The sequence below is a fragment of the Kitasatospora papulosa genome, assembly GCF_000717245.1.
Classification (GTDB): domain Bacteria; phylum Actinomycetota; class Actinomycetes; order Streptomycetales; family Streptomycetaceae; genus Streptomyces; species Streptomyces papulosus.
Genome location: NZ_JNYQ01000002.1, coordinates 342128 through 398976 on the forward strand (window position 1 = coordinate 342128; position 56849 = coordinate 398976).

Annotated in this window: 53 protein-coding genes and 3 tRNA genes (2 of these 56 running past the window's edge); 23 read left to right on the top strand and 33 right to left on the bottom strand. The window is 69.2% G+C overall.

Features of this window, described 5'->3' with window-relative positions; all coding sequences use genetic code 11:
* On the bottom strand, nt 1-1180 hold the 5' portion of the coding sequence (locus IA22_RS0107010) for a protein kinase domain-containing protein (RefSeq protein ID WP_014155279.1). 428 nt of this gene lie to the left of the window's left edge; 1180 of the gene's 1608 nt are visible here — the first part of the coding sequence; it begins with the start codon at nt 1178-1180; its stop codon lies off the left edge, out of view.
* 294 nt (nt 1181-1474) lie between these two features.
* On the opposite strand from IA22_RS0107010, the gene IA22_RS0107015 reads away from it, so the two are divergent.
* From IA22_RS0107015 to IA22_RS0107025, 3 genes are all read left to right on the top strand, one after another.
* Nucleotides 1475-3097, top strand: a complete 1623-nt coding sequence (locus IA22_RS0107015) for a protein kinase domain-containing protein (RefSeq protein ID WP_014155278.1) — start codon at nt 1475-1477, stop codon at nt 3095-3097.
* Between the two features lie 246 nt (nt 3098-3343).
* Entirely contained in the window at nt 3344-3811 is a 468-nt protein-coding gene (locus IA22_RS37505) for a hypothetical protein (protein ID WP_245229546.1), read from the top strand.
* A 151-nt stretch (nt 3812-3962) separates the two neighbouring features.
* Nucleotides 3963-4511, top strand: a complete 549-nt coding sequence (locus tag IA22_RS0107025) for a bacterial proteasome activator family protein (protein ID WP_014155276.1) — start codon at nt 3963-3965, stop codon at nt 4509-4511.
* A gap of 229 nt (nt 4512-4740) precedes the next feature.
* On the opposite strand, the gene IA22_RS0107030 is transcribed toward IA22_RS0107025, so the two are convergent.
* From IA22_RS0107030 to pdhA, 7 genes are all read right to left on the bottom strand, one after another.
* Nucleotides 4741-5727 carry an NAD(P)H-quinone oxidoreductase gene (locus IA22_RS0107030; RefSeq protein ID WP_030123038.1) on the bottom strand — a complete coding sequence of 329 codons (987 nt, stop codon included), beginning with the start codon at nt 5725-5727 and terminating at the stop codon, nt 4741-4743.
* A 71-nt stretch (nt 5728-5798) separates the two neighbouring features.
* Entirely contained in the window at nt 5799-6941 is a 1143-nt protein-coding gene (locus IA22_RS0107035) for a potassium channel family protein (protein WP_014155274.1), read from the bottom strand.
* Complete coding sequence (locus tag IA22_RS0107040) at nt 6899-8578, bottom strand: molybdopterin molybdotransferase MoeA (protein ID WP_240798445.1); 1680 nt, start codon at nt 8576-8578, stop codon at nt 6899-6901. The genes IA22_RS0107035 and IA22_RS0107040 overlap by 43 nt, the downstream gene beginning before the upstream one ends.
* On the bottom strand, nt 8575-9450 hold the full coding sequence (locus IA22_RS0107045; protein ID WP_030123041.1) for an NTP transferase domain-containing protein: 876 nt from the start codon (nt 9448-9450) through the stop codon (nt 8575-8577). Before IA22_RS0107045 ends, IA22_RS0107040 begins: the two co-directional genes overlap by 4 nt.
* A 94-nt stretch (nt 9451-9544) precedes the next feature.
* Nucleotides 9545-10960, bottom strand: coding sequence for a dihydrolipoamide acetyltransferase family protein (locus tag IA22_RS0107050; RefSeq protein ID WP_030123043.1), 1416 nt, complete (start codon nt 10958-10960; stop codon nt 9545-9547).
* Complete coding sequence (locus IA22_RS0107055; protein WP_014155270.1) at nt 10960-11991, bottom strand: alpha-ketoacid dehydrogenase subunit beta; 1032 nt, start codon at nt 11989-11991, stop codon at nt 10960-10962. The genes IA22_RS0107050 and IA22_RS0107055 overlap by 1 nt, the downstream gene beginning before the upstream one ends.
* Nucleotides 11988-13151 (bottom strand): pyruvate dehydrogenase (acetyl-transferring) E1 component subunit alpha, encoded by a 1164-nt coding sequence (gene pdhA / locus IA22_RS0107060; protein WP_014155269.1) that lies wholly within the window; start codon nt 13149-13151, stop codon nt 11988-11990. Before pdhA ends, IA22_RS0107055 begins: the two co-directional genes overlap by 4 nt.
* Nucleotides 13152-13360: 209 nt before the next feature.
* Here pdhA and IA22_RS0107065 point away from each other — a divergent pair, with 209 nt between their 5' ends.
* Nucleotides 13361-13882 (top strand): Lrp/AsnC family transcriptional regulator, encoded by a 522-nt coding sequence (locus IA22_RS0107065; RefSeq protein ID WP_014155268.1) that lies wholly within the window; start codon nt 13361-13363, stop codon nt 13880-13882.
* Between the two features lie 59 nt (nt 13883-13941).
* On the opposite strand, the gene IA22_RS0107070 is transcribed toward IA22_RS0107065, so the two are convergent.
* The gene (locus tag IA22_RS0107070) at nt 13942-14532 is read right to left on the bottom strand and encodes a TetR/AcrR family transcriptional regulator (protein ID WP_014155267.1); all 591 of its coding nucleotides are present in this window, start codon (nt 14530-14532) and stop codon (nt 13942-13944) included.
* A gap of 123 nt (nt 14533-14655) precedes the next feature.
* Between IA22_RS0107070 and paaN the strand changes: the two genes are divergently transcribed.
* Nucleotides 14656-16356: a phenylacetic acid degradation protein PaaN gene (paaN, locus tag IA22_RS0107075; protein ID WP_030123045.1), complete on the top strand. Its 1701-nt coding sequence runs from the start codon at nt 14656-14658 to the stop codon at nt 16354-16356.
* Nucleotides 16357-16416: 60 nt separating this feature from the next.
* Here the strand turns inward: paaN and IA22_RS0107080 are convergent, their stop codons facing one another.
* From IA22_RS0107080 to IA22_RS0107090, 3 genes are read right to left on the bottom strand one after another with little or no spacing between them, the layout of a single operon-like run.
* Nucleotides 16417-17127, bottom strand: coding sequence for a TrmH family RNA methyltransferase (locus tag IA22_RS0107080; RefSeq protein ID WP_030123046.1), 711 nt, complete (start codon nt 17125-17127; stop codon nt 16417-16419).
* Entirely contained in the window at nt 17124-18395 is a 1272-nt protein-coding gene (locus IA22_RS0107085; protein ID WP_030123047.1) for an HTTM domain-containing protein, read from the bottom strand. Before IA22_RS0107085 ends, IA22_RS0107080 begins: the two co-directional genes overlap by 4 nt.
* Nucleotides 18392-19333, bottom strand: coding sequence for a DUF5819 family protein (locus IA22_RS0107090; RefSeq protein ID WP_030123048.1), 942 nt, complete (start codon nt 19331-19333; stop codon nt 18392-18394). Before IA22_RS0107090 ends, IA22_RS0107085 begins: the two co-directional genes overlap by 4 nt.
* A 115-nt stretch (nt 19334-19448) precedes the next feature.
* On the opposite strand from IA22_RS0107090, the gene paaA reads away from it, so the two are divergent.
* The 5 genes from paaA to IA22_RS0107115 are packed head-to-tail and all read left to right on the top strand — an operon-like array spanning nt 19449 to nt 23009.
* Complete coding sequence (gene paaA, locus IA22_RS0107095; RefSeq protein WP_030123049.1) at nt 19449-20468, top strand: 1,2-phenylacetyl-CoA epoxidase subunit PaaA; 1020 nt, start codon at nt 19449-19451, stop codon at nt 20466-20468.
* Complete coding sequence (paaB, locus tag IA22_RS0107100; RefSeq protein ID WP_014155261.1) at nt 20465-20755, top strand: 1,2-phenylacetyl-CoA epoxidase subunit PaaB; 291 nt, start codon at nt 20465-20467, stop codon at nt 20753-20755. Before paaA ends, paaB begins: the two co-directional genes overlap by 4 nt.
* Nucleotides 20752-21453 carry a 1,2-phenylacetyl-CoA epoxidase subunit PaaC gene (paaC, locus tag IA22_RS0107105; RefSeq protein ID WP_015577886.1) on the top strand — a complete coding sequence of 234 codons (702 nt, stop codon included), beginning with the start codon at nt 20752-20754 and terminating at the stop codon, nt 21451-21453. The genes paaB and paaC overlap by 4 nt, the downstream gene beginning before the upstream one ends.
* Nucleotides 21447-21947 carry a 1,2-phenylacetyl-CoA epoxidase subunit PaaD gene (gene paaD, locus IA22_RS0107110; protein ID WP_015577887.1) on the top strand — a complete coding sequence of 167 codons (501 nt, stop codon included), beginning with the start codon at nt 21447-21449 and terminating at the stop codon, nt 21945-21947. The genes paaC and paaD overlap by 7 nt, the downstream gene beginning before the upstream one ends.
* A complete protein-coding gene (locus IA22_RS0107115) occupies nt 21948-23009 on the top strand; it encodes a 2Fe-2S iron-sulfur cluster-binding protein (protein ID WP_015577888.1) in 1062 nt (353 codons plus the stop codon).
* A gap of 153 nt (nt 23010-23162) precedes the next feature.
* Here the strand turns inward: IA22_RS0107115 and IA22_RS0107120 are convergent, their stop codons facing one another.
* The 4 genes from IA22_RS0107120 to IA22_RS0107135 all read right to left on the bottom strand — a co-directional run bounded on the left by IA22_RS0107120 (nt 23163) and on the right by IA22_RS0107135 (nt 27384).
* Nucleotides 23163-23507, bottom strand: a complete 345-nt coding sequence (locus IA22_RS0107120; RefSeq protein ID WP_014155257.1) for a rhodanese-like domain-containing protein — start codon at nt 23505-23507, stop codon at nt 23163-23165.
* Between the two features lie 44 nt (nt 23508-23551).
* Nucleotides 23552-24565 (bottom strand): J domain-containing protein, encoded by a 1014-nt coding sequence (locus tag IA22_RS0107125; RefSeq protein WP_030123051.1) that lies wholly within the window; start codon nt 24563-24565, stop codon nt 23552-23554.
* 59 nt (nt 24566-24624) lie between these two features.
* Nucleotides 24625-26097: a DUF2252 domain-containing protein gene (locus IA22_RS0107130; RefSeq protein WP_030123052.1), complete on the bottom strand. Its 1473-nt coding sequence runs from the start codon at nt 26095-26097 to the stop codon at nt 24625-24627.
* Between the two features lie 213 nt (nt 26098-26310).
* Nucleotides 26311-27384: an ABC-2 transporter permease gene (locus tag IA22_RS0107135; RefSeq protein WP_030123053.1), complete on the bottom strand. Its 1074-nt coding sequence runs from the start codon at nt 27382-27384 to the stop codon at nt 26311-26313.
* A gap of 82 nt (nt 27385-27466) precedes the next feature.
* On the opposite strand from IA22_RS0107135, the gene IA22_RS0107140 reads away from it, so the two are divergent.
* Nucleotides 27467-27919 (top strand): MarR family winged helix-turn-helix transcriptional regulator, encoded by a 453-nt coding sequence (locus IA22_RS0107140; protein WP_030123054.1) that lies wholly within the window; start codon nt 27467-27469, stop codon nt 27917-27919.
* Between the two features lie 25 nt (nt 27920-27944).
* Here the strand turns inward: IA22_RS0107140 and IA22_RS0107145 are convergent, their stop codons facing one another.
* Nucleotides 27945-28289 (bottom strand): winged helix-turn-helix transcriptional regulator, encoded by a 345-nt coding sequence (locus tag IA22_RS0107145; protein ID WP_030123055.1) that lies wholly within the window; start codon nt 28287-28289, stop codon nt 27945-27947.
* Nucleotides 28290-28446: 157 nt separating this feature from the next.
* Here IA22_RS0107145 and IA22_RS0107150 point away from each other — a divergent pair, with 157 nt between their 5' ends.
* A complete protein-coding gene (locus IA22_RS0107150) occupies nt 28447-29058 on the top strand; it encodes an FMN-dependent NADH-azoreductase (RefSeq protein WP_014155251.1) in 612 nt (203 codons plus the stop codon).
* 470 nt (nt 29059-29528) lie between these two features.
* On the opposite strand, the gene IA22_RS0107155 is transcribed toward IA22_RS0107150, so the two are convergent.
* Nucleotides 29529-29611, bottom strand: a tRNA-Leu gene (locus IA22_RS0107155).
* Between the two features lie 314 nt (nt 29612-29925).
* Here IA22_RS0107155 and IA22_RS0107160 point away from each other — a divergent pair.
* The 6 genes from IA22_RS0107160 (at nt 29926) to pknB (ending at nt 37963) form a co-directional block, all read left to right on the top strand.
* Nucleotides 29926-30780 carry an FhaA domain-containing protein gene (locus IA22_RS0107160; RefSeq protein WP_014155250.1) on the top strand — a complete coding sequence of 285 codons (855 nt, stop codon included), beginning with the start codon at nt 29926-29928 and terminating at the stop codon, nt 30778-30780.
* A gap of 10 nt (nt 30781-30790) precedes the next feature.
* Nucleotides 30791-31309, top strand: a complete 519-nt coding sequence (locus IA22_RS0107165; RefSeq protein ID WP_014155249.1) for an FHA domain-containing protein FhaB/FipA — start codon at nt 30791-30793, stop codon at nt 31307-31309.
* 129 nt (nt 31310-31438) lie between these two features.
* Nucleotides 31439-32932, top strand: a complete 1494-nt coding sequence (locus tag IA22_RS0107170; RefSeq protein WP_030123056.1) for a Stp1/IreP family PP2C-type Ser/Thr phosphatase — start codon at nt 31439-31441, stop codon at nt 32930-32932.
* Nucleotides 32933-32953: 21 nt separating this feature from the next.
* Entirely contained in the window at nt 32954-34354 is a 1401-nt protein-coding gene (locus IA22_RS0107175; RefSeq protein WP_014155247.1) for an FtsW/RodA/SpoVE family cell cycle protein, read from the top strand.
* Nucleotides 34351-35805, top strand: coding sequence for a peptidoglycan D,D-transpeptidase FtsI family protein (locus IA22_RS0107180; RefSeq protein ID WP_015577897.1), 1455 nt, complete (start codon nt 34351-34353; stop codon nt 35803-35805). The genes IA22_RS0107175 and IA22_RS0107180 overlap by 4 nt, the downstream gene beginning before the upstream one ends.
* Nucleotides 35806-35977: 172 nt before the next feature.
* Nucleotides 35978-37963, top strand: a complete 1986-nt coding sequence (gene pknB, locus IA22_RS0107185; protein WP_030123057.1) for a Stk1 family PASTA domain-containing Ser/Thr kinase — start codon at nt 35978-35980, stop codon at nt 37961-37963.
* A gap of 85 nt (nt 37964-38048) precedes the next feature.
* On the opposite strand, the gene IA22_RS0107190 is transcribed toward pknB, so the two are convergent.
* From IA22_RS0107190 to IA22_RS0107210, 5 genes are all read right to left on the bottom strand, one after another.
* The gene (locus IA22_RS0107190; RefSeq protein ID WP_014155244.1) at nt 38049-38777 is read right to left on the bottom strand and encodes a class E sortase; all 729 of its coding nucleotides are present in this window, start codon (nt 38775-38777) and stop codon (nt 38049-38051) included.
* A 36-nt stretch (nt 38778-38813) separates the two neighbouring features.
* Nucleotides 38814-40178 (bottom strand): class E sortase, encoded by a 1365-nt coding sequence (locus tag IA22_RS0107195; protein WP_030123058.1) that lies wholly within the window; start codon nt 40176-40178, stop codon nt 38814-38816.
* Complete coding sequence (locus IA22_RS0107200; protein WP_014155242.1) at nt 40175-40813, bottom strand: aminodeoxychorismate/anthranilate synthase component II; 639 nt, start codon at nt 40811-40813, stop codon at nt 40175-40177. The genes IA22_RS0107195 and IA22_RS0107200 overlap by 4 nt, the downstream gene beginning before the upstream one ends.
* Nucleotides 40810-40998, bottom strand: coding sequence for a hypothetical protein (locus IA22_RS0107205; protein ID WP_014155241.1), 189 nt, complete (start codon nt 40996-40998; stop codon nt 40810-40812). Before IA22_RS0107205 ends, IA22_RS0107200 begins: the two co-directional genes overlap by 4 nt.
* Nucleotides 40999-41137: 139 nt before the next feature.
* A complete protein-coding gene (locus IA22_RS0107210; RefSeq protein ID WP_030123059.1) occupies nt 41138-41905 on the bottom strand; it encodes a DUF881 domain-containing protein in 768 nt (255 codons plus the stop codon).
* A gap of 136 nt (nt 41906-42041) precedes the next feature.
* Here IA22_RS0107210 and crgA point away from each other — a divergent pair, with 136 nt between their 5' ends.
* Entirely contained in the window at nt 42042-42296 is a 255-nt protein-coding gene (gene crgA / locus IA22_RS0107215) for a cell division protein CrgA (RefSeq protein ID WP_014155239.1), read from the top strand.
* A 243-nt stretch (nt 42297-42539) separates the two neighbouring features.
* On the opposite strand, the gene IA22_RS0107220 is transcribed toward crgA, so the two are convergent.
* Both IA22_RS0107220 and IA22_RS0107225 read right to left on the bottom strand, forming a co-directional pair.
* Complete coding sequence (locus IA22_RS0107220) at nt 42540-43442, bottom strand: rhomboid family intramembrane serine protease (RefSeq protein WP_030123060.1); 903 nt, start codon at nt 43440-43442, stop codon at nt 42540-42542.
* 152 nt (nt 43443-43594) lie between these two features.
* Nucleotides 43595-44122: a peptidylprolyl isomerase gene (locus IA22_RS0107225; RefSeq protein ID WP_014155237.1), complete on the bottom strand. Its 528-nt coding sequence runs from the start codon at nt 44120-44122 to the stop codon at nt 43595-43597.
* Between the two features lie 347 nt (nt 44123-44469).
* Here IA22_RS0107225 and IA22_RS0107230 point away from each other — a divergent pair, with 347 nt between their 5' ends.
* Nucleotides 44470-45186, top strand: a complete 717-nt coding sequence (locus IA22_RS0107230) for a DUF5324 family protein (RefSeq protein WP_014155236.1) — start codon at nt 44470-44472, stop codon at nt 45184-45186.
* A 182-nt stretch (nt 45187-45368) separates the two neighbouring features.
* On the opposite strand, the gene IA22_RS0107235 is transcribed toward IA22_RS0107230, so the two are convergent.
* Nucleotides 45369-45441, bottom strand: a tRNA-Ala gene (locus tag IA22_RS0107235).
* A 170-nt stretch (nt 45442-45611) separates the two neighbouring features.
* Here IA22_RS0107235 and IA22_RS0107240 point away from each other — a divergent pair.
* On the top strand, nt 45612-46160 hold the full coding sequence (locus tag IA22_RS0107240) for a helix-turn-helix domain-containing protein (protein ID WP_014155235.1): 549 nt from the start codon (nt 45612-45614) through the stop codon (nt 46158-46160).
* A 103-nt stretch (nt 46161-46263) separates the two neighbouring features.
* Nucleotides 46264-47637 carry a serine/threonine protein kinase gene (locus tag IA22_RS0107245; RefSeq protein ID WP_015577900.1) on the top strand — a complete coding sequence of 458 codons (1374 nt, stop codon included), beginning with the start codon at nt 46264-46266 and terminating at the stop codon, nt 47635-47637.
* Nucleotides 47638-47643: 6 nt separating this feature from the next.
* Here IA22_RS0107245 and IA22_RS0107250 read toward each other — a convergent pair whose 3' ends face one another.
* Together IA22_RS0107250 and IA22_RS37315 are read right to left on the bottom strand one after the other, a co-directional pair.
* Nucleotides 47644-48981 (bottom strand): hypothetical protein, encoded by a 1338-nt coding sequence (locus IA22_RS0107250; protein WP_030123061.1) that lies wholly within the window; start codon nt 48979-48981, stop codon nt 47644-47646.
* 372 nt (nt 48982-49353) lie between these two features.
* A complete protein-coding gene (locus IA22_RS37315) occupies nt 49354-49488 on the bottom strand; it encodes a DLW-39 family protein (protein ID WP_003958712.1) in 135 nt (44 codons plus the stop codon).
* Between the two features lie 281 nt (nt 49489-49769).
* Here IA22_RS37315 and IA22_RS0107260 point away from each other — a divergent pair, with 281 nt between their 5' ends.
* A complete protein-coding gene (locus IA22_RS0107260; RefSeq protein WP_014155231.1) occupies nt 49770-50129 on the top strand; it encodes a DUF6344 domain-containing protein in 360 nt (119 codons plus the stop codon).
* Nucleotides 50130-50412: 283 nt separating this feature from the next.
* Here the strand turns inward: IA22_RS0107260 and IA22_RS0107265 are convergent.
* The 5 genes from IA22_RS0107265 to IA22_RS0107285 form a co-directional block, all read right to left on the bottom strand.
* Nucleotides 50413-50489: transfer RNA gene (locus IA22_RS0107265), tRNA-Ile, on the bottom strand.
* Between the two features lie 71 nt (nt 50490-50560).
* Nucleotides 50561-51154, bottom strand: coding sequence for a DUF3566 domain-containing protein (locus IA22_RS0107270; RefSeq protein ID WP_014155230.1), 594 nt, complete (start codon nt 51152-51154; stop codon nt 50561-50563).
* A 93-nt stretch (nt 51155-51247) separates the two neighbouring features.
* Complete coding sequence (gene gyrA / locus IA22_RS0107275; protein WP_014155229.1) at nt 51248-53875, bottom strand: DNA gyrase subunit A; 2628 nt, start codon at nt 53873-53875, stop codon at nt 51248-51250.
* Between the two features lie 46 nt (nt 53876-53921).
* Nucleotides 53922-55991: a DNA topoisomerase (ATP-hydrolyzing) subunit B gene (gene gyrB, locus IA22_RS0107280; RefSeq protein ID WP_014155228.1), complete on the bottom strand. Its 2070-nt coding sequence runs from the start codon at nt 55989-55991 to the stop codon at nt 53922-53924.
* Between the two features lie 401 nt (nt 55992-56392).
* Nucleotides 56393-56849, bottom strand: the 3' portion of a protein-coding gene (locus IA22_RS0107285; RefSeq protein WP_015577903.1) for a DciA family protein. It continues 104 nt past the right edge of the window; only the last 457 of its 561 coding nucleotides appear in the window; the start codon falls outside the window, past its right edge; its stop codon occupies nt 56393-56395.

Here is a 56849-nt window from a genome sequence, read left to right on the forward strand (position 1 = left end):
CCGCCTGGAGGGCGAACGCGACGCCCGCACCGATCGCGATCAGCGCGAGGATGACGAACAGCAGCATCTTGCCGCGTCCGCCGCCGTTGCTGTGGTGGCCGCCCGTGTAGGCCCCGTCGTCGGGGTTCATGGGGGGCAGGATCGGGCCCTGGGAGGTGTCCCCGTGCATGGGGTACCCCATGGCCGCGGTGCCACCGCCGACGTTCATCGCGGTCGTGTGACCGCCGTCGTGGGCGTTGACCGGGCCGGTGTTCCACGTACCCGTGTGCCCGCCCTGCACCTGCAGCATCTGCAGGCTGTACTGGACCAGGCCGCGCATCTCCTCGGCACTCTGGAACCGGTCGTCCGGCTCCTTCGCGAGGGAGCGCATGACGAGCCCGTCCAGCTCCGGCGGGACCTCACCGGCGACCTGGGAGGGCGGGACGGGGATGTCCTGGACGTGCTGGTACACGACGGAGAGCGGGGTCTCGCCCGTGAACGGGGGTCTCAGCGCCAGCAGTTCGTAGAGCAGACAGCCGGTGGCGTACAGGTCGGAACGGTGGTCGACCGCCTTGCCGAGCGCCTGCTCGGGCGAGAGGTACTGCGGCGTGCCCATGACCATGCCCGTCTGGGTCATCGTGGACTGGGCGCCGTGCAGTGCGCGGGCGATGCCGAAGTCCATGACCTTGACGGCGCCGGAGTGCGTGATGATCACGTTCGCCGGCTTGATGTCACGGTGCACGATGCCGTGCTGGTGCGAGTACGCCAGGGCTTCCAGGACGCCCGAGACGATGATCAGCGCCTGCTCGGGCGGCGGCGCCTCGGCCTCCAGGAGCAGGTCCCGGATGGTGTTGCCCTCGACGAGCTCCATCACGATGTAGGGGACGGTCGAACCGCCCACGACGTCCTCGCCGGAGTCGTACACGGCGACGATCGCGTGGTGGTTCAGGCCTGCGACCGACTGCGCCTCACGCGTGAAGCGGGCCTTGGAGACCGGGTCCTCGGCAAGATCGGATCGCAGCAGTTTCACCGCCACCGTGCGTCCCAGACGGACGTCCTCCGCGGCGTAGACCTCGGCCATTCCGCCGCGGCCGAGCCGGTGGGTCATGCGGTAACGGCCGTCTCCGACCACACCGCCGACACCCCAGGAGTCGGTGCCATCCGAAACTCCGCCGCCGTTTGCTTCGGATTCGGGTGCCATCAGTCCTCGCCGTCGTATCTGTCCGCGCGTCCGCGGGTTCTCACGGTGCTTTGCTGCATTGCGACGTCACGCTACAGGCTCAGCCCGACGCATCGGATTCCGGAGTGACGGGCCATCCAATCGGCTCGCGCGCCGTCCGCGCAAATTCCATGCGCTTCCTGTAACGCTTCCGAGACGCTTCTTGTGCGTAGGGTCACGGAACGGGCACCTGGCTTGACGTGTCGTACCCCTCGGGCAGACTTGGCGCGTAACAAGGATGATCGCGTCCGCCGGGCGCCGAGGGGGATTCAAGCCATGAGCCACGACGGCGCACAGGGGCGGTACGCGGGCGGTTCCGTGGCCGGCGGCCGGTACCAGCTGCGCGACCTGCTCGGCGAGGGCGGCATGGCCTCCGTCTACCTCGCGTACGACACCGCCCTGGACCGACAGGTCGCGATCAAGACACTGCACACCGAGCTGGGACGCGAGCAGTCCTTCCGCGAGCGGTTCCGGCGCGAGGCGCAGGCCGTCGCCAAACTGCAGCACACCAACATCGTCTCGGTCTTCGACACGGGCGAGGACGAGCTCGGCGGCGCGCTGATGCCGTACATCGTCATGGAGTACGTCGAGGGACAGCCGCTCGGCTCCGTGCTCCAGGCAGACATCCAGCAGTACGGCGCGATGCCGGCCGACAAGGCCCTCAAGGTGACGGCGGACGTGCTCGCCGCCCTGGAGACCAGCCACGAGATGGGTCTGGTCCACCGCGACATCAAGCCCGGCAACGTCATGATGACCAAGCGCGGCGTCGTCAAGGTGATGGACTTCGGCATCGCCCGGGCCATGCAGTCGGGCGTCACCTCGATGACCCAGACCGGGATGGTCGTCGGTACCCCTCAGTACCTCTCCCCCGAGCAGGCACTCGGCCGCGGCGTCGACGCGCGATCCGACCTGTACTCGGTCGGCATCATGCTGTTCCAGCTGCTCACGGGACGCATCCCGTTCGACGCGGACTCGCCGCTCGCCATCGCGTACGCGCATGTGCAGGAGGAGCCGGTCGCCCCGTCGAGCGTCAACCGGGCGGTCACGCCCGCGGTGGACGCCCTCGTCGCCCGCGCGCTGAAGAAGAACCCGAACGAGCGCTTCCCGAGCGCCGCGGCGATGCAGGACGAGATCGCACGTGTGCTGAGCGCCGGCGCGCCCACGGGCGCTCCGGTGATCGTCGGCGGGGGCGCTCCGGCGAACAGCGGATCGGGCGTCGGCTCGGCGGTCTTCCCGCCCGTCGACCAGGCCACACCGGCTCCGCACAGCGTGCAGACGCCGTACCAGCCGCAGCACCACCAGCCGGGCCCCTACGGCCCGCCCACCCCGGCTCCCGCGCCGGGCTACGGCTACCCGCAGGCGGCCCAGCCGTACGGGACTCCGGCGCACATGGGGCAGCAGACCTCCGCTCCGTACACGATGTCCTCGCAGCCGGCGACGGGCTCGGGGGGAGGCGGCGGGTCCAGGAGCAACATGCCGGTCGTCGTGGGATCGATCGTGGTCGCCCTCGTCGCGATCGGCGGACTGATCGCCTTCCTGAACATGGGCGACGACTCACAGAACGGCAAGAGCGACGACCCCAGCACGAGCGAGTCCAGCGTGGCGGGCGAACACAAGGCTCCGGAGCGCAACCGGACGATGGAGACCACCAAGTGCACGGACGCCCCTGAGGACACCGACGACCCGGCGAAGGTCCAGGCTCCGAATTTCGTCTACAAGGACATCCGGTCGGCCAAGGACTGCGCCGACGCCGCCGGCTGGACGATCAAGGTGACCGAGGTGGAGGGCAACACCTACGCCGAGGACCAGGTGATCGGCCAGTTCCCCTCGCCGGGCACCGCGGTCCCCGAACGGGGTGCCGACATCGAGCTGCAGGTCTCCACGGGCGACCCGGCCTGATCGCTGTCCCCTCCTCCGTATCCCGCGGGCCCTCCGTATCCCACCGGGCCCCTCTCCCTCCTCGGTTCCGCGACTCTCATCCGTAGGGGCGGCCGATCCCGAAGCTGGTGAGGGAGTGGCTTCGGGGCTGTTGAGGGAGTGGCTTCGGGGCACCTTCGGGATGCCGGACATATCGGGGCGTGTGACGCTGATCTCATGCCTCCAGGACTCCCGGTTTCACGGTCGTCACGGTGCGTCGTCTGTCTGGTGACGGCGATCGGGGTGGCACTCGGACCCACCGCCTGGGCCGGCGAAGGAGGCGGGTCCTCCTCGTCCACACCCGCGGCACTCCTGGCGCCGGCCGCCCGCTCGGGCTCCCCCGCCACCGGCGCTCCCCGTTCTCCCGTCGCGAGCTCCTCGGCGACGGAGCCGCCCCTGGCCGGACGCTCGGCCGGTGAGGGGCGGGCGCGACCGGGGAGGTCGCTCTCCCCCCTGGAGGAGGCGAACTCCGACGCCGCCGCGGACGAGATGCCGCCGGATCCGGACCCCGTCGAGGTGCCCGCGTTCACACCGCCGCCCGAGGCGTTCCCGGAACCCGGTCGGACGGCACGGCAGCGGCAGGCACAGGACGGGTCCACCACACGTCAGGTGCGGGACGTGTCACTGGGCAGCGGAATCGCCCTGGTGGGGCTCGGACTCGCCTTCCTGGGTCTCCGTATGCGCCGCGCGGACTGACCCAGTCTCCCTCGCCGCCCCGCCCCCGCCCTCGCCCCCGTCCGGCCCGTTGAACGCGCTCGGCACGGTGGCGGTGCTCCCGAAGGAGGGTGATCATCCTTTTCCGGGGGCACCACCATGTGGTGAAGGCCATGTGCGAGAGAATGGCGTCATGGAGATGCCGAGGAATGAACGGTCGCAGGAGCACCCCCAGGTCCTCGTAGTGGGGCAGGACGGAATGGCTATCGGCGGCGGTGGCAGTGACGACGAGTCGCGCGAGGTCCCGGTGACGGAGATGGTCGAACAGCCCGCGAAGGTCATGCGCATCGGCAGCATGATCAAGCAGCTTCTGGAGGAGGTCAGGGCGGCTCCTCTCGACGAGGCGAGCCGGGTCAGGCTGAAGGAGATCCACGCGAGCTCGGTGAAGGAGCTCGAGGACGGTCTGGCTCCGGAGCTCGTGGAGGAGCTGGAGCGGCTCTCGCTGCCGTTCACCGAGGAGTCCGTTCCTTCCGAGGCCGAGCTGCGCATCGCACAGGCCCAGCTGGTCGGCTGGCTCGAAGGCCTCTTCCACGGTATTCAGACGGCACTCTTCGCCCAGCAGATGGCCGCCCGTGCGCAGCTGGAGCAGATGCGCCGCGCGCTCCCTCCCGGCGTCGGCCATGAGGACGAGGAAGGCGTCGTCGACCCTCACGGTCCCGCGCGTTCCGGCCCTTACCTGTAACCCGCGGCACCGACCGCCCTACGCGACCGGGCCCGGCACACGTGAAGTGTGCCGGGCCCCGCCGTTTGTGCCTGGCTACCTGTGCCTGGTCTGCCTCCGACCGGCCAACATCTGCCTGGTCGGCGTCTGCTTGGTCTGCCTCCGGTCGGATCTCGGTCCTCGGGCTTCGGTCCTCGGGCTTCGGTCCTCGGGCTCTCGCCTTCGATCCTTGACCCTGAGGACCTCGTCCTCAGGCCTTCGGCGAGGCGAGGAGGATCTTGCCGATGTGGCTGCTGGACTCCATCAGCCGGTGGGCTTCGGCAGCCTCCGACATCGGCATCGTGCGGTCCACGATCGGCTTGACGACTCCGTCGGTAAGCAGGGGCCACACATGCTCGCGCACCGCGGCGATGATGGCGGCCTTCTCCGAGAGCGGCCGCGCGCGGAGCGACGTCGCCGTGACAGCGGCCCGCTTGCTCAGAAGGGCACTCAGGTTCAGCTCACCCTTGGCACCGCCCTGAAGGCCGATGATGGCGAGCCGGCCGTTCACGGCCAGTGCCCGCACGTTCCGGTCGAGATACTTCGCCCCGACGATGTCGAGGATCACGTCGGCCCCGGCACCGTCCGTGGCCTGGCGCAGCTCCTCGACGAAATCCTGTTCGCGGTAGTCGATGAGGATGTCGGCGCCGAGTTCCTGACAGCGCGCCAGCTTCTCGGGGCCGCCCGCCGTCACCGCGACGCGCGCTCCGACGGCCTTCGCGAGCTGGATCGCCATCGTGCCGATCCCGCTGGACCCTCCATGCACCAGAAGGGTCTCGCCGGGGCGGAGGTGAGCCACCATGAAGACGTTGGACCAGACCGTAGCCGCGACTTCAGGAAGTGCCGCTGCCTGGACGAGGTCCACACCGTCGGGCACCGGCAGCAACTGGCCGGCGGGCACGGCCACCTTCTCCGCGTATCCACCGCCCGCGAGCAGTCCGCACACCTCGTCGCCCACAGCCCAGCCCGTCACCCCGGGGCCCACCTCCGCGATGCGGCCCGCGCATTCGAGACCGGGATAGGGAGAGGCGCCGGGCGGAGGGTTGTAGAAACCCTGCCGCTGCAGCACATCGGCTCGGTTGACCGCACTGGACACGACCTCGACGAGGACCTCACCCTCGCCTGGTACGGGATCGGGGACCTCGGCCCATACGAGCGCTTCGGGGCCACCGGGTTCGGGGATCGTGATCGCATACATGGCCGCGAGGCTACTCCGTACAGGGCCCCGAACGGGGCAGACCTGCCTGCGAGCGGGGCCGGGCAGTCCTGTTACGGTCGCGGGCCCGGCTGCTGAGGGTGGTGCGTCGGCGAGGTGTGCAGCGGTGACGCGCGCACGATGGTGATCACCCGGTCCGTCAGTTGCAGAGGGCTGGCCGCCGGATCGTCGTAGCCCAGCAGCCTGTGGCCGCGCAGCACACTCACCACCAGGTCGTCGGTCTCCCGGACGCTCTTGCCCACTTCGGCCTTTATCACCGGCCGTTCGACGAGATCGAGCCCGCTGCCCTGCTGGATGAGATCCTCCATCACCGTGCCCGCACTGGGGCTGAGCACGGAGAGCCCGAGCAGACGCCCCGCCGCACTCGCGCTGGTGATCACGGCATCGGCGCCGGACTGCCGCAGCAGTGGAGCGTTCTCCTCCTCACGGACCGCGGCAACGATCTTCGCGCCGCGGTTGAGCTGACGCGCGGTCAAGGCAACGAGGACGGCGGTGTCGTCGCGCTGGGTGGCGATGATGATCTGACGGGCCTTCTGGACCTCCGCACGCAACAAGACATCGCTGCGGGTCGCGTCGCCCAGCACACCGACGAAGCCTTCTGCGTTGGCCGCTTCGATCACCTTGCCGGCGGGGTCGACGATGACGATCTGGTCCTTCTTCAACCCGGTCGCACAGAGCGTCTGGATCGCCGAGCGGCCCTTCGTGCCGAAGCCGACGACCACGGTGTGTTCACGCAAGTTGCTTCTCCAACGGTTCAGCCGGAAGTCCTCCCGGGTCCGCTCCGTCAGGACCTCGAGGGTGGTGCCGACCAGGATGATCAGGAAGAGCACGCGCAGCGGCGTCACCAGCACCACGTTGACCAGGCGAGCCGGGTCACTGTACGGGACGATGTCGCCATAGCCGGTCGTCGACAGTGTCACCGTCGCGTAGTAGACGGCGTCGAGGAAATCGACCTTGTTGTCGGCGTTGTCGTGGTACCCGCCCCGGTCCGCCCAGACGATGAAAACCGTGGTAGCTAGCACCGTCAGAGCCATCGCCAGACGCTTGGCCACCTGGCGCAGCGGCCTGTCGACCACCCGCCGGGGCAGCAGCACACGAGTGGGAACGACGTGTTCGTCTGCGCGCCTGGCCATCGCATCGTGGCCGGGAAGTTTCACGTGAAACACCCTTCCGTCCACGGCGACGCCGAGGCCCATGGTAGATCGAGGATCTCCACCTCGGTGCCGGACCGTACCCCGCCGGGAGGCACCACGGCCAGCCCGTCCGCGGCAGCGATCCCCCGGAGCATGGCGGGGCCGTTGTAGTGCAGGGGCACGACACTGTCCTCGCGGTGGACCACGGGGATCAGCCGGGTGTCGTGCGGGTGCCCGTGCACCTCTTGAGGCACCGGTGCACGGTACCGGTCCTGGGCCGGCCGGCCGGCGATTCCTCTGAGCAGCGGCTCGGCAAGCGTCAGCAGTCCCGACACGGCGGCCAGCGGATTACCCGGCAGTCCCACCAGGCAGGGACCGCCCTCGGCGAGGCGTGCCAGAAGCATGGGATGGCCGGGGCGTACAGCCACACCGTCGACGAGAAGATCGGCACCGATCTCTGCCAGCACGGGGTGTACATGGTCCACCGGGCCGGCGGCTGTCCCGCCCGTGGTGAGAATCAGGTCGGCATCGGAGGAGACGAGCGCCTGGCGGAGCGCCCCGGCCTCGTCCCCGAGCCGTCGAGGCTCGGCCACCTCGGCCCCCAGAGCACGAAGCCAGGGGGCGAGCATGGGGCCGAGCGCGTCCCGGATCAGCCCGTCGTATGGAAGCCCGGACGTGAGGAGTTCGTCGCCGAGCACGAAGACGTCGACGCGGGGCCGGGGTACAGCGACGAGCGCGTCGTACCCAGCGGCGGCCGCCAGCCCTAGCACGGGTGGAGTCACCACGGTTCCCGCGGGCAGAAGCTCGTCGCCGGAACGGCACTCCTGGCCCCTGGGCCGGATGTCCTGGCCCTGAACGACTTCACGGCCGGCGTACAGAAGCCTTTTGGCCTCATCGCAATGAGCGTGTTCGCTACGGATCACCGCCGTGGCATCAGCCGGAAGGCGTGCGCCCGTGGCGATCCTCGAAGCCTGCCCGTCAGGAAGCGGTTCCGTGGAACCGCGCCCGGCCAGCAGGCCCTCCCCCTCCTTCACGGTCCAGGGGCCCGGCCCCGCGACGGCCCAGCCGTCCATGGCCGACGTGTCGAACGACGGCAGGTCGGTGAGTGCGACGACTGCCTCGGCCAGGACATGCCCGAGAGCCCGGTCCAGAGGGAGCCGGTGGGCGGCCAGGGGAGCGGCCCGGCCAAGGCTCTCAGCCAGAGCACGCGCTGCGTGCCAGGCCGTGGACCCGGTCCGGTGGGCGTGCGGGGAGGACGCGGGACGATCGGCCGAGGAGCCCCCGTGAGAACGGGAAGAAGCCGAATCCGCTGCCGGTGCAGGTGCCGCCAGAGGCGAGACCACCGGCGCCGGTGAGCTCGGCGCCGGTGCGCTCGGCATGGCTGCGCCGGGGGTCTGTGCGCTACGCGCCGGGGAGGACGGGGTCAGGCCCGAGTCCGGCCGCGATTCCGGTCCGGCCGACGCCGAAGCCGCAGAAGACGGAGACGGGGGTGATACCGCTGACGGGGGTGATACCGGTGACGACGGGGGCGGCTTGGAGCGTGTCGCGCCGGGCCCTTCCGGAGGGCGGTGCCCGGCCCGGGGCTGATGTCCGACGAGAGCGAGGGCCTGATCGACGGCCCGCTCCTCTTCGGCCGCTCGTTCCTCCTCGGTCGACCGTCCTCCGTCAGCCGATGCTGCCTCGCGTTCGTGCGCGGTCACGACGTGCCGGGCCCGCTACCCGCCTCCGATTCCGCCGCCCATCGGAGCGCGAGAGCCGTGGCCTTACGGGAGGCTTCGGCAACCGCCTCAGCAGCCGCCTCCGGGCTCCGGCCGCTGCTCGCCATCGCCGCCGCGTACCCCACCAGGAAGGTGGTCAACGGCGCGGCAGGCCGCGCGACGCCGTGCGCGGCGTCTCGCGCGAGATCGAGCAGGACGCCGGTGTCGACGTCGAGCTCGATACCCAGTTCGTTCTTGACTGCGGTGATCCATTCGTCCAGCACGGTCCCATGCTCCCTGATCCGCGCCCTGGCAGCAGCAATGTCTTCCCAGGTGTCGCAGTCGAACGAGGCCAGAGGACCGGCCTGGACCCGGACCAGGTCCAGTTCGGCGGTCAGGATCCGCAGCGGCAGTCCGGCGAGGCTGCCGTGCTCGGTGGCGAGAAGGGCGAGCTCACGGCGCAGCGGCTCGGCCCGATAGACCGCGACCAGCGGCTGGTCCCGCCCGTCCTGGTCGGTGCACAGGGCGCCTTCTCGGGCTCCCGGCTCCGTTGCCGCCAGCAACGAGCGGATGGTCGCCTCTTCCAGGAACGGCAGATCCGCGGAGAGCACCAGGACGCTCTCCGCGTCCGTGTGCCGTACGCCGGCGTCGAGCGCGGCCACAGGGCCGCCCCCTTCGGGCACTTCACGAGTCCAGGTGACCGGACGCACGGTGGGCCTGCGTCCACCCACCACCACGGTGGACCCGGCATCGGCACATGCGGTCAGCACCCGGTCGAGCAGTGAGCGGCCGCCCACGTGAAGCCCTGGCTTGTCGGCTCCCCCGAGGCGCTTCGCGGCCCCTCCGGCAAGAACAATGGCGTCATACGCGGTCATCCCCCGAGTATGCGGGCCACCCGCCTCCGACGGTCCCCCGAAGACCGAACTCACAAGTAGCCCGCTCCGGGGGTGCCCGTGCTTCCGCCCTCCGTCACAGTGTGCGCAGCAGCACCGCCGGTTGTTCGACGCAGTCGGCCACGTACCTCAGGAACCCACCGGCCGTGCCGCCGTCGCAGACGCGGTGGTCGAAGGTGAGGGAGAGCTGGACGACCTGGCGGACCGCCAGCTCACCCTCGTGCACCCAGGGTTTGGGCATGATCCGGCCGACCCCGAGCATGGCCGCTTCGGGGTGGTTGATGATGGGAGTCGAGCCGTCGACCCCGAAGACCCCGTAGTTGTTCAGCGTGAACGTCCCGCCGGTGAGCTGCGCAGGGGTCAGCTTCCCGTCCCGGGCCGCGCCGGTCAGGCGGGCGATCTCCGCGCCGATCGACTCCGCGTTCCTCGTGTGCGCGTCCCGGACGACCGGAACGACCAGGCCCCGCTCCGTCTGCGCGGCAAACCCCAGATGGACCCCGGCGAGCCGCACGATCTCCCGCGCATCCGCGTCCACCGTCGAGTTGAGCTCAGGGAACCGAGCCAGGGCCGCCGTGCAGATGCGGGCCAGCAGGGCCAGCACGGATACCTTCGGCCCCGCGGCGGACCCGCCGGCCGCGTTCATCGCAGCACGCGCTGCCATCAGTTCGGTGGCATCGGCGTCGACCCAGCACGTCGCGTCGGGAATCTCCCGCCGACTGCGTGACAGCTTGTCGGCGACCGCGCCCCGGACCCCACGCAGAGGGATCCGCTCGCCCGAGGGTTCCGCCTTCGGCGCGTTCACGGGCTCTGCCCCGGCGGCAGACTTTTCGTCCGCGGCCCTGACGGCGGCCTCCACGTCCGTGCGCAGGATCAGCCCGTCACGCCCCGTGCCGACGATCTGCCGGAGATCGAGACCGTGCTGCCGCGCCAGCTTCCGGACCAGAGGGGAGATGACCGCAACGGGCCCCTGAGGCTCCACCACTCCGGATTTCGGGGCCGAAGCCACCGCCGCAGGGGGGGTCGGCCCCGCGACCATGTACGTCTCCGCGTCCGCCCGGGCCGATGCCTTGATCCCGGTAGCCGGTACCGAGGACTCGGCCGAGACCGGGGTGGGCCTGACCCTGCGCCTCCGGGCGACCGGTGCACCCGTGCCGTAGCCGACGAGAACGTTCCCGGACGTCCCGCTCTCGGCGGCACCGCCGCCGGTGGACCCACCGGAGTCATCGCGCCCCGCGACCGGCTCCACCGATCCGACCGCCACGGTCAACAGTGGTGCGCCTACCGGGAGCTCCGTGCCCTCCTCGCCGTATCGCGCCGTCACCACACCCCCGTACGGGCAGGGAACCTCCACCATGGCTTTGGCCGTCTCGACCTCGACGACCGGTTGGTCGACGGCGACCACGTCGCCGACCTCGACCAGCCAGCGCACGATCTCGGCCTCGGTCAGTCCTTCACCCAGGTCGGGAAGCTTGAATTCGAGTACCTGTGCCATCAGCTCTCCGCCTCCCACTGAAGACGGGCGACCGCGTCGAGCACCCTGTCCACGCCCGGCAGATGGTGCCGCTCCTGCATCGGCGGCGGATACGGGATGTCGAACCCTGCGACGCGGAGGACAGGCGCCTCCAGATGGTGAAAACATCGCTCGGTGACACGCGCCGCGATCTCGCCGCCCGGACCGCCGAATCCGGACGATTCATGGACGACCACCGCACGGCCGGTGCGGCGGACCGACGCGGCGACGGTCTCGTCGTCGAACGGCACCAGCGAGCGCAGGTCGACCACCTCGAGATCCCATCCCTCGGCCGTGGCAGCCTCGGCCGCCTCCAGGCACACGGGGAGGGACGGCCCGTAGGTGATCAGGGTCGCGCTGCGTCCGGGGCGCCGGACCACCGCCCGCCCTATCGGCTCGACCGGGGCCGGCGCATCCGGTGACCAGTCGGCCTTGGACCAGTAGAGCCGCTTGGGCTCCAGAAAGACCACCGGGTCGTCCGAGGCGATCGACTCCCTCAGCAGCCCGTACGCGTCGTCGACCGTGGCCGGCATGACGACGTGCAGGCCCGGTGTCGCCATGTAGTAGGCCTCGGAGGAATCACTGTGGTGCTCGACTCCGCCGATCCCACCGCCGTACGGCACCCGCACCGTGATCGGCAGAGGCATGGCCCCGCCCGTCCGGTTCCGCATCTTGGCGACGTGACTGACCAACTGCTCGAACGCCGGATAGGCGAAGGCGTCGAACTGCATCTCCACCACGGGCCGCAGTCCGTACATCGCCATTCCCACGGCCGCGCCGAGAATGCCCGCCTCGGCCAGTGGCGTGTCCGTGCAGCGCTCGTCGCCGAACTCCTTCGCCAGGCCGTCGGTGACGCGGAAGACTCCACCGAGCGTTCCCACGTCCTCACCGAGGACGTGCACCGTCGGATCCTCCGCCATCGAGTCACGCAGCGCCCGCCCGAGCGCCTGCGCCATCGTGGCCGGCTTGGCTCTGCCGGTCCGCTCACCGGCTGTCGCGGCAGCAGTGCTCATCGGACTCCCTCCGCGCCGTGCCCGTCGTGCGGACCGTGCTCCGCGTCCAACTCGACCCGCAACTGGTCCGCCTGTTCCCGCAGCTGACCCGTCTGCTCCTCGTAGACATGGGAGAACAGATCCATCGGGTCGAGAACCGGATCGGCGTTCATCTGCTCCCGCAGGCCCTCCGCCATCCGCTCGGCCTCCTCCCGCACCGCCGTCATGCCGTCCTCGTCCAGCAGCCCCCGCCCGGTCAGCTCCCGCTCGAGAAGCACGATGGGATCATGCGCACGCCACGTCTCCACCTCGCTGTCACCGCGGTAACGGGTTGCGTCGTCGGCGTTCGTGTGGGCGTCCATGCGGTAGGTGACGGCCTCGACCAGCGTCGGGCCCTCCCCGCGCCTGGCCCGCGCCACAGCCTCGCTCAGCACCTGGTGCATCGCTGCCGCGTCGTTGCCGTCGACCAGGCGCCCCGGCATGCCGTAACCCACGGCTTTGTGCGCGAGGGACGGCGCCGCGGTCTGCTTCGCCAAGGGCACGGAGATCGCGAAGCCGTTGTTCTGTACGAGGAACACGACCGGCGCCCGCCAGACAGCCGCGAAATTCAGCGCCTCGTGGAAATCGCCCTCACTCGTCCCGCCGTCGCCGACCATCGCGAGGGCAACCACGTCGTCGCCCTTGAGGCGCGCCGCGTGCGCCAGCCCCACGGCATGCGGCAACTGGGTGGCCAGGGGGGTGCACAGCGGGGCGATGCGGTGCTCGCGCGGGTCGTACCCGGTGTGGCGGTCGCCCCGCAGCAACGTCAGTGCCTCGACCGGGTCCAGGCCACGCGCCACCGCGGCCAGGGTGTCGCGGTAGCTGGGGAAGAGCCAGTCCCGGTCTTCCAGCACGAGTGCCGCGGCGATCTCACATGCCTCCTGGCCGGTGCTCGACGGGTACACCGCGAGCCTGCCCTGCTTGGTGAGTGCGGTGGCCTGGGCGTTGTACCGCCGACCGCGGACCAGCTCGGCATAGAGCCTCAGCAGCAGCTCGGGGTCGGCATCCGCTGCGGCATCGGTACCGAGCACGCGGAACGGCTCGGGGTCCGGGAGCAGCGGCGCGGGATCCGTGAGCGGCTTCCAGGCCGGGGGCGGCGTGGGCCGGTAGGCGGCTGCGCCGGGCAGCTCCTGGACCGTCATGACAAGCACCTCCTGGCATCGGGGTACATCGGGGGTGTCGAAATCTGCGGGATTGTCGAGGGGTGAGCAGGCGCCGGTGTGGCGTGCCTCACCTACCGATTGTTCGGTCGCCGACGCAATTTGGCTACAGGCACCTCCAGCCTGTGGACAAACGGTTCTCCACAGCCTGGGATAGGGACAGGTCGTCCACAACAGGGAGGCGCGGGCAGATGGCAGCTGAACAAATGGCCGACGGAGTCGTGGACCCGGGCCGTATCCCGCCCGCACGGCCGCTGGACTCCACCGACCGGGCCATCCTGCGCATCCTCCGGACGGACGGCCGCGCCTCGATACGGTCCGTCGCCGAACGCGTCCACGTCTCGCGGGCCAATGCCTACGCCCGCATCAACCGGCTCGTCGAGGACGGGGTGATCCGCGGTTTCAGCGCCCGCGTGAATCACGAACGGGCGGGGCAGGCCGCCTCCGCGTACATCACCCTCAAGATCGTCCAGAACTCCTGGCGCACCGTGCGGGAACAGCTCCAGGCCCTGCCAGGCGCCTCCCACATCGCGCTGGTCAGCGGCGACTTCGATGTCCTGCTCCTGGTGCACACCCCGGACAACCAGGCGCTGCGTGAGCTGGTCCTGACGAGGATCCAGGCCATACCGGAAGTGCTGTCGACCCGCACCCTGCTGGTGTTCGAGGAGACCGATCTCGGCCCGCGCCCCGACCGCCCGGCGGAGCTCGCCTAGAGCGATCCGTTGGTGACCGGTCGCGAGCACGCCGGTGCACAGGCGTCAGGCTGCCGGCGTCAGGCGGCCCGCATGCCCTCGAAAGCGAGCCGGACGACCGTGTCGGCGAGCTGCTCCGCCTCCGGTGAGCCACCCGGTTGCGGGCGGTACCACTCGACCAGCGAATTCACCATGCCGAAGAGCAGCCGTGTCGCCAGGCGTATGTCCACGTCCGCGCGCAGGTCCCCTTCCGCCACCGCGGCCTTGAGCAGCTCGGACACCCGCTGGTCGAACTCGCGCCGACGCTCGAGGGCCCAGCGCTCCGTCCTCGTGTTGCCGCGCACCCGCAGCAGCAGCGTGACGTACGGCAGCTCCGCCGTGAGCACCTCGACCGTGCGGCGCGTGACGTACTCGACCCGGACGATCGCCCGCCCCTGTATCGCACCCGTCTCCTCGAGGATGCCGAAGAGCCCGTCGAGTGCCCGGCTCACCGCCCGCCGCAGCAGCTCCTCCTTGCCCGCCACATGGTGGTAGATGGACGACTTGGAGATGCCCGCCGCCTTGGAGAGGTGCTCCATCGACGTGCCGTCGTAGCCGCGCTCGTTGAAGACGCGGACGGCAACGGTCAGGAGCGTCTCCGGGGTGTACGTGTCCCGCTTGGCCGTGGTCATGACCGCGATCCTCCCCCATGAGTTGTCCACAGGTCCCTCGGGGCCCCTTGTCCCGACCGATCGTTCGGTTACTCTAACTCCGTCAGCACATCCCTGCCCGGCTCGACGAGGAGTTGGTCCGTCATGGCCGCCGAGCTTTCCCCCGAGAAGCTGTCCGAGATCCACCGCCCGACGCTCGACCAGGCCCTCGACGCGATCCGCACGCGCGCCTACTGGTCCCCGCACCCCGAGCACCCGAAGGCCTACGGCACGGAAGGCCTCGCCGGCAGCCTCGGCGCGGCCGAGGGCAAGGCCGCGTTCGACGCCGTGCTCAACACCCGGCTGGATCTCGGCCAGCCCGGCACCGACGGATGGACCGGCGGCGAGATCTCGCCGTACGGACCGGAGCTCGGCGTCGAGTATCCGCATGCCGATCCCGACGTCCTGCTTCCCGCCATGAGTGCCGCCATGGGCTCCTGGCGTGCGGCGGGACCGGAGACGAGGGCCCTGGTCTGCCTGGAGATCCTCGCCCGGATCAGCGCGCGTACGCACGAGCTGGCGCATGCCGTGATGCACACCAGCGGTCAGGCGTTCGTGATGGCCTTCCAGGCCGGCGGCCCGCATGCCCAGGACCGCGGGCTCGAGGCTGTGGCCTACGCCTTCGAGGAGCAGACGCGCACCCCGCGCAGCGCCGACTGGTCGAAACCCCAGGGCAAGCGCGACCCGCTGCGGCTGCACAAGTCGTACACGGCGGCCGGGCGCGGCATCTCGCTGCTGATCGGCTGCAACACATTCCCCACGTGGAACGGCTACCCGGGCCTCTTCGCCTCGCTGGCGACCGGCAACCCCGTTCTGGTGAAGCCGCACCCACGCGCGGTGCTGCCGCTCGCGCTCACCGTCCAGCTGGCGCGTGAGGTGCTGACCCAGGCGGGATTCGACCCGAATCTGGTCGCCATGGCGGCGGAGCGGCCTGGCGAGGGCATCGCCAAGACCCTCGCGGTGCGGCCCGAAGTGAAGATCATCGACTACACCGGTTCCACCGCCTTCGGAGACTGGCTGGAGACCAACGCCAGGCAGGCCCAGGTCTACACGGAGAAGGCGGGCGTCAACACGATCGTCGTCGACTCCACCGACGACTACCGGGGCATGCTCTCCAACCTGGCCTTCTCGCTCTCCCTCTACAGCGGCCAGATGTGCACCACCCCGCAGAACCTCCTCATTCCGCGCGACGGCATCACCACCGACGCGGGTGCCAAGACCTACGAGGAGGTGGTGACGGACATCGCAGCGGCGGTGAACGGCCTTCTCGGCGACGACGCACGGGCCAACGGCCTGCTCGGCGCCCTGGTGAATCCGGATGTGAAGGCCAGGCTGGAGGGCGCCTCGGCCCTGGGGGAGGTCGCGCTCGCCTCACGCACGGTCGTCAACCCCGACTTCCCCGAGGCCGTGGTCCGCACGCCGGTCCTCGTGAAGCTCGACGGCGCCGAGTCCGACGACGACGCGCCGTACCTCTCGGAGTGCTTCGGCCCGGTCTCGTTCGCGGTCGCCGTCGGCTCGACCGGTGAGGCGCTGGATCTGCTGCGCCGCACCATCCGCGAGAAGGGCGCCATGACCGTCGGCGCGTACACCACCTCTCCCGAGGTGGAACGCGCGGTGGAGGACGTCTGCTTCGAGGAATCGGCTCAGCTCTCGCTGAACCTCACCGGCGGGGTGTACGTCAACCAGACAGCGGCCTTCTCCGACTTCCACGGGTCGGGAGGCAACCCGGCCGCCAACGCGGCACTCTGCGACGGGGCGTTCGTGTCCAACCGGTTCCGGATGGTGGAGGTCCGCCGCCAGGCCTGAGCCAGGCCCCGCGGGCGGCCCGTACGGCGTACGGTGGAGCGGGTGACCCCGCTCCACCGGTCACCCGGCCTGTGGATCCGTGATGTCCGCGTACCGCTGCACCCAGGCGTGCATCGCGATGGCTGCCGCCGCCCCGGCGTTGATCGACCGCGTAGAGCCGAACTGTGCGATCGAGCACACCATCGAGGCGTGTTCGCGTGCCTCCTCAGTCAGCCCGGGCCCCTCCTGTCCGAACAGGAGCACACACCGGCGCGGCAGCTCCGTACGCTCCAGCGGCACGGCCCCGGGGAGGTTGTCGATGCCGATGATCGGGAGCCCCTCGGCAGCCGCCCATGCGGTCAGGTCCGCCGTGTCCGGGTGGTGGCGCACATGCTGGTAGCGGTCGGTGACCATGGCCCCCCGCCGGTTCCACCGCCTGCGCCCCACGATGTGGATCTCCTTCGCGAGGAAGGCATTGGCGGTACGCACGACCGAGCCGATGTTGAAGTCGTGACCCCAGTTCTCCACCGCCACGTGGAAGTCGTGACGCCGGGTGTCGAGATCGGCGACGATCGCTTCCCGCGTCCAGTATCGGTAGGCGTCGCCCACGTTGCGCCGGTCCCCGTCGGCGAGGAGCTGGGGGTCGTAGCGCTCTCCCTCGGGCCAGGGCAGCGGGTGCGGCCCGACGCCGATCACGGCGCCGTACCCGTCGTCGTACTGGATCGGTTCCGTGGACGGATCGGGCGCCGCTGCCGCTCGGGGCTCTTCTGTACTGCCGGTCTCGCTGGTCACCCGACGAGCGTATGGCCAGTGCTGTCAGCGCTGCGCGTGGCCTCCTCGTCGCCGGCCCCGGCCCGGCGCTGTCCGGGCAGCCGGATCCTGCCCGCCGTCCGGCTGAACAGGCGCTGGCGGCCGAGCGACACCCTGCGTCCCAGCCAGAGCAGGAAGACCGTCGGCAGGAAGACCGCGTCCGCGGCGATCATCGCCATGGAGAAGAAGGGCAGACCCAGCAGGACCGCGATCCCGGCGTGCTCACCGATCATGAGGACCAGCAGGACGTTCTTGACCCGCCGGTTGAACAGCGTGAAAGGGAACGCGACCTGCACGATGACCGTGGCGTAGGTCAGCACCATGACGGCGAGAGCACTGGATGCGACCAGGCCGGAGAGCCCGGGCCACGGAGCGAAGTAGTCCAGCTTGAGCGGGTAGTAGATCGCGGTGCCGTCCTGCCAGCGCGAGCCCTGGATCTTGTACCAGCCGGCCGTCGCGTAGATCAGGCACACCTCGGCCATGATCACCAGAAGAGCCGCATTGTGGGCGAGGTTGGCCAGCACGTCGAACAGTGCGCGCAGCTCATGGCCAGGTGCGTAGCGGCCGAGCGCCCACCATGCACCGTTCCCCAGCCACAGCAGCCACAGCAGGGTCGGCAGCCACCAGGTGCCGCCGAATCCCCCCAGGAACGAGGCAGGCACGAGAACACAACCGAGCACCGCCCACAGGACGACACCCGTGACATCACGGGCCGGGCGGCCGTCTCCGGTGGAACGGGCAGCCTCGTCGGCCTGTCGGCGCGCGTCCAGGGACCAGACCCGCGCGCAGCGCGTCAGGACCAGGTAGAGCGCCATCAGGTGGATGACGTTGTCACCGCCGTCGCCCATGAAGATGCTGCGGTTCTGCAGGGAGAGCACGCCGGCCATGAACAGGACGGACGTCGCGCGGGTCCGCCAGCCGACCGTGAGCAGCGCGGCGGACACCAGCGTGAGCACGTAGACGGTCTCGAACCAGATCGTGCTGTCCGACCACATCAGAGCGGTGAACGCATCGTTGTTGCTGATGAGCCGACGGGCCATGCCCCAGCTCCACGGCCCGTCGGGCCCGTACAGCTCATGGCGGTGGGGCCACTCACGCAGCAGGAACAGCAGACAGGTGACGGAGACGCCGATCCGGACGACGGCGCTCTGGTAGGCGCCGAGGGGCGAAGCCGTCACGCGCTGGAGGGCTCGGGCGAGCGAGCGGCCCACGGTTCCGGCGGTCTCACGAAGCGGGGCCGGGGAGCTCATTCGCCTGCCTCCACGGCCTGCGGGGACGTCGCGGCCTGCGGGGACCGACCCGTCGCGTCGGTCTTGGGAAGATCGGCCGGAGAGACGTTCCACCACGGCAGTTCCCTGTACTCCGTCTTGGTACTGATCTTCTCGGCGCTCCACGACGGGACCCCGACGTGGCGTACGGCTGACCGCACCTGGATGCGTTCGACCGCGCCGCCGTAACCGTGCTCGGCAAGGCGAAGCATCACGATGCGGCGGATGTAGCGCTCGGACAGCTCGCCGCGCAGACCGGTGGAGCGGTTCTCGCTGTCGTGCGACCCGGTGTAGAAGTCCCAGGCGCGGCGCAGTTCGTTCTGGTCGACGTGGCTGGGGAGGACGTTGCCACGTATCGCCTCGCCGTCTTCACGCGAGAGATTGATCCAGCGGGTGACGCTGTTGCTGTCGGCGCCGTCGTTGGCCAGCTCGGCCCGTACGTGCACGGAGACGTTCTGCTGGAGCGGATTGGGAGCGAACAGCTTCCAGTTCTGCTCGAACTCGGGATAGACCCAGTCGTCGACCACCTCGCCGTGCTGCTTCGTCAGCGTGTTGGACGGCGCGACATGCAGAAAGATCATGGCTATGTGTGCGCAGGCCACCACGCCTATGAGCGACAGGGCGATCGCCGCGACGATCTGGTACGGCAACGAAAGCGCGGCCAGACCGGCACCCCGGCGCCTCTCCGCGGGGCCAGGGGCGACGGACGAGGCCGGCGACGGTCCGGACGCGTCCGTGGCAGGGGACGGGGCCGCGTCGGCCTCCAGGCTCCCCGCTGGTGCGGTCTCCGCGTCCTGGTCCGGCTTCGGGTGCTCCGGCTCCGGGTGATCCGGCCTCGAGTCCGACTTCGGGTGATCCGTCACGCCGGGCCAGGCGAGCTTTTTCTCGTCGCCGGTGCCCCCACCGTGGTCCGCGTCCATCCCGCCCCGATCGCCGTCGATCACCACTCAGTTATCCACAGGGTTGACACCCTACGGGCCCCCGACCCACCATTGAAGCCAAGGAACCGAACGATCGGTCGGTAGGGAGCCCGGGATGGCGGCAGTGACTGCGGACCAGAAGACGCAGGGGACAGCGGACACGGCGGATGCGGAGCATCTGGCCGCTTTCGACGCCGCGGTGGCGGCCGACGACCGGATCGAGCCGCGGGACTGGATGCCCGAGGCGTACCGGGCCTCGCTGGTCCGCCAGATGGCCCAGCACGCCCACTCCGAGATCATCGGCATGCAGCCGGAGGCCAACTGGATCTCGCGGGCTCCCTCGCTGCGACGCAAGGCCATCCTGATGGCGAAGGTGCAGGACGAGGCGGGGCACGGCCTCTATCTGTACAGCGCGGCCGAGACGCTGGGCACCAGCCGCGAGGAACTGCTCGACAAGCTGCACGCCGGCAGGCAGCGCTATTCCTCGATCTTCAACTACCCCACGCTGACCTGGGCGGACGTCGGTGCCATCGGCTGGTTGGTGGACGGTGCCGCGATCACCAACCAGGTCCCCCTCTGCCGCTGCTCCTACGGCCCGTACGCCCGCGCGATGATCCGGATCTGCAAGGAGGAGTCCTTCCACCAGCGCCAGGGGTACGAGTTGCTGCTCGCCCTCAGCCGCGGGACCTCCGCCCAGCACGAGATGGCGCAGGACGCGGTGAACCGCTGGTGGTGGCCTTCCCTGATGATGTTCGGTCCGCCCGACGACTCCTCGGCGCACTCGGCACAGTCGATGGCCTGGAAGATCAAGCGGCACTCCAACGACGAGCTGCGTCGGCGCTTCGTGGACATCTGCGTCCCGCAGGCGGAGGCGCTGGGGCTCACTCTCCCCGACCCCGACATCCGCTGGAACGAGGACCTGGGCCAGCACGACTACGGAGCGATCGACTGGACGGAGTTCCAGGAGGTCCTCAAGGGCAACGGCCCCTGCAACGAACAACGGCTCGCCCAGCGGCGCATGGCCCACGAAGAGGGCGCCTGGGTCCGCGACGCGGCGGCGGCCTACGCAGACAAGCACGCGGCACGGCCCGGTACAGCCGGAGCGGCCGCCCAGCACGTGGAGGCGACCGCATGAGCAGCTCGACCGACTGGCCGCTGTGGGAAGTGTTCGTGCGCTCCCGGCGCGGGCTGTCCCACACCCACGCGGGCAGCCTGCACGCCCCGGACGCCGAGATGGCCCTGCGTAACGCCCGGGACCTGTACACACGCCGGTCGGAAGGGGTCTCCCTCTGGGTGGTTCCCTCGACGGCGATCACCGCCTCATCACCGGACGAGAAGGACTCGTTCTTCGAACCTGCGGGGGACAAGCCCTACCGTCACCCGACGTTCTACGAGATCCCGGACGGGGTGAAGCACCTGTGACCGCGGCTCTCGCCCTCGGCGACGACGCGCTGGTGCTCTCGCACCGGCTGGGGGAGTGGGCGGGTCATGCTCCCGTGCTGGAGGAGGAGGTGGCCCTCGCCAACATCGCGCTCGACCTGCTGGGACAGGCCAGGATGCTGCTGTCGTTCGTCGGGGACGAGGATCAGCTGGCCTACCTCCGTGAGGAGCGGGCCTTCCGCAACGTCCAGCTGGTGGAGCAGCCGAACGGCGACTTCGCCCACACCATCGCCCGCCAGCTCTACTTCTCCGTCTACCAGCACCTGCTCTACGAGAAGCTGGCCGCGGGCCAGGGCGAGTTCGCCGATCTCGCGGCCAAAGCCGTCAAAGAGGTCGCCTACCACCGGGACCACGCGGAGCAGTGGGTTCTGCGACTGGGTGACGGCACCGCGGAAAGCCACGAGCGCATGCAGCGCGCACTCGATGCCCTGTGGCGGTTCACCGGCGAGCTGTTCGAGCCGGTCGAGGGCGTGGACGTGGACCGGCATGCTCTGCGCGACGGCTGGCTGGCCGCCGTCACCTCCGTGGTGGAGCGCGCCACCCTGACCCTCCCGTCGGGCCCGCAGTCCGGGGCCTGGGCGGCCGGAGCGGGCCGCCAGGGCCTGCACACCGAGTCGTTCGGTCGGATGCTCGCCGAGATGCAGCACCTGCATCGCAGCCACCCGGGGGCGTCATGGTGACCACGGAGACCCCGCTGGAGGCAGAGCTCCACCGGCTGGCCGGCTCCGTCCCTGATCCCGAGTTGCCGGTCCTCACCCTGGACGAGCTCGGCGTGCTGCGCGGGGTACGGGTGGACGGAGCCGACAAGGTCACGGTGCAGCTCACCCCGACGTACACCGGCTGCCCGGCCATAGAGGCCATGTCCGCCGACATCGAGCGTGTGCTGCGCGACCACGGCGTCGCGGAGGTCTCCGTGGTCACGGTCCTCGCACCGGCATGGTCGACGGACGACATCAGTGACGAAGGGCGCCGCAAGCTCGCGGAGTTCGGCATAGCCCCGCCGCGTCCAGGTAGCGGACCGGGAGGGCCGGTGCCGCTGACGCTCGCGGTGCGCTGCCCTCACTGCGGTTCCACGGACACGGAGCTGCTGAGCAGGTTCTCCTCCACGGCGTGCAAGGCACTGCGTCGCTGCGTGGCGTGCCGCGAACCGTTCGATCACTTCAAGGAGTTGTAGATGTTCCATCTGCTCCGGGTCAGCGCGATCGAACGGATCACTGACGACGCGGTGGCTGTCACCCTGTCGGTGCCGCCCGAACTTCGCGAGACCTTTCGCCACACACCCGGCCAGCACCTGAATGTGCGCTACCGCGTCGACGGCGAGGAGATCCGGCGCTCGTACTCGATCTGCGCTCCTGCCGCGGAGCAGCCGCACGACCCCGTGCTGCGGGTGGGTATCCGCATGGTCGACGGCGGCACGTTCTCTACGTACGCCCTCAAGGAATTGGCCGTCGGGGACCTGGTGGAGGCGATGGCACCCACGGGCCGTTTCGTCCTCGATCCACGCCCGGGCCATTACGCGGCGATCGTCGGCGGCAGTGGCATCACACCGGTGCTGTCGATGGCCGCCACGCTGCTGGCGCGGGAACCCATGGCGCGCTTCTGTCTGATCCGCAGCGACCGGACGGCCGCGTCGACGATGTTCCTCGACGAGGTGGCTGACCTCAAGGACCGCTATCCGGACCGTTTCCAGCTGGTGACCGCACTCTCCCGTGAGGAACAAGCAGCCGGCCTCACCTCGGGCCGACTGGACCGCGAGCGGCTCACCGAACTGCTGCCCGCCCTGTTGTCGGTGCCCGATGTGGACGGCTGGTTCCTATGCGGGCCACTCGGCCTGGTCCGGGAGGCGGAAGGTGCGCTGCGCGCACTCGGCGCCGACCGGACGCGCGTGCACCAGGAGATCTTCCACGTGGCAGAGGAGGGGGAGGCTCCGTCTGCGGTACCCAGGGTGTCCTCACCGTCGGAGAGCAGACTGACGGCGACGCTGGACGGCCGTTCGGGAAGCTGGCCGGTGGAAGACGGCGAATCGTTGCTGGACACCATGCTGCGAAGCCGCTCGGACGCCCCGTACGCCTGCAAGGGAGGTGTGTGCGGGACCTGCAGGGCCTTTCTGGTCTCAGGCGAAGTGCACATGGATCGCAACTTCGCCTTGGAGCCGGAGGAGACCGGTGCCGGTTTCGTGCTCGCCTGCCAGTCGCACCCGGTCACGCCAGAGGTCGAGCTCGACTTCGACCGCTGACGTCCGGAAGGCCTTCCGCGCAGGTGTCCCCCTGCCGCCCTGAGCGTGCGGGCACCCACCGGTGCCCGCACCCGCCCGCACGCCTCGGCCGCGCCACCGGCTCCCCTCAGAAGCCGGGAGCCGTCGGAGGCCGGGAACGAGGAGCGACAGCCGTCAGAGGACGAAAGCCGAGTTCCCGGAGTCCGCGACCATCGGGCGTCCGGCGCCGTCCCAGGCCAGCATGCCGCCGTCGATGTTCACCGCGTCGATGCCCTGCTGCACCAGGTACTGGGTGACCTGGGCGGACCTACCTCCGACGCGGCACATCACGTGGACGCGCCGACCGTCGCCCGCCGCCTCGGTCAGCTCGCCGAAACGGCCCACGAAGTCACTCATGGGGATGTGCAGCGCGTCCTCGACATGACCTGCGGCCCACTCGTCGTCCTCGCGGACGTCCAGCACGAAGCCGTCGGACGGAACCGCCGCGACGTCCACCGAGGGCAGCGGAGCGAAATTCATGGGATGCCTTCTCTCGTACGTACGCGCCAGATTCATCCGGAACGCTACTGCACCAGCCCCGCCAGCTCGTTCTCCCGCTGGGCGACCTCCGCCAGAAGCTTCTCCCCGATGTCGTCCAGCAGCGCGTCGGGGTCGTCCGGAGCCATCCGCAACATCGAGCCGATCGCGCTCTCCTCCAACTCCTGGGCGAGAACCGTCAGCAGCTCCTTACGACGGCTCAGCCACTCCAGCCGCGCGTAGAGCTCCTCGCTCTCGCTCAGGCGCAGCTCGGGCGCCACGGGTCCCGCCGCCCACTCGGCGGCCAGCTCCTTCAGCGACGCCACGTCGCCACGCCCGTACGCCGCGTTCACACGCGCGATGAACTCGTCCCGCCGTGTCCGCTCCTTCTCGTCCGGTGCCAGATCCGGGTGTGCCTGACGGGCCAGTTCGCGATAGAGCTTGCGGGCCTCCTCGCCCGGCCTGACCCGCTTCGGCGGCCGGACGGGCTGGTCGGTGAGCATGGCCGAGGCCTCGGGAGAGAGCCCGTCCGAGTCCATCCAGCCGTGGAAGAGCTCATCGACACCGGGCATCGGCATGACGATGGCCCGCGCCTCCTGCGCCTTGCGCAGATCCTCGGGGTCACCGGACCTCGCCGCCCGAGCCTCCGCGATCTGCGCGTCCAGCTCGTCGAGGCGCGCGTACATCGGGCCGAGTTTCTGGTGATGCAACCGGGAGAAGTTCTCCACCTCGACCCGGAAGGACTCCACGGCGATCTCGAACTCGATCAATGCCTGCTCGGCCACCCGGACAGCCTTGGCGAGCCGCTCCTCGGGCCGGGGAGCACCGCTCTCACCCGCTGCGGCACCGCCCGCCTCGCCGCCGCCGGCCAGGCGATCACCGGCGTCCCCACCTGTGGCGTCGTCGGAGGCGGAGGCCGCCTGCTGCGCGCCGTCCGGATTCGCCCGCAGGTCCTCCCCCTGCAACGCGTCCTGCGCGTGCTGCGGGTCGTCCTGCCGGTCCAGGTTCTGCGGGTCTTCGTCGTTCCGGGAGGTCGGCACCCCGGCGGCTTCGTGGGTCACCCGTCCAGCGTATGGCCACGGCAGGCACCACGAACACACGCGGTGGCCGCAGGGCCCGCTCACACGCCGAGCTCGGCCCCTATGCGTCCGGCTCGCACGGCCCGGACGAGCTCGGCGTGATCCGCTTCCGTCCGGTCCGCGTACGTCACGGCGAAATCCGCCACAGCCGCGTCCAGCTCGCTGTTCTTCCCGCAGTAGCCCGCGAGCAGCCGAGGGTCGGCGCTGTGCGCGTGGGCCCGGGCCAGCAGCGCTCCGGTCATACGCCCGTAGTCGTCGACCTGGTCCGCCGCGAGCGCGGCCGGATCCACGCTGCCCTTGCGGTTCCTGAACTGGCGAACCTGATAGGGCCTCCCGTCGACCTCGGCCCAGCCGAGCAGTATGTCGCTGACGACCTGCATACGCTTCTGCCCGAGCACCACCCGGCGCCCCTCGTGCACGGCCTCCGGCACGTCGAAACCGACCTGCGGGAGATAGGGCGAGAGCGCGGAGGGGCGGGCCTCCTTCACCTGCAGTACCAACGGCTCGCCGCGGTGGTCCAGCAACAGCACCACATACGACCGGGTCCCCACGCTCCCCGTGCCGACCACCCTGAACGCGACGTCATGAATCGCATAACGGGCGAGCAGCGGGACCCTGTCCTCCGAAATGGTCCCGAGGTACCCCTCGAGCCCCGCCGCGACAGCGGCCGCCTCCGCGTCGGGTACGCGCCGCAGCACGGGCGGAGCATCGACGAACCGGCGACCACCGTCCTCGCACTCCTCGGTGGACCGAGCTGCGAAGCGGGCACTCGTGTTGTTGCGCGCTTTGGCCGAGACCCGCTCCAGCGTCCCCAGCAGATCCCGCGCGTCGGTGTGGGAGACGAGTTCCTCGTCCGCGATGGCGTTCCAGGCGTCGAGCGCGGGAAGCCCTGCCAGCAGACGCATCGTGCGCCGGTACGCGCCCACCGTGTCGTAGGCGCCCTGCCGGCAGGTGTCCTCGTCCGCCCCTGCCTCCCGGCCCGCGAGCACCAGAGAGGTGGCGAGCCGCTTGAGGTCCCACTCCCACGGGCCGAACACGGTCTCGTCGAAGTCGTTGAGGTCGATGACCAGATTGCCGCGCGCGTCTCCGTACAGACCGAAGTTGGCCGCGTGCGCGTCGCCGCAGAGCTGCGCACCCACGCCTGTGACCGGCGTACCCGTCAAGTCATGTGCCATCAGTCCGGCCGAACCGCGCAGAAAGGCGAAGGGCGTTGCCGCCATGCGCCCCACCCGTATGGGCGTCAGGCCGGGCACCCGGCCCTGGTTCGACTGCTCGACCGCCTGCACCGCGTCCGGCCTTCCGGCAGGCAGCACGAGAGACCTGTGATCGGACCGGGAAACCTTGAGCCTCAGCGCCTTGCCCGCCGCTTTGGGGGACACCGCTTTCGCGGACACCACCCCCGGTCCGGACGACCTCACCCCGCGGACCGCACGTCGCGCGAAGCCCCTGACGAACGGGATGCGCTCGTCCCCCGCCACCCGTTGCACCGGCACCGCCGCTTCGACCTCGTCCATGGAGCCCGCCTCCCCCGCACCTGTCCAGCAGTCCGTCCGATCAACATCAATCGCGGACGACGGTACAGCCGTGCCGCAACGACCGTCCTCCCCTGTGGACAACTCCCGATCCCGTCCGTGGACAACGTCGCCGCCGGGTGCGCACTCACCCAGCGGCGCCGCTACGCCCTGGCACGGAAGCGGTGCGAGCGGCCGGCCCGCGCCTCACCGCCGTCACACTCCGACAGCCTCCTCCATCTCCTCCTCAGCCACGGCAGTCGTTCGCACGGCAGCCGTCTCACGCGCCTTCTCCGCGGCCTCGTGACGCCGTCGCGCCTCGGCCGAACCTGCCACCGCCACGACGACGAGTCCCGCCACAAACCACAAGGACAGCACCAGCAGGTGACCGCCGAGAGCATGCCCGCCGAAGTACACGTGGCTCCGCACCCCCTCGACGAAGCCCGCACCGTTCCAGAAGGAGTGCAGGGCACCGAAGAAGCCCGGTTGGAGTTCCGGCCGGAAGATGCCGCCCGAGCTCGTGAAGTTGAGCATGACGAAGAGCAGCATCACACCGAGCGTGGTCCACCGCTTCAGGAAGGTGTGCAGGCCCACTCCGATCAGCAGGATGCCCGCCGAATAGAGCCATGCCATCGCCCACAGCCCACCGAGTCCATGGTCCACCAGGCCGAACACGGGTCCCGCGAAAGCGGCGCCGATCGCACTGACGACGAGCGAGGTACCGAGCGCGAGCCCCGCCCTGATCCGCAGCGCCAGCACCGCGCCCGCGCCCCCGATCACCGCGACCGACGCGTAGGAACCGATACTGACCGCCACCAGCAGGAAGAAGATTCCCTGCCCGGTCGGATCACCGGCGGCCGTGGGCTCGACGTCCGTCACCCGGAGAGGGGAGCCCTGATCTGCGGCGACTTCGGTGAAGACCTTCTGGACGACCGTCGCGCTGGTGTCGGACGAGGCGGTGGCGACCATGAGTTCGGGCTTGCTGCCCGGCACGTAGGCGCCGTAGCTCTGCTGGGTCCTCAGGTGGTCGGCCGCGGCGTCGCGGTTCGCGACCGTGCGCACACTAAGTGCACCGTCACCCTTGTCCTGCAAGGTCTGCGCGAGCACCTGCGCGCGTGCTCCGGAGCCGACCACGTCCACCCGCAGGTCATGCGGCGCAGGCGCGTGAAAGGCGCCCAGATAGGCGAGCCCCATACCGACGCACATCAGCAGTGGCGTAATGAGATGACTGAGCACGTGACGCAGCGCACCGGCGGTTGAGCCGGAGGCGGAGCTCGGACCTGCGGACATTCGACGACTCCTCCGATAGTTGGCTTTTACAACCCCTAAGCTCGTTGTAGCATACAACTACATTTCGGAGAAGGTGATACACGTGGCGGACACCCCCCGGGACCGCGAGGAGTCGCTGGATGTCATCCAGCGCGAGCTGACGGCGTTCGCGCGCCGCGCACGGTCGACCGCGGCGCGGCTGCACCCGGATCTGCCGCTCGTCTCGTACACGCTGCTCGCGCACATCGACCGCCGGCACGGCTGCCGCGCGGCCGACCTGGCCGCGCACTACATGCTGGACAAGTCGACAGTCAGCCGACAGGTCGCGACGCTGGAGAAGCTGGGGCTGGTGGAGCGCCATCCCGACCCGAGCGACCAGCGCACCCAGGTACTGCACCCCACCGCCGCCGGCACGGAGGCACTCGCCTCGACCCAGGCCAGCCGTCGCGCCGCCTACAGGGAACGCCTCGGAACGTGGACATCGGAGGATCTCGAACAGTTCGCGCAGTACCTGCTGCGCTACAACTCGACGGGGGAAGGTTCGTCACCCCGGTAGACCCCGCCGGGGCACCGACGGCAGGTCAGCAGCGCCCAGGACCACCCAGATAGGTGTCCGCCCACTGACCGAGCTCCTTGAGCGCGGGCTCCATGGCGGCACCGGCCTCCGTCAGCCGGTACGCGACCCGCAGCGGAGGCCCTTCGTCGACCTCCCGCACCACGAGACCGGCAGCCCCCAGTTCGGACAGACGATCCGAAAGCATCCGCTCGCTGATGCCCGGAATCGCCCGACGCAGATCCGCGAAGTGCACGGGCTGCTGCATCAGCACCGAGACGATCGGGCCCGTCCAGCGCTTCCCGAACAGCTCGAAGACGCGACTGATACTCGCGTCCACCCGCCGACAGGACTGTTCGCCGTGATGTGCCATGACCCCAGGGTACTGCGTCGACGTGCGGGGCTTATTAAAAGTAAGTGACTATGTTATACATAGGTGCATACGAAAAAGCGGCTCACGCTCACGGGCTCCTGGACGGCTCCGGAAACCGACGCCGAGCCTCAACCCTCGACTTTCTACGGAGATCTCCATGGCCACGCTCCTGCACCTCGACTCCGCCGTCTTTCCTCAGGGCTCGGCGTCGCGCGAGGTCACCGCCGCCTTCGTCGCGGCATGGCGCGAGCAGCACCCCGACGGCCAGGTCGTGTACCGCGACCTCGCCGCGAACCCTCTGCCCCACCTGGACGCTCCGGCCGTGATCGCCGGCGCCGAGGACGCGCTGCGCGGTGAACTCGCCGCAGAACTGGCAGCCGCGGATGCTGTGCTCATCGGCGCACCGATGTACAACTTCTCCATCCCGTCCACCTTGAAGGCGTGGCTGGACCAGGTGATCATCATCGGCCACACCGCAGGCCCGGAAGGCTCTGTCGCCGGCACACCGATCACCGTCGTGGCCAGCCGTGGGGGCTCGTACGCCCCGGGAACGCCGCGTGAGGACTTCGAGTTCGTCCAGAACTACCTGGAGAAGGTGCTGACCGGCATGCTCGGGGCCGAAGTGGACTTCATCGTCCCGGAGTTGACCCTGGCCCACTCGAAGCCCGAGATGGCCGAGCTCATCCCGCTCGCCGAAGCCTCCCGCACCCAGGCGCTCAGCGACGCCGCGGAGAAGGCCAAGGCCCTGGCCACCCGGCTCGTCGCCTGAATCCGCCCGCAGTTGCTCGGACCCGCCAGGATTCGCTCGCAGCCACCGGGAACCAGCGGCATGGCGTGCCTGACAGGCACTCGGATCCGCGCCAAACGCCGCTTTGGTGCGGATCCGACGTTTCACGTGAAACAGCAGCCCGATCCGCCCGCGTCTCCGCTCCGGGTGCGTGCTTCATCACAGCGCCCGCCACGCCCGTCAGGCGCATCAGACCCGCGCCCGCACCCTCAGATATTCGGAGCGTGCAGAGGGCGCCCGAGGCAGCGAGCGGCGTCGCCCCACCGAAGGGCACGCCGAGCCGAAGCTGACGGCAACAACCGCGCGGAAGGGCCGCCAGGAGGATCCGCCCGAAAGATCGCGCGCGGATCGACGTCCAGCGGGACGCGCACAACGAAGAACCCCCGCACCGGATCTCCCCGGTGCGGGGGTTCTGTCGAACCAACCTGGCTGCCGCTAGCGACCGCCTGTTGTGCGCGAGGGGGGATTTGAACCCCCACGTCCCTAAGGACACTGGCACCTGAAGCCAGCGCGTCTGCCGTTCCGCCACTCGCGCAAGAGTGGTGTTTTCAGACTCTCCCACCGTGTGGTGCGAGCGCCTGGCGACAACCGAAGATTAGCACGCTGGACTGGGTGGATTCACATCCGTTGTTTCGCCGGACTCGCGAGGGGAACCGGGAACGCGGAAAGCCCGGCCCCACTCCTCCTGAGTGCACCCGGAGTGCGGGACACTGTGAGGAGGCCACCTCTACGATCCGTGTGAGAGGTGACACTCATCCACTGTGCAGACAAGGGGAACCAGCCGATTTCCCGACGCGTGGATACGATCAGTAAGCAGTACAGCGACGACGACACCGGAGGAGGTGCCCCATGGGAGTCATGAAGCGTTTCGAGCAGCGTCTCGAAGGTCTGGTCAATGGCACCTTCGCCAAGGTCTTCAAGTCCGAGGTGCAGCCGGTCGAGATCGCGGGAGCCCTCCAGCGCGAGTGCGACAACAACGCGACGATCTGGAACCGTGAGCGGACCGTCGTGCCCAACGACTTCATCGTCGAACTCAGCACGCCGGACTTCGAGCGGCTCAGCCCGTACTCCGGCCAGCTCGGCGACGAGCTGTCCGGCCTCGTACGGGACTACGCCAAGCAGCAGCGGTACACCTTCATGGGGCCGATCAAGGTCCACCTGGAGAAGGCGGACGACCTCGACACGGGGCTCTACCGCGTACGCAGCCGGACCTTGGCGTCGAGTTCGTCACAGGGCCAGCAAGGCGGCCCCGCTCCCCAGGGCCAGCCGAACCGGCCCGCACCGCAGGGACAGGGCGGTTACGGCTACCCGCCGGCCTCCGCCCCGCCCATGCCCCCGGCCCCGCCTCAGGGCGCCGGGCGTCCGGGTGGCGCTCCCAACGACCGGCGCCCGCCGACCGGGTCCGGCCCCATGCCGGACGCCCAGGTGCGGCGTTGGATCGAGATCAACGGCACCCGCCATCAGATCTCCCGCCCGACGTTGGTGATGGGACGAAGCACCGACGCCGACGTGCGGATCGACGACCCCGGCGTATCGCGCCGGCACTGTGAGATCCGGACCGGAACGCCCTCGACGATCCAGGATCTCGGGTCTACCAACGGCATCGTGGTAGACGGGCAGCACACCACCCGCGCTACGCTCCGCGACGGCTCGCGGATCGTCGTGGGCAGCACCACCATCGTTTACCGGCAAGCCGAAGGGTGAAGCGGGGGCAATGTCAGAGCTGACCCTGACGGTCATGCGGCTAGGTTTCCTGGCTGTTCTGTGGCTATTCGTAATCGTGGCCGTCCAGGTCATTCGCAGCGACCTGTTCGGTACGCGTGTCACGCAGCGCGGTTCACGCCGCACTGCCGCTGACACGCGCCCGCAGCAAGGGCGCCAACAGCAGCAAGCAGCGCCGCCTCAGCAGCGCCAGCAGTCCGGGCGCCAGCGCCGCGGAGCACCCACCAAGCTGGTCGTCTCCGAAGGCACGCTCACGGGCACCACCGTGGCGCTCCAGGGCCAGACCATCACCCTGGGCCGCGCGCACGATTCAACGATCGTGCTGGACGACGACTACGCGTCCAGCCGGCATGCCAGGATCTACCCGGACCGTGACGGCCAGTGGATCGTCGAGGATCTCGGGTCCACCAACGGCACGTATCTCGACCGGACCCGGCTCACCACCCCGACACCTGTTCCGCTGGGCGCACCGATCCGCATCGGCAAGACCGTCATCGAGCTGCGGAAGTAGTACGACAATGAGCGAGCGGAGCGAGCGAGCCGCGGCGGTCCTGACAACGGACCCGACCCGGCTCCCGACCGGAGGGTGGGCAGTGTGGCTCGAGACCGGCTGTACCCCGAGCCGACGGGCGAGGTGCGCATGAGCTTGTCCCTGCGCTTCGCCGCCGGATCGCACAAGGGCATGATCCGGGAAGGCAACGAGGACTCCGGCTACGCCGGCCCCCGCCTTCTCGCCATCGCCGACGGCATGGGCGGCCAGGCGGCCGGCGAGGTCGCCAGCTCCGAGGTGATCTCCACACTCGTCCAGCTCGACGACGACGTCCCGGGATCCGACATCCTCACCTCGCTCGGCACGGCGGTCCAGCGGGCCAACGACCAACTGCGCGTCATGGTCGAGGAGGACCCCCAGCTGGAGGGCATGGGCACGACGCTCACCGCCCTGCTCTGGACCGGTCAGCGTCTCGGCCTCGTGCACGTCGGCGACTCCCGTGCCTACCTCCTGCGTGACGGCGTCCTGACCCAGATCACCCAGGACCACACGTGGGTGCAGCGTCTCGTCGACGAGGGCAGGATCACCGAGGAGGAGGCCACCACCCACCCGCAGCGCTCCCTGCTGATGCGGGCCCTGGGCAGCGGCGACCACGTGGAGCCCGATCTCTCGATCCGGGAGGTCCGCGCCGGTGACCGCTACCTGATCTGCTCGGACGGCCTCTCCGGCGTCGTCTCCCACCAGACGATGGAAGAGACCCTGGCCAGCTACCAGGGCCCGCAGGAGACCATCCAGGACCTCATCCAGCTCGCCCTGCGGGGCGGCGGTCCCGACAACATCACCTGCATCGTCGCCGACGTCCTGGACGTCGACAGCAACGACACCCTGGCCGGGCAGCTCAACGACACCCCGGTCGTCGTCGGCGCGGTCGCGGAGAACCAGGCCGCCCAGGCGAACGACGGCCGGGCCATGGAGACACCGGCGGGACGTGCGGCAGGCCTCGGCCGGTCCGTTCCGCCGCCGGCCGGGGGTTTCGGCCCTCCCGGCAGCGGTGACGACATGGACTACGGCTCCGGTCCGGACACCGCCTTCCACTCGTACACCGACGACGAGTTCGTCAAGCCCCGCGGCCGTCGCAGGTGGCTGAAGCGGTCGTTCTACATCGTGCTCGCGCTGGCCGTCGTCGGCGGCGGCGTCTACGGCGGATACCGCTGGACCCAGACCCAGTTCTACGTGGGCACGAAGGACGACAACGTCGCGCTGTACCGCGGAATCAGCCAGGACCTCGCCTGGGTGTCCCTCTCGAAGGTCGAGGAGAACACCGAGATCGAGCTGAAGTACCTGCCGCCGTACTGGCGCAAGCAGGTCGAGGCGACCATCTCCCAGGGCAACCTCGCCGACGCCCGCAAGAAGATCAGCGAGCTCGACGCCCAGGCCTCCGCCTGCAAGAAGGACGCACAGCGCCGCGCCGCCGAGTCCGAGGCGGACGCCAACGCCGCCAAGGAGCCGGACAAGGCCGGCGACGCCGCCGACAGCACTTCCGCCACGTCTCCCTCGAAGGGGACCAAGACCGCGACTCCCACTCCCGGCCCCAGCCTCTCGGAGGAAGAGAAGAAGCTGGCCCTGCAGTGCGGTAAGCAGTAAGCCGTAGGGGGCCTTCAGCACATGAGCGTTGTCACCAACACCACGACCATCGGCGCGATCGACGCGCCGAGCCGCCGCAACACCGAGCTGGCGCTGGTCGCCTTCGCCGTCCTGATCTCGGTATTCGCGTACGCCAACGTGGGCCTCGCCCTGCACGGCGAACTGCCCGCGGGCATGCTCGGGTACGGCCTGGGCCTCGCGCTGCTCGGCGGGGTGGCGCATCTCGCGGTGCGGAGATTCGCCCCGTACGCGGACCCGCTGCTGCTTCCGCTGGCGACCCTGCTGAACGGGCTGGGACTGGCCATCATCTGGCGGCTGGACCAGTCGGAACGCTTCCAGGCGCTCAAGACGTTCGCCCCGGCCGCCTCGAAGCAGCTGATGTTCTCAGCGGTCGGCGTGGCCCTGATGGTCGTCGTCCTGGTCGCACTCAAGGATCACCGCATCCTGCAGCGCTACACCTACATCTCCATGCTGGTCGCGCTGTTCCTGCTGATCCTGCCGATGTTCTTCCCCGCTGTGAACGGCGCCAAGATCTGGATCAAGATCCCGGGCGTCGGAACGATCCAGCCGGGAGAGTTCGCGAAGATCATCATCGCCGTGTTCTTCGCCGGTTACCTGATGGTCAAGCGCGACGCACTGGCCCTCGCCAGCCGCCGTTTCATGGGTCTCTACCTGCCCCGAGGCCGTGACCTGGGCCCGATCCTGATGGTCTGGGCGTTCTCGATCCTCATCCTGGTCTTCGAGACCGACCTGGGATCCTCGCTGCTCTTCTTCGGCATGTTCGTCGTCATGCTGTACGTCGCCACCGAGCGCACCAGCTGGATCGTCTTCGGTCTGCTGATGTCCGGAGCCGGCGCTGTCGGCGTCGCGACGTTCGAGCCGCACGTCCAGGACCGTGTCACCGCCTGGCTCGACCCCTTCGCGGGATGGGGCAAGGAGGCGGCGAGCGAGCAGATGGCCAAGTCGCTCATGGCCTTCGGCTCCGGCGGCACCCTCGGCACCGGGCTGGGTCAGGGCAACTCCGACCTGATCGGCTTCGCCGCGAACTCCGACTTCATCCTCGCCACCGTCGGCGAGGAGCTCGGACTGGCCGGGATGATGGCCGTCCTGCTCGTCTACGGTCTGATCGTCGAACGCGGGGTCCGTACCGCGCTCGCCGCACGGGACCCCTTCGGCAAGCTCCTCGCGATCGGCCTCTCCGGCTCCTTCGCCATCCAGGTCTTCGTCGTCGCCGGCGGTGTCATGGGACTCATCCCGCTGACGGGTATGACCATGCCGTTCATGGCGGCCGGTGGTTCGTCCGTCATCGCGAACTGGGCGCTCATCGGCATCCTGATCAGGATCAGTGACACGGCCCGACGTCCCGCCCCGGCCCCCGCACCGTCCCCGGACGCCGAAATGACCCAGGTGGTCCGACCGTGAACAAGCCTCTGCGCAGGATCGCGCTCTTCTGCGGGATCCTCGTCCTGGCCCTGCTCGTCCGCACCAACTACATCCAGTACGTGCGCGCGGACGAGCTCAACGCGAACGAGCACAACCGCCGCGTCCAGATCGAGCGCTACGCCCACGAACGCGGGAACATCATCGTCGACGGCGAGCCCGTCACGGGCTCCGTCGAGACGACGGACAGCGACTTCCAGTACAAGCGCGTCTGGAAGAACGGCCCCATGTGGGCGCCCGTCACCGGTTACTCCTCGCAGGCCTTCGACTCCTCGCAGCTGGAGTCCATCGAGGACGGCATCCTCACCGGCAACAGCGACCAGCTGTTCTTCGACCGCACCCTGTCGATGTTCACCGGCGACAAGAAGACCGGCGGGAACGTCGTCACCACCCTCGACGGCGCCGCCCAGAGGGCCGCCTTCAAGGGGCTGGGTTCCAAGAAGGGCGCCGTCGCGGCGCTCGACCCGCAGACCGGCGCCATCCTCGCGCTGGCCAGCACCCCCTCGTACGACCCCTCGGTCTTCGCGGGCAACTCCATGAAGGACTCCGACGCCCGGCAGAAGCTCCTGCAGGACAAGGACAAGCCGATGCTGAACCGGGCCCTGCGGGAGACCTACCCGCCCGGCTCGACGTTCAAGGTGGTCACGGCCGCCGCGGCGCTGGAGAACGGCCTCTACACCGACATCGACGAGGAGACGGACTCCCCGCTGCCCTGGCGGCTCCCCCTGTCGACCAACCTGCTGCAGAACGAGGGGAACATCCCCTGCGAGAACGCCTCGCTCCGGGAAGCCCTTCGCTGGTCCTGCAACACCGTCTTCGGCAAGATGAGCAACGACCTCGGCAACGCGAAGATGATCGAGCAGGCCGACAAGTTCGGCTTCAACCAGGAGGTCTTCACTCCGGTCCGGGCCGACGCGAGCGTCTACCCGAAGGACAACCAGCCGCAGAACGCCATGGCGGGCATCGGCCAGGCGTCCAACCGCGCCACGCCTCTCCAGATGGCCATGGTCGCCTCCGCGATCGCCAACGACGGCAAGCTCATGCAGCCGTACATGGTCGCCCAGCGCCAGGCACCCAATCTCGACGTCATCTACACGCACGAGAAGGAGCAGCTCAGTCGCCCGCTCTCGGCGGAGAACGCCCAGAAGGTGCAGCAGATGATGGAGACCGTGGTCGCGGACGGCACGGGAACCAACGCGCAGATCGACGGCGTCACTGTCGGTGGCAAGACCGGTACCGCCCAGCACGGCCTCAACAACAGTGAGAAGCCGTACGCCTGGTTCATCTCGTACGCCAAGACGGACAGCGGCTCCCCGGTCGCCGTGGCCGTGGTGGTGGAGGACGGCAACGCCAACCGGGACGACATCTCCGGTGGCGGCCTGGCCGCACCGATCGCCAAGAGCGTGATGAAGGCGGTACTCGACGGAAAGTAGTGACACCCGTCACAACTTCTGTCCACACCAGCACATTGGGATACCGGTCGGATATCAGCTGACGGGTGCGGGCCGATCAAGCAGTAGGTGCCCGGTAGCGTATGCCGCGAACAGCGCACCGCCGGACCACACACGGGTGCGGTCGGGACTGACGGAGAGGGCTGGATCAGTTATGGAAGAGCCGCGTCGCCTCGGCGGCCGGTACGAGCTGGGCTCGGTGCTCGGCCGTGGTGGCATGGCCGAGGTCTACCTCGCGCACGACACCCGGCTGGGTCGGACCGTCGCTGTGAAGACGCTGCGGGCCGACCTCGCCCGCGATCCGTCCTTCCAGGCACGGTTCCGCCGTGAGGCCCAGTCGGCCGCCTCGCTCAACCACCCGGCGATCGTCGCCGTGTACGACACCGGCGAGGACTACGTCGACGGCGTGTCCATCCCGTACATCGTGATGGAGTACGTCGACGGGTCGACCCTCAGAGAGCTTCTGCACTCTGGCCGCAAGCTGCTGCCGGAGCGGACCCTCGAGATGACGGTCGGGATCCTCCAGGCGCTGGAGTACTCGCACCGCGCCCAGATCGTGCACCGTGACATCAAGCCCGCGAACGTCATGCTGACGCGCACCGGCCAGGTCAAGGTCATGGACTTCGGTATCGCCCGCGCCATGGGCGACTCCGGGATGACCATGACCCAGACCGCCGCGGTCATCGGGACGGCCCAGTACCTCTCCCCGGAGCAGGCCAAGGGCGAGCAGGTCGACGCACGCTCCGACCTGTACTCCACCGGCTGCCTGCTCTACGAACTGCTGGCGGTCCGGCCCCCGTTCGTCGGTGACTCCCCGGTCGCGGTCGCGTACCAGCACGTGCGTGAGGAACCGCAGCCGCCGAGCAACTTCGACTCCGAGATCACGCCCGAGATGGACGCCATCGTCCTGAAGGCACTGACCAAGGATCCCGACTACCGCTACCAGTCGGCGGACGAGATGCGCGCCGACATCGAGGCCTGCCTCGACGGCCAGCCGGTCGCCGCGACCGCGGCCATGGGAGCGGCGGGCTACGGCGGGTACGACGGCTACGGCAACGACCAGCCCACCCAGGCGCTGCGGTCGACGGACCAGGGCGCGCAGACCTCGATGCTGCCCCCGGTCAATCCGGACGACGGCGGCTACGGCTACGACGACCGACCGGGCCGACGGCGCCAGAAGAAGAACAACACCTCGACGATCCTCCTGGTCGTCGCCGGTGTCCTGGTGCTCATCGGCGCGATCCTCATCGGCATGACCCTCTTCAGCTCCAACGACGACGGAACCGACGGAAAGGTCGACGTGCCGAACATGGTCGGCTCCACGGTCGAACAGGCGCAGAGACTCGCCGAGAACTCGGAGATCGTCCTGAAGGTCGGCTCCAAGGAGCCGTGCGAGGCCCAGGAGAAGGGCAAGATCTGCAGCCAGTCCCCCGGCTCGCAGGAGCAGATGGCGACGGGTGAGACCGTGACGGTCGTCGTCTCCACCGGCGCGCCCAAGGTCGAGGTGCCGGACGTCCTGGAGAAGTCCGAGGAGAGCGCCCGCAAGGCCCTGGAGGACAAGGGCTTCACGGTGAACGTCAAGACGGCGGAGTCCGAGAAGACCCCCGACTCGGTCATCTCGCAGGACCCCGAGGGTGGTTCGAAGGTCGAGAAGGACACCGAGGTCACGATCACGGTGGCCAAGAAGACGACCGAGCCGATGCCCGACGTGCGTACCCGCCCCTACGACGCGGCCGTGCAACAGCTGAACGGCCTCGGGTTCACGAACGTGTCGAGGCAGGACGTCGACTCGGAGGAAGCAGCGGGGACGGTCATCGACCAGAGCCCGGCAGGCCCGAGCAAGCAGTCCAAGGACGTCCAGATCGTCCTCAAGGTGTCCAAGGGCCCGGCCCAGCCGGAGCAGGTCACCGTCCCGGGCGACATCGTCGGCAAGCGGTTCCAGGACGCGAAGGGCGCGCTCGAAGGCCTCGGGCTCGTGGTCGCACTCGCGCCCAACTCGTCCGACAAGCCCAACGCACTGGTGATGCAGGCCGACCCGGGGGCCAACTCCCAGGTCGACAAGGGCTCCACGGTCACCCTCACCACCATCGGGGGTGGCGGGGGCGACGGGGGCGGCTTCTTCGGCGGCCAGAACGGCTAGCCGGACCGCCCCACGCAGCACGCGGCAACGACAGGGCCCCGGCCACCTCACGGTGACCGGGGCCCTTCCGCTCGATCGACCGGCGCTACCGCAGCTCCGCCGGCTTCGTGCGGTCCCGGTCGACCTTCTCGGTCCGCACCAGCTCACCCCACACGATGTAGCGGTACTTCGACGTGTAGACAGGAGTGCAGGTGGTCAGCGTGATGTAGCGGCCGGCCTTCTTCGCGCCGGACTCCTTGGGCACCGGGGCGATCGTGTCGACGTTGAACTTCGACGTCTCCGGAAGCTCCGCGAAGACCTTGTAGACGTACCAGGTGTCCTTGGTCTCGAAGACGACCGCGTCGCCCTTCTTCACCTTGTCGATGTTGTGGAACTTGGCGCCGTGCCCGTCCCGGTGTGCCGCGAGGGCGAAGTTGCCCTGCGCGTCCTCGGGGAGGGCCGACTTCACGGGATCCGTGTAGTACCCGGCGATGCCGTTGTTGAGCGTCTCGGTGTCGGTGCCCTTCTTGACCAGCACCTCGCCGTTCTTCATGGCGGGCACGTGGAGGAAGCCGATGCCGTCCCCGGTGTCCAGGGCCCCGGGGCCACCCGCCCAGCGATCGCGGACGGTGTCGCCCTGCCTGTGCGCCTCACGGTCGGCCAGCACGTTGGTCCACCACAGCGAGTAGACGACGAACAGGCCCAGCACCAGCCCCGCGGTGATCAGCAGTTCACCGAAGAGGCTCACCGCCGTGGCGACGGGGTGGCGGCTCCTGCGTCGCACCGGGGCCACAGGCTCGTCGGTGCGCTCTTCGTGCTCGGTCCTCGCTGCCACCGCACCCGTCCCTGTCGTGATGTCGTCCAGCCCGCGTCAGCCGACGAGCGCGTCGGGCTTCCCCTTGCTGCGCGGCCGTTCGTCGACCATTTTGCCCCACACGATCATTCGGTACGTACTCGTGAATTCCGGCGTGCACGTGGTCAGCGTGATGTACCTGCCCGGCCCGGTGAAGCCGGAGCCCGGAGGCACTTCGTCGATCACGGCCACGTTGGACGGCGACGTCTGCGGGAGGATGCTGGTCATCTCGTACGTGTAGTAGGCGTCCTGCGTCTCGACCACGATCGGATCGCCCGGCTTCAGCTTGTTGATGTAGCGGAAGGGCTCGCCGTGGGTGTTGCGGTGGCCCGCCACCGCGAAGTTCCCCTGCTCCGCCGAAGGCATCGCGGTCTTCAGCTTGCCCTCGCCGTAGTGACCGATCATGCCGCGGTCGAGGACCTTCTCCTTGTCGATGCCCTCGGCGATGGGCGCGACCACGTCCAGTTTGGGGATGTGCATGATGGCGAATCCCTTGCCGGGCTCGAAGACGCCCGGACTCCGCTCGCCGCTCGCCCAGTCGTCCTGGATCTTGTTCGTCTCGCGGCCGGCGATCTGGTCGGCGCGGACGTTGGTCCACCACAGCTGGTAGGTGACGAACAGGAGCATCAGCACGCCGAAGGTGATGAACACCTCGCCGACGACCCTGCTGGCGACGACGGCGGGGCTGTCCTTGGCGGCGCGGGCCGCGCGCCTGGCCTCCAGCCGGGACATCGGGACCGCGGGCTCCGCCGTCCCTGCCCCCGCTGCCGGGGTGGGCCGGGGTTCGGCACGCCGTCGTCCGCGTCCCTTGGCCGCACGCCTGCGCTCGGCCCGGCCTCCCGTCGGCAGCGGTTCGGAGCCCGGATCCGATGCGCCGGGGGCGTCGGGCCGCGACGGAGTACGGGTGTCGGCGGTGCGCAGCGCGACGGTCTCGTCGTTCCTGACCGGACCGGCCTCACCGAGGGACGGCACGGGGTCAGGGCCGGACACCGCCGGCACCGGGGCGGGCTCGGGCACCGCCGTCGCCGGGAGGGGCATCCCCGCGAGGGGATCGGATATCACCGCGGTCCCCTGGACCGTGGCCGACCCGGGAGCGGCCGTCGGCTCCTGCTGCCCGTACCAGTCCCTCCGGTACCCCTCCGGGTCGTACCACTCACCTGGGGGCTCCATAGGCCCCTGAGCCGCCGTCTGGGGCATCTGGTGCGCCTCCCCCGCAGGCGGGGTCGCCGCCTCGGACCGGTACCAGGAGGCGTTCTGCCCGGGCAGAGGATCGTTCAGCGGGTCCGCGAGCTGCTCCACCGCCGCCTCGAACGTGCCGTCGGGCTCGTACGCTCCCTGCGCGTACGGGCCCTCATGGCCGGAGTCGGGGCGGAGTGAGGTCACGCGGCAGCCTTGCCCACCACCGGAGCGAGTCCCGCCGATCTCGCGACGGCACCCTCGTCACCACACCGCTCCAGCCAATTGGCGAGCATGAGGTGGCCGTGCTCGGTGAGCACCGACTCGGGGTGGAACTGCACTCCCTCCACGGCGTGTTCACGGTGACGCAGCCCCATGATGATGCCGTCGGCGGTGCGCGCGGTGACTTCGAGCACGGGCGGAACCGTCGCGGGCTCCGCGGCGAGCGAGTGGTAGCGCGTCGCGGTGAAGGGGGACGGCAGACCGGCGAACACCCCCCTGCCCTCGTGCAGTACGGGGGAGGTCTTGCCGTGCAGCAGCTCGGGCGCCCTGTCCACCACGCCTCCGTACGCGACGGCCATCGACTGCATACCCAGGCAGACGCCGAAGACCGGGACCCCGCTGCGCGCGCAGTGGTGCACCATCTCGATGCAGACGCCGGCCTGCTCGGGTGTGCCGGGGCCGGGTGACAACAGGACCCCGTCGAAGCCGTCGTCGGCGTGCGCGGTGGTCACCGCGTCGTTCCGCACCACCTCGCACTCGGCGCCGAGTTGGTAGAGGTACTGGACGATGTTGAAGACGAAGCTGTCGTAGTTGTCGACGACGAGGATGCGTGCGCTCACCGGCCGGCTCCCGCTCCGCCGGCGCCTTCGCCGTCCACCGTCACGTCACCGAACGGGAGCAGCGGCTCCGCCCAGGGGAAGACGTACTGGAAGAGCGCGTAGACAACGGCCAGGGCCAGCACGAGCGAGATGAAGCCCCGCACCCATGCGTTGCCCGGCAGATGCCGCCAGATCCAGCCGTACATGCTGTTGCCTCCATTCGGTACGGCACCAGACTAAACGGCCGGGGCACGGGCGTGGGTCAGCTGGGGAAAGCCGCACCCGGGGGAGCCCCCCACGGGGATGCGTGCGCCTACGGGGCCCGGCGGTCCGGGCCCTCGCGGGTCACTGCACAGGCTGTGCGTAATGGAGGTCGACGGTGCCCGAATAGCCGGGAAGCGTCAGCCTGTCGTCCTCCTCGACCTTCCACCCCAGCCCGTACGCCTTCACGTAGAGCTGGTAGTTCTGGATCGCCGTGGAGTCGTTGAGCGCCTGCCTGAGCTTTCCCCGGTCGCCGACGGCGGTGACCTTGTACGGAGGCGAGTAGACCCGCCCCTGCAGGATCAGCGTGTTGCCGACGCAGCGCACCGCGCTGGTGGAGATCAGCCGCTGGTCCATCACCCGGATCCCGCGGGCGCCGCCTTCCCACAGGGCGTTGACGACGGCCTGCAGGTCCTGCTGGTGGATGACCAGGTCGTTGGGCTGCGGATCGGGGTACCCGGGATTGGCGGTGGCGTTCGGCGGGGCGTCGTTCAGCGTGACGGAAAGCGCCTCACCGGTGACCTCCGTGGTGCCGGCCGCCTTCTCCAGCGCGTCGAGTTTCGCGTCCTCGGCACGGGTGCTCCCGTCGTCGCGCCGGGCCAGGGTGTCGATGTCCGCGCGCACGGAAGCGGTGGATTCGTCCAGTTCCGCGTTCTTCTCGCTGCGCTGCTGAATGAGGTCGGAGAGCTTCAGCAGAGAGGAGTCCGTACGGATATCGGTCCCCTTGGCCGTATTGGCACTGGTGACGAAGATCAGCCCGGCCAGCGCGAAGACAGCAGCGGTGAGGGCCTGGACCGGCCGACGGGACATGCGCCGGGCCGGGCCTCGAGGGGAGTCGGCAGAATTGCTCAACGTACCCTTATCTCCTTAGGCGCCACGGAAGCACTACGCTAACGGACGCCCCGGGGAGGCAGCATTCCCCCTCGCGCTCCGGCGCCAGCCACAGATCCCTGCGCGGTCACGCAGCGCATCGACAGGAGAGTCCCTCGTGCCGAAGTCACGTATCCGCAAGAAGGCAGACTTCACGGCTCCGCCGACGAAGCAGTCGACGAGCATAAAGCTGACCAACCGGAGTTGGGTGGCGCCGGTGATGCTGGCGCTCTTCCTGATCGGTCTGGCATGGATCGTGGTCTTCTACGTGACCGAGGGCGACCTGCCGATCGACGCCCTCGGCAACTGGAACATCGTCGTGGGCTTCGGCTTCATCGCAGGCGGCTTCGGCGTCTCCACGCAGTGGAAGTAGCTCTGCCCTGAAGTTACCCACAGAGTTATCCACAGGCAGGGGAAAAGGTCAGACGATCTGTGGATAACTTCCCTCGATGTTGACGCCGGTGTGACTACACACTTACGCATCGCGGGACGCTACGCCCCTTGTCCGGACTGGAAAAACCCAGTTCAGCGGCAAGGGGCACACGCGTTCCCCACGTCATGCACAAGATCCGGCACTCTCTGTGGACAACCGCACCCCTGGAGCAACAGATTCCACTCAGGTGAGCGCCGCGGTCCTGACGAGGACGACAGCCAGGACGGCGACGAACACCAGGGCACAGGCTCCGTACTGGACGAGCTTCCGGCGCTCGCGCGGGGGGTGGACCATGGCGACGGCGATCAGCGCTCCGGCGATCAGCCCGCCGACATGCGCCTGCCAGGCGATCCCGCCCCACGGGTTGAAGGTGAAGATCAGATTCACCACGAGCAGCGCGATCACCGGACGCATGTCGTAGTTCATCCGGCGCATCAACACGGCCGTGGCACCCAGCAGGCCGAAGACGGAGCCCGACGCTCCCAGCGTGCCTTGTGCGGGGTCGGCGATCAGGTAGGTGAGCGCGCTGCCGGCGAGCCCCGAGAGCAGATAGAGCGCCAGATAGCGCGCACGGCCGAGAGCGGCCTCCAAAGGCCCCCCGAGCCACCACAGCCCCAGCATGTTGAAGGCGATGTGCCAGACCTCCTGGTGCAGGAACGTCGATGTCACCAGGCGGTACCACTGCCCCTCGGCGACGCCCTGGTAGCCGGCCGAGCGCTCGTCGACGTAGGCGCGGCCGAACAGCAGGAGATCGTCGCGAAGGGCCGGATGGGCCAGCACACCCACGAAGACGGCGAGGTTGATGCCGATGAGAATCTTGGTGATCAGCCTGGGGTCGGCCGCGACGCTGCCGCCGGCCAGGGTCCGCGGTCGGCTCGCCGCCGGGTGGTGGCCCGTACCGGCCCCTTCGCGGACGCAGTCCGGGCACTGGAAGCCCACCGACGCCGGGATCATGCAGTCCGTACAGATCGGCCGCTCGCACCGGGTGCAGCGGATTCCCGTCTCCCTGCCCGGATGGCGGTAGCAGGTCGGCGGACCACCCGCGGCCGCGGCCCCGCCCTGGTCTTCCGGCGGCTGCTGATCCATCGGTCACGGCCCCTTCGGTCCTCGTCCGCGGAGGAGGCACACATGCGATCGCCCCACTCGCCCGTTATGTAGCAGTACGGACGAGCAGGGCGGTTGGTTCCCACGGAGAGGGCGGCCGTCGGGCCGGTGGCCGGAAGCCGGCCGCCCGACGGTCAGCGGGTCTCGATGACGACCGACTCGATCACCACGTCCTGGAGCGGACGGTCGGTGCGGGGGTTGGTCGGAGCGGCGGCGATGGCGTCCACGACCTTCCTGCCCGCGTCGTCGGCGACCTCGCCGAAGATCGTGTGCTTGCCGGTCAGCCAGGCGGTGGGCGACACGGTCACGAAGAACTGCGAACCGTTGGTTCCCGGACCGGCATTGGCCATGGCCAGGAGATACGGCTTGGTGAACGCGAGATCGGGGTGGAACTCGTCGCGGAACTCGTACCCCGGGCCCCCCGTACCGTTGCCCAGCGGGTCACCGCCCTGGATCATGAAACCGCTGATGACACGGTGGAAGACAGTGCCGTCATAGAGCTTGTCGGTGGACTTCCTGCCGGTCTCCGGGTTGGTCCACTCACGCTCGCCCCGGGCGAGCTCGACGAAGTTCTTGACCGTCTTGGGGGCGTGGTTCGGCAGCAGCCGGATCGCGATGTCGCCCTGATTGGTCTTCAAAGTGGCGTAAAGCTGCTCGGCCACGATCTGCCTTCCCTAAGTCTGCGCTGATGACCACCGATCCTCGCACGGGGCGCCGCCCTCGCAGCCCGGTCACGGCCCTGGGCGAGCGGCACTCACCTCGTTGCCCGCTTTCCTGCACCTTTCCCACACTTCCGGCGGGATATATGCGACCAGGTGTCCGGTGGAGCGGAGCACCCCGACACGAACCGTGGCATCGTCGGCGACACACCCCCCTCGCTCTGCTTTGAACAAGAATGTCACTCATGACCCGGATGCCCGTCCCGCATGGCGCTCAAGGCACCAGCGGGCATGATTTTGAAATGGGTGGATAGGCGGAGTACCTACCCGCCACCAAGGAGGAGGATCCCGTGACCCGCATCGACAGCGTGCGCGCCGCAACCTACTCGGCGAAGGACAGCGCGCAGCACGCCGCGGAAGTGGTGGCGCCCTACGCCGACACGGCCAAGGAACAGGCCGCGCACTACGCGCAGGAGGCTCGTGCACGGCTCGCGCCCAAGATGTCGAAGGCAGCCGCGCAGGCCCGCGTCCAGTACGGCGCGCATCTGGCACCACGCATCGAACAGGCGTTGACCCATGTGCCACCCAAGGTCGACGAGGCCGCGCACAAGGCCGCTGTCCGGACACGCAGCGCCGCCCGCACCGCCGCGGACTACACAGTGCCGCGCGTGGAGTACGCGGTAGCGGCGAGCCGGCCTGTCGCGGAGGAGGCGACCGCCCGAAGTGCGGCCGCGCTCGCTGCCCTCCGCGGCCAGGTGACCGCCAAGGAGGTGCAGAAGCTCGTCAGGAAGCACGAGCGCCGAGCGAAGGCGGGTCGGGCCGCCAAGGGCTTCCTCGTGCTGGGCATCCTGGCCGGCGGAGCCCTCGCCGCCTGGAAGTGGTGGGACAAGCAGGCCAACCCGGACTGGCTGGTCGAGCCGCCCGCCCCCACCGAGGTGGACGACGGTCGCGCTCCTCTGACGTCGGTCGACGGCAGCGGCCAGACCGTACTGGACCCGGAAGTCCGCGCCAAGCAGGACGAGGCCGAGTCCGGATCCGACCCGACGGACGGCACCGACCACCGCTGAACCGGCCCGCCGGTGAAAGCCCGCGAGGGGCGCCGAAGACCGCATGGTCTTCGGCGCCCCTCGCTGTGTTTCACGTGAAACCGATACGCCGAAGCCTGGCCACCCAGAGCCCCTGAAGAACGCCGCGAGCAGAAAAAATCCCCTCCGACCGCGCGATCCGCAGGTCGGAGGGGATGTGTATGTGGAGCCTAGGAGATTCGAACTCCTGACATCTGCCTTGCAAAGGCAGCGCTCTACCAACTGAGCTAAGGCCCCGAAAACCGGACATCACTGGGCACATCCATGCCGCGACATCCGACCCAGAACAGAGTACCGGGTGACCCCCCGAATCCTGCAAAAGGATTGGGACTCCCGGCCCGCAACGGCTCTCCGTAAGATGCACGACGAGGTTCGCAGCAGCGAAGCCGCAGCGAAGGGGAGACGCAATGGACGCAGCGCAGCAAGAGGCCACGGCTAGAGCCAGGGAGCTCCAGCGCAGCTGGTACGGAGAGCCACTGGGGGCGCTCTTCCGCAGGCTGATCGACGACCTCGGCCTCAATCAGGCACGCCTCGCAGCCGTTCTCGGGCTGTCCGCGCCCATGCTCTCCCAACTGATGAGCGGACAGCGGGCCAAGATCGGCAACCCTGCGGTCGTCCAGCGGGTCCAGGCACTTCAGGAGCTCGCCGGCCAGGTCGCGGACGGCAGTGTCAGCGCGGGAGAGGCCACGGCCCGGATGGAGGAGATCAAGAAGTCTCAGGGCGGCTCGGTCCTGACCAACACCGGCCAGACGTCCACCACCGGTGGAGCCCCCACCGTGCGGCGTGTGGTCCGTGAGATCCAGTCACTGCTGCGCTCGGTCGCGGCGGCGGGCGACATCATCGACGCGGCCGACTCCCTCGCCCCTGACCATCCGGAACTGGCAGAGTTCCTCAGGGTGTACGGCGCGGGACGCACCGCGGACGCGATCGCGCACTACGAGGGACACCAGAGCTAGGTCGGACCCCAGGGCCCGGGGGCCGCCCCGGGCCGACGGATCCGTGGCAGTATCCCGGCAGCCGGGGCACGAACCTCAACGGGACGGGAGCGGGCGCAGCGCAATGGGTGAGGTCTTCGCTGGTCGGTACGAGCTGGTCGATCCGATCGGACGTGGTGGGGTCGGGGCGGTCTGGCGCGCGTGGGACCATCGGCGCCGCCGGTATGTGGCGGCCAAGGTCCTGCAGCAGAGCGACGCGCACACGCTGCTGCGTTTCGTCCGTGAACAGGCGCTGCGCATCGAACATCCGCATGTGCTCGCGCCGGCCAGCTGGGCCGCGGACGACGACAAGGTCCTGTTCACCATGGACCTGGTCAGCGGCGGTTCGCTGGCACATGTCATCGGGGACTACGGCCCGCTGCCCCCTCGCTTCGTCTGTCTTCTGCTCGATCAGCTGCTGTCCGGACTGTCCACGGTGCACGCCGAGGGGGTCGTGCACCGCGACATCAAGCCGGCCAACATCCTGATGGAGGCCACCGGTACGGGACGTCCGCATCTGCGGCTCTCGGACTTCGGCATCGCGATGCGCAAGGGCGAGCCGCGGCTGACGGAGACCAACTACGTGGTGGGAACGCCCGGTTACTTCGCACCGGAGCAGATGATGGGCGCGGAGCCCGACTTCCCCGCCGATCTGTTCGCCGTGGGCCTGGTCGCGCTCTACCTTCTCCAGGGCCGGAAGCCGGACGCCAAGGCGCTGATCGAGTACTTCGCCGCGCACGGCACCCCCGGAGCACCCCAGGGAGTACCGGAGCCCTTGTGGCAGGTGCTCGCCGGTCTGCTGCAGCCGGACCCGCACGCCCGTTTCCGTACGGCCACCGGCGCTCGTAAGGCGCTGACCGCCGCGGTCGAGATGCTGCCGGACGCCGGCCCGGACGACGAGCAGGTGGAGGTGTTCGACCAGATCGGCCCCCTGCCCGCCGGCTTCGGTCCCGACGGGCCGGAAACGCCCGCCGACGGGCCGCAGGCGCCCGCACAGGACGTCGGGGGCACGTCACCCTCCCCACAACCGTCACAGACGCCGTACGCGCCTCAGGGACCCGGCCGACAGCCGTACGCACCACAGGGAGCAGCGGGTCAACAGCCGTACGTACCAACCCCGTCGATGTCGGAGACGGGCAGTTTCCATCTGGCACCGCCCCCCGCGCACCCTGCTCCTCTTCCGCAGCCGGCACAGCCGCAGGCCCCCGGGCCGCTTCCAGCTCACGCCGGGGCGCCTCACGTCGCCCAGGATCTCGCCCACGCCACCACGGCCGCCGTGCCGTACGGTGCGCCGCCCACCCGCGCCTACACCGCCGGGCACCTGCAGGATCCCGGAAGTGCGGTGCTTCAGCCGACACCCGTGAGGCGACCGGGACCATCTCCGAAGGTGGCGGTTCCGGTGCTCGTGGTGGCACTGATCTGTTTCGCGGTGGGCATCTGGGCGCTCACCCAGGCCTGAGCCGCCCTAGCGGCCCTGCGGGGGACTTCCGGGAGTCGGCCGGCCGTCGGCCCCGGGCTGCGCGGCAACGGGTACGGCTCGGCGCCTGGCCAGCAGCGTCCACGCCCCCAGCCCCAGAACCAGGACTGAGCCCGCGCCGATGCCGGCAGCCGCCACCAGCTTCATCGTGCCGCTCGCACCGGCCTCGGGCGCACTCAGACCGCTCTTGGCCATGTCCCTGTCGTCGTCCGTGACCCCGAAGATCCCGGCGTCCCCCCGGTAGGGCGACGGCTTGCGGTCGTTGACGACCTTGACCCTGAGCGTCAGCCCGATGGGGTCGTCCCCGTAGTGCTCGGCAACGTCGGGTGAGAGCGTCACCGAGAGGTAGTACCAGCCGGCGAATCGCATGGCGCTGACGTCCGCCCCCGCGTCGTAGCGGTTCTCGTACGCCACCGGGGGCAGCGGGTCCAGGGCAACCGAGTTGGGCGCCCCGGAGTACGACAGCGTCGCGTCGTCCACATGGCCGTGTGCCGGGTTGTCCAGGGCCAGGGCCAAGGCGTTGCCCAGGTACTCCGTCGACGTGCCGCTGTTGCTCAGCGCGGCCGTGGCGAAGATCTGCTGGCCCCAGTCCACGGGCACCCGGTAGAAGCGGGTCTGCCCGGGGGCCACGGAGTCCGCCCATTCACCGGACTCCAGGCTGGTGGCGTCGTAGAAGCCACTGCCACCGGTCCGCTCCTGCCTGCCGACGGGCGGCACGGGCGAGGCGGAGGGCCAGTCCTCCGGAGCTTCGGTCGGCAGCGATCCGCCGTCCTTCAGCGCCGGCTCCTGCTCATGGCGCAGTTCGAGTTCCCAGGGCTCGGAAGACGAAGTCGCCTTGCTCTCCCGCTCGATCAGGACGTTGTAGGTGCCGCTCGCCGCACAGGTGGTGCTGTCCTTCTCCACCGTCCGGTGTGCGTACGCGGCGATCGGGCGGGGGAACTCCGCCGACTCGAAGGCCGCGTCCTCGGAACTGCACCGGGTGTCGTCCAGGTCCCTGATGCTGATCGTGATGCCGTCTCCGTAGGCGACCTTCCCGCCCGCCTTCGGCACGGCCACGGCGGAGACGTACGCATCGGTCGCGTCGTCGAGTTCCAGGCGGTAGTAGAGCTTCTGCCCCGGCCCGATCGAACTCCGGTAGACCGAACCGGCTTTCAGCTCCGTCGCGTCGGCGTTCGTCTCCGCGCCCTGGACCGCCACCGCCGCAGGGTCGAAGGTGTACTCCGTGGGGCCGTCGGCCGCGTGCCCCTGGCCCGGCATCGCCGCCACCGCGCATACCGCCGCGATCGTCGCGAGTGTGGCCCGGCCCCTGCTGCGCTGCCTGTTCACGCGCTCCCCCTCGTCGTATACGTGCTGCCCCGCGCCGCCCGCGTCTCAGCGGGGACCCGACGACCGGGACGATCACGGCGCCCGCTGCGGCCGGCGGCCGTGATGTTCGACCATCCTGCCCCGCCCGCACCACCGCTGTCTGTGGCCCCCGTCCCGTCGCCGTGCCTCCGCGCCCACCCGTGCGAGACCCGGCCGCCCGCCGACACCGGGCCCGGGGGGCCGGGGGCCGGGACATGAGAGCTCTCCCAATTCGCTTATGCAAGCAATTCATTCACTTTAGTGAACAAATGGACCGGAGAGGCACCGTTGAGTTCCGGACAGCAGAAAGCCCCGGCCGCTCGGCGGCCGGGGCTTCTAGCAGACTGTTCCGTCTCACACACCTGAACCTGCGGGCACGGAGTCGGTCGCCTCCGTCCACAGATCCTGCTCGGCGCGATCCGCCTGGATCTGGCGGTACACGAGGAGCCCGCCGATGGCGGCCAGTGCGACCAGGAGAAGCTTCTTCACCGCGCGACCTCGTCTTTCCTTGACGTAAGGGACTTCTGCCGCCCGACTATACACACCGGCCGATACCGTTCGGTGACCTCCCCGGAACCCGGCCGCCACCCGCTTCGAGCCCTTCTCGGAGCCCTCTGTCGCAGCGCTGGGCAGCTTTTCGAACCGGTTGAACCATACGAGTGGTGTTCATCGGAAGATCGGCGAACCGGGGGCGTCGGTCCCGGTTTCCGTGGACCGGATCCACATCATCGGAAAGGTAAGCAAACCGGACCACCTGAAAGCGAGGGGCCATGAGCGCCTTCAAGGTCAAGAGCATCTGGACCGCCTTCGTCACCGCCTTCTTCGCGATCCTCGCGTCGCTGGGTCTCGCCACGGCCCAGGCCACGGCCGCGGAACCCGCGGTCACGAGCCACGAGCACACGGCTGCGAACCCGGCAACCGCGCCCACGCAGTCGGTGCGATGGACCCTCCCGCGTGACAGGGCGCTGCCACCCACGATGAAGCAGCGCATCCGCGCCGAGGCCCACGGCTCCTCGCCCGCCACCCGCCAGTTGTCGGCCGACTCCACGGACGCCACGCACGCGACGGACAGCACCCGCTCCGGCCACAGCGCCTCACCTGCCGGGGACTCGGCCCCGCTGCCGCCCTGAGGGCACCGAGAACGCCACCCAGGCCCCTGGTCCGGTTCACACCGGCGGGGGCCTTTTCCATGCCCCCGCACAGGCGGTCGCCGAGACGCGAACGCGGAGGTGCCACGGCACCGCCGCCACTCGCACCCCGCACACCAGGCGGTTCAGCGGTCGGTGGCCAGGTGGCCGGTAGCCGGACAAGCAGCCGTGACGGCGCTCACACCGGCCCGCGCCTCGACGCCACGTCCCGCTCGCGCCCGCATACGCAGAAGGCCCCCACCGTTTCCGGTGGGGGCCTTCTCGCTGGTGGGGCTAACAGGATTTGAACCTGTGGCCTCATCCTTATCAGGGATGCGCTCTAACCAACTGAGCTATAGCCCCGCCGCGCTGTTGCGCTGACTTCTGAAGATTAGCGCACGTCGGGGCCAGTCCCAAAATCGATACCCGGCGCCCTACTCGTCCTCGGCGAGCGTGAGCTCCACGCCACCCACGAAGCCGGCCGACAGGTTGTAGATGAAGGCGCCCAGCGTCGCCAGCGCGGTGGCCAGCACCACATCGATCACCGCGATGACCGAGGTGAAGATGAGCACGCGCGGCAGCGACAGGAACGACTGCAGATCGAAGCCGTTGCTCTCGTTCGAGCCGGTGGCCTCGCTGATCGTGCCGCCCACGGTGGAGAAGACGCCCATCGCGTCCATCACCATCCACAGGACGGCGGCGGCGACCACCGTGCAGATACCGAGGGCGATGGAGAGCAGGAAGCTGACCTTCATCACCGACCACGGATCGGCCTTCGCGACCCGCAGACGCGCCTTACGGGTACGCGGAGTCGTCCGCGCCCCCGTGCGGGGCAGCCGCGTCGCCTGCCCGCCGCCTGTGGCGCCCTGCGCACCGCCCTGTGTGCCTCCGCCCTGCGTACCGCCCGCAGGGGACGCGTACGCCTGCGGCGGGTGGTAGGGCCCCGCCTGGCCCGAAGCGGGCTCCCGCTCACCGGGCAGAGGCCCGGTCGCGTACCCCTCGTACTGAGGTCCCCGAGTGTCCGTCACAGTTCCCCCTTGGGAGTCCGTGGCAGGGCCACGGGCGCCGTTCGCGCCTCCCCCGGAAGCGGCCGAACCTGCGCCCGTGGCTCCACTCACGCTCTACTCCTCGTGCTCCCCGGCCGAAGGCGCCGTGCCCTCGACTGTGCCCTCGACCACGGTCTCGGCATGAGCCTCGCCCGTGGCGCCTTCGGCCTCATCGGTCCCGTCGACCTCTTCGGCCTCACGACCGGCCTCGGCGTTGCGCGCGATGCCGACGACGGCATCCCGCTTGCCCAGATTGATCAGTTGGACGCCCATGGTGTCACGGCCCGTCTCCCTGACTTCATTGACTCGCGTACGAATCACACCGCCGCCGAGCGTGATGGCGAGGATCTCGTCCGCTTCCTCCACCACCAGCGCACCGACGAGGGAACCGCGGTCCTCGACGATCTTGGCGGCCTTGATGCCGAGACCACCACGACCCTGGACGCGGTACTCGTCGACGGCGGTGCGCTTCGCGTAACCACCGTCGGTGGCAGTGAACACGAACGTACCGGGCCGGACAACATTCATCGAGAGCAGTTCGTCGCCCTCGCGGAAACTCATGCCCTTCACGCCCGAGGTGGCGCGGCCCATCGGGCGCAGCGCGTCGTCGGTCGCGGTGAACCTGATCGACTGGGCCTTCTTGCTGATGAGCAGCAGATCGTCCTCGGCCGACACCAGTTCCGCGCCGATCAGCTCGTCGTCCGCGCCGCTCTCCGTCTCCCGGAGGTTGATCGCGATGACGCCGCCGGAACGGGGCGAGTCGTAGTCCTTCAGCGAGGTCTTCTTGACCAGGCCGCCCTTGGTCGCCAGGACCAGGTAGGGCGCGGCCTCGTAGTCGCGGATCGCCAGGATCTGTGCGATCTGCTCGTCCGGCTGGAACGCCAGGAGGTTCGCGACGTGCTGGCCACGCGCGTCCCGGCCGGCGTCCGGCAGCTCGTACGCCTTGGCCCGGTAGACCCGGCCCTTGTTGGTGAAGAACAGCAGCCAGTGGTGCGTCGTCGACACGAAGAAGTGGTCGACGATGTCGTCTTCCCGGAGCTTCGTGCCACGCACGCCCTTGCCGCCGCGCTTCTGCGAACGGTAGTCGTCCGTCTTGGTGCGCTTGACGTAGCCGCCGCGGGAGATCGTGACGACGATGTCCTCCTCGGCGATGAGGTCCTCGATGGACATGTCGCCGTCGAAGGGCACCAGCTTGGAGCGCCGGTCGTCGCCGAACTTGTCGACGATGGCGGCCAGTTCCTCGCTGACGATCTGACGCTGCTTCTCGGGGGAGGCCAGGATCTCGTTGTACTCGTTGATCTTCGCCTGGAGTTCGTCGTGCTCGGCGGTGATCTTCTGGTGCTCCAGCGCGGCCAGGCGGCGCAGCTGCATCTCCAGGATCGCGTTCGCCTGGATCTCGTCGATCTCCAGAAGGCCCATCAGGCCCTCACGCGCGATCTCCACGGTGTTGCTGCGACGGATGAGGGCGATGACCTCTTCGATCGCGTTCAGCGCCTTGAGCAGGCCGCGCAGGATGTGGGCCCGCTCCTCGGCCTTGCGCAGCCTAAACCGCGTGCGCCGGACGATGACCTCGATCTGGTGCGTCACCCAGTGACGGATGAAGGCGTCGATCGACAGCGTGCGCGGCACCCCGTCGACGAGCGCCAGCATGTTCGCGCCGAAGTTCGACTGCAGATCGGTGTGCTTGTAGAGGTTGTTCAGCACGACCTTGGCGACCGCGTCACGCTTCAGCACGACGACCAGGCGCTGGCCCGTGCGCGAGGACGTCTCGTCCCGGACGTCCGCGATCCCGCCGACCTTGCCGTCCTTGACCAGGTCGGCGATCTTCTGCGCCAGGTTGTCGGGGTTCGTCTGGAACGGCAGCTCGGTGACGACCAGGCACTGGCGGCCCTGGATCTCCTCGACCGCGACGACCGCCCGCATCGTGATGGAGCCGCGTCCGGTGCGGTACGCCTCCTCGATGCCCTTGCGGCCCACGACCAGTGCGCCGGTGGGGAAGTCGGGGCCCTTGATGCGCTCGATCAGCGCGTCGAGCAGCTCCTCGTGCGAGGCCTCGGGGTTCTCCAGGTACCACTGGGCCCCTGCGGCGACCTCGCGCAGGTTGTGCGGCGGGATGTTGGTCGCCATGCCGACCGCGATGCCGGCGGAGCCGTTGACCAGGAGGTTCGGGATGCGCGCCGGCAGGACCGTCGGCTCCTGGTTGCGCCCGTCGTAGTTGTCCTGGAAGTCGACGGTCTCCTCGTCGATGTCCCGGACCATCTCCATGGACAGCGGCATCATCTTGCACTCGGTGTACCGCATGGCGGCGGCCGGGTCGTTGCCCGGGGAACCGAAGTTGCCGTTGGAGTCCACCAGCGGCATCCGCAGCGACCAGGGCTGCGCGAGGCGCACCAGGGCGTCGTAGATGGAGGAGTCGCCGTGCGGGTGGTACGTGCCCATGACGTCACCGACGACGCGGGCGCACTTGTAGAACCCCTTCTCGGGGCGGTATCCGCCGTCGTACATCGCGTACAGCACCCGGCGGTGGACCGGCTTGAGGCCGTCCCGTACGTCGGGCAGCGCACGCGACACGATGACGGACATCGCGTAGTCGAGGTAGGAGCGCTGCATCTCCGTCTCGAGCCCCACGGGCTCGACACGCATGCCCACGCCCGGGACGGTGGGCTCCTCTTCGGGCATCACAGGGGTGTTCTCGTCGGCCATTGCTGGTCAAAGTCCTTTCGCACTGCGGCTTGCTTGTACGGCCGACTCAGATGTCGAGGAAGCGGACGTCCTTGGCGTTACGCTGGATGAACGAGCGGCGCGCCTCGACGTCCTCGCCCATCAGCACCGAGAACAGGTCGTCGGCCTGCGCCGCGTCGTCCAGCGTGACCTGGCCCAGCACACGGTGGTCGACGTCCATCGTGGTGACGCGCAGCTCCTCGGCGTTCATCTCGCCGAGGCCCTTGAAGCGCTGGATCGAGTCTTCCTTGATCCGCTTGCCGTTCTGCTTGCCGAGCGCCACGAGGGCGTCCCGCTCCCGGTCCGAGTACGCGTACTCGAAGTCGTCCCGGCCCCACTTGATCTTGTAGAGCGGCGGGCGCGAGAGGTAGACGTTGCCCTGCTCCACCAGCGGCCTCATGAAGCGGAAGAGGAAGGTGAGCAACAGGGTGTTGATGTGCTGACCGTCGACGTCGGCGTCCGCCATCAGGATGATCTTGTGATAGCGGAGCTTCTCGATGTCGAAGTCCTCGTGGACCCCCGTGCCGAAGGCCGAGATCAGCGCCTGCACCTCGGTGTTCTGCAGGATCTTGTCGATCCGGGCCTTCTCGACGTTCAGGATCTTGCCGCGGATGGGCAGGATCGCCTGGTACATCGGGTTACGGCCGGACTTCGCCGAACCACCGGCGGAGTCACCCTCGACGATGAAGATCTCGCACTTCGTCGGGTCGTTGGACTGGCAGTCGCTCAGCTTGCCGGGCAGCGAGGCGCTCTCCAGGAGCCCCTTGCGCCGGGTGAGGTCACGCGCCTTGCGGGCCGCGACACGGGCCGTGGAGGCAGCGATGCCCTTACGGATGATGTCGGCGGCCTCGTTCGGGTTCCGGTCGAACCAGTCCGTCAGCTGCTCGTGGACGACCTTCTGGACGAAGGTCTTCGCCTCGGTGTTGCCCAGCTTGGTCTTCGTCTGGCCCTCGAACTGCGGCTCGCCCAGCTTCACCGAGATGATCGCCGTCAGACCCTCGCGGACGTCCTCACCGGTGAGGTTGTCGTCCTTCTCGCGCAGCAGCTTCTTGTCGCGCGCGTACCGGTTGACCAGCGAGGTCAGCGCCGCACGGAAGCCTTCCTCGTGCGTACCGCCCTCGTGCGTGTGGATCGCGTTGGCGAAGGAGTAGACACCCTCGGTGTACTGCGTGTTCCACTGCATGGCGATCTCGGCCGAGAGGAGCCGGTCCTTGTCCTCGGCCTCGATGTCGATCACCGACTGGTGAATGAGCTCTCCCTTGCGGGAGTTGAGGTACTTGACGAAGTCGACGATGCCGTTCTCGTAGTGGTACGTGACCGTGCGGGTCGACTCCTCGTCGGGGACGTCGACCACCTCGGCGCTGTCGGCGCCCGCCGTGGCCTTCGCCTCCTCACGCTCGTCGGTGAGCTTGAGGGTGAGTCCCTTGTTGAGGAACGCCATCTCCTGGAAGCGCCGCGAGAGCGTCTCGAAGGAGTAGTCGGTGGTCTCGAAGACGTCGCCGTCCGCCCAGAAGGTGACGCTGGTCCCCGTCTCCTCCGTGGCCTCGTGACGGGCCAGCGGGGCGGTCGGGACGCCGAGCTTGTAGTCCTGGGTCCAGCGGTAGCCGTCCGTCTTGACCTCGACGGAGACGCGCGTGGACAGGGCGTTGACGACGGACACACCGACGCCGTGCAGACCGCCGGAGACGGCGTAACCGCCGCCGCCGAACTTGCCACCGGCGTGCAGGACGGTGAGCACGACCTCGACGGCCGGCTTGCCCTCGGACGGCACGATGCCGACCGGGATGCCACGGCCGTTGTCGACCACGCGCACCCCGCCGTCGGCGAAGATCGTGACGTCGATGGTGTCCGCGTGCCCGGCCATCGCCTCGTCGACCGAGTTGTCGACAACCTCTTGCACGAGGTGGTGGAGACCGCGCTCACCGGTCGACCCGATGTACATGCCGGGGCGCTTGCGGACCGCGTCCAGGCCTTCGAGCACGGTGATCGCGCTGGCGTCGTACGAGGCGGTGACCTCGCCGGGCTCACCGGCTGTGGACGGGATGTTCTCGTTGGGGTTGCCGGAATCGGCCACGAAGCGCCCTTTCTGGCACAGCACAGGCCGTTCTCCGGCAGGCGGGAGCGGCTGCGTCGTTCGGCTTGTATCGACGACTCCCGCGAGGAAGCGGGATTGTCCACCAGTCTACCGGTAGCGCTGACATGAATGGGGGTTTGCCGGTGCCTGAGTACGCATGTGCCGCCCTGAATGAGCGGCTGACGACTCCCCATATTCAAACAGGGGCCCCGGAGGGCTCACGAGGGCTTTGTGCGCTTCGGGCTGTCAACCTCCCGCTACGGTGAGGGACGCTTCACTTTTCATGCACACCACAAAGCGGCACATAGTCGTACAGACCGGAATCCCTGCGCGGTCGGCGAATCGGGACAGAAGCGGGTGAGCCGCCGTGCGGACGTCCTCGTCCCGCCGGGGCCATGGAGGCCGTGGATCCGGGAAAGCCCTGCTCAGCCGTAGGTGTCGCCGGGACCTCTGCTCCCCGGAGTGCGGAGAGGACCGAACCTGCGCTGCGGGCCCCCCGGGCCGAGAACCTTGATCATCCGCACGGTGCCGTGTCCCAGGTCCGTGTTCAGACGGGCCACCAGTTGCGGCGCGAGCAGTCGGAGCTGCGTCGCCCACGCCGTCGAGTCGCACTGCACCGTCAGAACCCGCTCGGCCGGATCCTCGTCGTACCGCACGGGCACGCAGTGGTTGGCCAGGTCGTCACCGACGATCTGCGGCCAGCGGCCCATCACACCGCCGACCGCCGCAGGCGTCTCCCAGCCCCGCTCCGTGATCAGCCGGTTGATGGCCGAGCCCAGGGCCAGCGGATCGCGGCCGTCGGACCGGGCGCCCGACCGCAGACCGCCCCCACGTCTGGCCTGGTTCTTCTGCTGCGCGGCCGCGCCCCGGGCACGGGCCTGC

Coding starts and splice junctions, on each gene's coding strand:
- IA22_RS0107015 (WP_014155278.1), top strand. CDS start 1,475: ATGAGCCACGACGGCGCACAGGGGCGGTACGCGGGCGGTTCCGTGGCC.
- IA22_RS0107025 (WP_014155276.1), top strand. CDS start 3,963: ATGGAGATGCCGAGGAATGAACGGTCGCAGGAGCACCCCCAGGTCCTC.
- IA22_RS0107030 (WP_030123038.1), bottom strand. CDS start 5,727: ATGTATGCGATCACGATCCCCGAACCCGGTGGCCCCGAAGCGCTCGTA.
- IA22_RS0107035 (WP_014155274.1), bottom strand. CDS start 6,941: ATGGGCCTCGGCGTCGCCGTGGACGGAAGGGTGTTTCACGTGAAACTT.
- IA22_RS0107045 (WP_030123041.1), bottom strand. CDS start 9,450: ATGACCGCGTATGACGCCATTGTTCTTGCCGGAGGGGCCGCGAAGCGC.
- IA22_RS0107050 (WP_030123043.1), bottom strand. CDS start 10,960: ATGGCACAGGTACTCGAATTCAAGCTTCCCGACCTGGGTGAAGGACTG.
- IA22_RS0107055 (WP_014155270.1), bottom strand. CDS start 11,991: ATGAGCACTGCTGCCGCGACAGCCGGTGAGCGGACCGGCAGAGCCAAG.
- pdhA (WP_014155269.1), bottom strand. CDS start 13,151: ATGACGGTCCAGGAGCTGCCCGGCGCAGCCGCCTACCGGCCCACGCCG.
- IA22_RS0107065 (WP_014155268.1), top strand. CDS start 13,361: ATGGCAGCTGAACAAATGGCCGACGGAGTCGTGGACCCGGGCCGTATC.
- IA22_RS0107070 (WP_014155267.1), bottom strand. CDS start 14,532: ATGACCACGGCCAAGCGGGACACGTACACCCCGGAGACGCTCCTGACC.
- paaN (WP_030123045.1), top strand. CDS start 14,656: ATGGCCGCCGAGCTTTCCCCCGAGAAGCTGTCCGAGATCCACCGCCCG.
- IA22_RS0107085 (WP_030123047.1), bottom strand. CDS start 18,395: ATGAGCTCCCCGGCCCCGCTTCGTGAGACCGCCGGAACCGTGGGCCGC.
- IA22_RS0107090 (WP_030123048.1), bottom strand. CDS start 19,333: ATGGACGCGGACCACGGTGGGGGCACCGGCGACGAGAAAAAGCTCGCC.
- paaA (WP_030123049.1), top strand. CDS start 19,449: ATGGCGGCAGTGACTGCGGACCAGAAGACGCAGGGGACAGCGGACACG.
- paaB (WP_014155261.1), top strand. CDS start 20,465: ATGAGCAGCTCGACCGACTGGCCGCTGTGGGAAGTGTTCGTGCGCTCC.
- paaD (WP_015577887.1), top strand. CDS start 21,447: ATGGTGACCACGGAGACCCCGCTGGAGGCAGAGCTCCACCGGCTGGCC.
- IA22_RS0107115 (WP_015577888.1), top strand. CDS start 21,948: ATGTTCCATCTGCTCCGGGTCAGCGCGATCGAACGGATCACTGACGAC.
- IA22_RS0107120 (WP_014155257.1), bottom strand. CDS start 23,507: ATGAATTTCGCTCCGCTGCCCTCGGTGGACGTCGCGGCGGTTCCGTCC.
- IA22_RS0107130 (WP_030123052.1), bottom strand. CDS start 26,097: ATGGACGAGGTCGAAGCGGCGGTGCCGGTGCAACGGGTGGCGGGGGAC.
- IA22_RS0107135 (WP_030123053.1), bottom strand. CDS start 27,384: ATGTCCGCAGGTCCGAGCTCCGCCTCCGGCTCAACCGCCGGTGCGCTG.
- IA22_RS0107145 (WP_030123055.1), bottom strand. CDS start 28,289: ATGGCACATCACGGCGAACAGTCCTGTCGGCGGGTGGACGCGAGTATC.
- IA22_RS0107150 (WP_014155251.1), top strand. CDS start 28,447: ATGGCCACGCTCCTGCACCTCGACTCCGCCGTCTTTCCTCAGGGCTCG.
- IA22_RS0107160 (WP_014155250.1), top strand. CDS start 29,926: ATGGGAGTCATGAAGCGTTTCGAGCAGCGTCTCGAAGGTCTGGTCAAT.
- IA22_RS0107165 (WP_014155249.1), top strand. CDS start 30,791: ATGTCAGAGCTGACCCTGACGGTCATGCGGCTAGGTTTCCTGGCTGTT.
- IA22_RS0107170 (WP_030123056.1), top strand. CDS start 31,439: ATGAGCTTGTCCCTGCGCTTCGCCGCCGGATCGCACAAGGGCATGATC.
- IA22_RS0107175 (WP_014155247.1), top strand. CDS start 32,954: ATGAGCGTTGTCACCAACACCACGACCATCGGCGCGATCGACGCGCCG.
- pknB (WP_030123057.1), top strand. CDS start 35,978: ATGGAAGAGCCGCGTCGCCTCGGCGGCCGGTACGAGCTGGGCTCGGTG.
- IA22_RS0107205 (WP_014155241.1), bottom strand. CDS start 40,998: ATGTACGGCTGGATCTGGCGGCATCTGCCGGGCAACGCATGGGTGCGG.
- IA22_RS0107220 (WP_030123060.1), bottom strand. CDS start 43,442: ATGGATCAGCAGCCGCCGGAAGACCAGGGCGGGGCCGCGGCCGCGGGT.
- IA22_RS0107240 (WP_014155235.1), top strand. CDS start 45,612: ATGGACGCAGCGCAGCAAGAGGCCACGGCTAGAGCCAGGGAGCTCCAG.
- IA22_RS0107245 (WP_015577900.1), top strand. CDS start 46,264: ATGGGTGAGGTCTTCGCTGGTCGGTACGAGCTGGTCGATCCGATCGGA.
- IA22_RS0107260 (WP_014155231.1), top strand. CDS start 49,770: ATGAGCGCCTTCAAGGTCAAGAGCATCTGGACCGCCTTCGTCACCGCC.
- gyrA (WP_014155229.1), bottom strand. CDS start 53,875: ATGGCCGACGAGAACACCCCTGTGATGCCCGAAGAGGAGCCCACCGTC.